This is a genomic window from Campylobacter concisus (assembly GCF_015679985.1).
In the GTDB taxonomy this organism is placed as follows: Bacteria; Campylobacterota; Campylobacteria; order Campylobacterales; family Campylobacteraceae; genus Campylobacter_A; species Campylobacter_A concisus_AC.
In genome coordinates this window covers 1-57,671 of sequence record NZ_CP049239.1, presented here as the reverse complement: position 1 = coordinate 57,671, position 57,671 = coordinate 1, and the positions used below count along the sequence as shown (strand labels likewise).

Genomic DNA, 57,671 nt, shown 5'->3' with positions numbered 1-57,671 from the left:
GTTTTACACCAGGTATCTGCTACATTTTGCTACAAAGTTATATTGCATAGGTAATAAAGATGCAATATTTAGTCAAACGAAATGGCATATACTACTTTAGAGTAGCCATCCCACTATATTTGAGGCCTTATTTTGGTAATAAAACCGAATACATAACCTCCTTCCTCACAAAACGCTTTGATACAGCAAAAAATCGTGCTAAGATCTACTCTATAATTTTTAACGCGATCAAAAAGGCATGGAAGATGAATTTGAGCATCGAACTTATAGAGCACTTGGTGCTTATGCTCTTAAAAGCCAAGGAGGCCAAAAGTATCAAAGAGCATGATATGCTTGGCAGATATATAAATTTAGATGGACTACTATCACTAAATTTGTTTTTAAAACAGAGTTTAAAAGAAGATAGCTTACCCAGTGTCATATCAAAAGAGGTCGATGAGATCTGCAAAAAGCTATCTTGCACTGATCCTCATACAAAAAAGCTTCTTGGTAAAAGAGTGCTTGAGGCAACGATAGATAACATAAATCACATATCATATAAGATGTGTAAAAACCAAAAGCTACTAAATGATGAGCAACAAGCATTTGTGCCTCTTAACAAAAAGCACAAGAGCAAAAATTTAGATGATAATGCCAAAGATGAGATAGCAAAAGGCATTAAAGAGGCTAGCATAGATAGCTATCAAGACGACATAGAATCTTTAAAAAAGCAGAATTTGGTACTCCCTTTTACTAAAAAATCTCTAAAACACTCTGTTTGTGAGCTAAGAGATGCTATAAATGAGCTAGCAAAACAAAAGGGTGCACTCACACAAAACGATATCCTAAGAATATTTGGTTGTGAGTTATTGCCAGATGGAGATAATGAGCTAAGTGATGATCTAAAATTTGGATATGGAAATTTAAATGATCCTACCTTTGGTGGTCAGGTAAAGCTATATAAGGCAGATAAATATGAAGATAAAGGTATAGTTTTAAGTGATATTGAGGCTAAAGATCTTGCGATAGATGATACAAGTGATGCTAGTAACATGACTTTTAATGAAGCTATAAATTTCTTCCAAAAGCTCTTCTCGAATAGAGCTAAAAGCTTTAAATCACAGCTAATCTCATCTACTAAAAGCGAGAATAAGGCTGACACGGTCACACTAAAGAGTGCATTTGAAACCTATGTATCAAACACAAGCATTTCAAACAACTGGAGTGATAGCACATTTGGTCTTGTTAGACATGTAGGAAAGCTAATGTATATGAATTTTGGTGATGAACTAGATATTAAAAAGATAAAAAGAGATGATTTGCTAAATTTTAGAAATGTCTTACTGCAACTACCAACCAAACTCTCTCAAAATAGTCTCTATAAAGATAAAAGCTTAGATGAGATCATAGCTTTAGCAAAAGATAGACCAAAAATTTCTAAATCAACTATCAAAAAATATATTGTTAGAGTTAGTGAGTTTTTTAAATACTGCTACGATAGTGACTATATAGATAAGAACCCAGCTATAGATCTGCAAATAAGTATAAACCAGGATGACGTTACAAACAAAAATCCTTATGAAGATAGTGACGTAAACGCACTTTTGGATATTGTTAGTAAGATTAGATCAAGTGGAGATACCAAAAGCCAAAGGATCAGTAAAGATGAGCTATTTTTCGTTACTTATATAGCAGCTTATTCTGGCATGAGACTAAATGAGATAATCCAGTTAAACACAGATGACATAGTTGAAAAATATAACATAGTATGCTTTAGTTTAAATACAAAAATAGATGTAAAAACAGGCAAGAGCAAGACTTTAAAGACTAGAAACTCTGTAAGGATAGTGCCCATCCACTCTAAGCTAAGTAGCATTGGGCTGTTTGAATTTATAGAGAGTAAAAAGAAGCTAGCTAGGAAATGTGGCAAAGCAGTTAGGTTATTTAGCTGTGATAATAAAGACTTCTCTGAGTATTTTAGAAAGAAGATCAATACTAAAGTTATAAAAGATGGTGATAAAACAAGGACATTTCACTCATTTAGACACACTTTTATAAACAAGCTCATCCAAAGTGGTCAAAGAGTCGAGCATATAGCTGCTCTGGTAGGACACGAACAACAATACAAGATCACTATGAATACTTATGGCGAACCAGTAACTCCTAAAATTCTAAAGGATCTAGTAGAAGAGATAAATTTTTATCAAGAAGGGGAAGGGTGGGTGTAGTAAACTATTTAAAATGATGGCATTGTTAGAATAAATAGTAAAGGTTGATTTATAATTTAAGGTTATTTAAGATTCTAAAATTATGCTTAATTTTATAGCTTTTTAATATTTTGCTATATGTTATTTTATTTATCTTAAACGGATCAATAAACAACGAAAAGCATAAGCTGAACCAGCTTGCATCTATATTCTATATATGGTATTTGCTATCAAAAAGCCATCTTGTATTTCATTTGGGCGAGGATACTTTTTGTCCGACAAGTCAGACAAAAATACCTCGTTAGGGATAGTCCCTAAAACCCCATATTTATTATACAGCCTAAAAAATTACTGTATTTTGTTCCATAAGAACCAAACACTAATAACTCAAACGCATCTTTATTTTCAAAAAAATACCCTCCTTACTGGTTTGTCCAGTAAAGAGGGCACATATCAAAACCCTTCTCTTTTTCTTTTATAGAACTTTTGCGTTATATACTTCTTCGGGCTTAGCGGCCAATAGTCTTGCTGCCATATCTTTTTTCATCTGAATCAAAGTAGTCTCTTCTTCTTCACTTCTATCTTCTTTTCTTGATAATTCAATAAATTCTTTTAGTACAAAACCTGGCTTTATGGTTATAACGACTGTTTTATCTCTATACTTGAATTTAAAATAATATCTTCCATGGGGACTTTCTAAGACTTCTTCAGCTTCTTTTAAATTAATATCAACGGAAATTCTACCACCTGTTACGCATCTTGTTACCATTTCAAAAGCATCTAGCCCTCCCGGTCCCGGAAATGCTGTAATAAGATATATCTCTCTTCTTTCTAATAATTTCCCATCATCTAAAAGTGGAAAGGCTCTACTCATGACTTGAAATGCATGAGCTACTCCCCCGGGATAACCTACACCATGATAGTTTAGTAAATCATCAAAGCTATATTCTAATTCATGTCCTTTTTCTAATACTTTTATTTTATCCATGTTTCTTCCTTTCTTGTTAAAACTACTTCCTCAATATTGTAGCAACTTCATCATCTGATAATTTGTAATCATATTTCTAATACTTTTATTTATCCATGTTTCTTCCTTTCTTATTAAAACTACTTCCTCAATATTGTAGCAACTTCATCATCTGATAATTTGTAATCATATACATATTCAAAGAAATTCTTTAACTCTACTTCCATGTCCATATCTGAAAACAATTGTGGATACTGTATTTTTGCAGCCCATTTAACTGTAAGCGGAGTTTCAACCCCAGGAGGATCCCACCTATAAACACCTATAGGAATTTTGTATACTTGTTTGTTAGCTACAGCTTTAATTGTTGACCAGTCTCTACCTTCCTGCTTATTTTCAATAAAGTCTTCCGGCATTAAGTCTGAATGATTTCCTAAATAAATGATATCAGGGTTCCATACAATCATCTGCTCCATGTCCACTTCAGCCAATTTACCCTTAAGCTCGTGGGCCGGATTATGGGCTCCACTTGGTTTCATCCAATGGTCGTATGTTTTTACAGCTATTTTCATGTCACTATAAAACTCTATAACTTTTGGTTTATCTTCATCTTTTATTTCAGCTAACTTTGATGTTACTTCATTAATTCCTTTGTCCATATATTCAACTAATAAGTCGCCACGTTCTTTCTTTTGAAGTACTTCAGATATCATTTTTATATTTTCTTTTATACTGTCAAATTCTGCCCTCTTTAAAGCTACTACCTTAAGTCCTGCAGCTTCCATTTTTTCAATTTCTTTCTCAATATTCGAATAAATAAACACTACATCCGGTTTTAGCTTCAATAACTCTTCCACGTTAACAACTGAGTCTTTTGAACACCATTTAGTATTCGCATTAGCTAGTTGTGGATACATGTTTTTTAAAACACTTTCTTCAAAAGCTTTAATAGAAGATGGGTTGCATCCTACAATTTTATCTGTCTTTCCATCAATTGCATATATTATAGACGGAAGAGGCTTGTCCACCGTTGCAATTCTTTCCGGTGTTTTTTCAAATTTAATCGTTTTTCCTCTAACATCAGTAACCGAGTATTCGCTTTCTTTTACCTCTTTAACTTCTCGCACTTGACTAGCTTCTTTTTCCTTGTTTTCACTGATTTCATTTTTATTACTTTGAGAGCTGCCGTCACAAGCATTTAAAATTAATGCTAGTACTAAAAATAATAATAAACTAATCCTTCTTTTCATTTTTCCTCCTTTGAAAATTATACACTTAGTGGATAAACTCCAAACAAATCTGCAACTTCTTCTCTTAATATATGAGGTCTTTGTCTAAGAGCTTTGCCAACTTCTATCTTTCTTTCTAAATCAACTTGATTAATTCTTTCTTTTAATTTTCCTTCTTGTTCACTCCTTTCTTTAGCAGAGTAAGGTTCTTGATATAGGGTTTTAATAGCTTCATTAATTTCATCTTTTGAATTAAAGGTTCCCAGTACAGAATCTATAAAAGGAAAGGACAGAATATATGCATATGCCGCTTGAACCAAAGTTTGGTCTTCTTTTATACGAATAGCGTTAAATATATCTTCATAAAGCAACAAGTCTCCTGTTGCCAGCGGATTCATAGCTATTGTCCCTATATCTTTTTCATGAGTCTTCATTATTCCTTTTAATCTGTATTTGGAATTAATTATATTAAAGCCCTGTAAACTATAATCAAATTTATACTCCCCAATCATCTCAATTAGTTCTTTATTTTGTAAGTGTGAAGAAAAAGTAATATGCTTAATAAGTCCTTCTTCTCTTGCTTTTTCCATCTCTCTTATAGCTCCATAGTTTTTAGCTCCTCTCCATTCTTCAAAAGATTTTACACCCCAAAGACAAGTAAAGGAGTCAATACAACTTATTCCTAAATTCTTCAAAGAATTTTCAAGATTTTTTCGAAATGTTTTAGAATCTCCGGCATGTGTCTTTGACATAATATAAAATGGTTTTTTATGCTTCTTCATTTCTTTTATGGCTGCACCTAATATAAGTTCTGAACAATTGTTTCCATAAGTATCGCCGGTTTCAAAGAAATTTATTCCTTGTTTATATGCATAGAAGAAATTTTCTGCATGTTTATCTATATCTTGGGGATTCTTTAAGTGATGACTTCCCATAGATATTCTTGAAATTTGTATGCCTGTAGATCCTAATTTTCTATATTCCATTCATTAACCTCCTTCTAACAGTTCTATATGGCTTTATAAGGTGCAACTGTTTTGTATTCAACTTCTTCTGCTTGAAAAATTAAAATTTTAGCTTTGATCTGAAAATACTTTTGTAAGTTATCTTCAGTAATGGCTTTCGAACTTTCATCAAAGGTTGTTTTGTAATCACTACCGATAAACAAAGTTTTGTCAGATATCTGCAATGCATGACTAGGAAAATGAGTGTTTATTATGCAAGCAGATTTTTTATTTACATTTATATGTTTAATTGCCTCTATGATTCTAATTTGATTCTTCATATCCAGGTTTGACTCCGGTTCATCTAAAATAAGAAGTTTTGGATTAGAAACAAGAGCTCTCGCAATCATAACCATTTGAAGCTCTCCTCCGGATAGCTCATCACAGTATCTATTTGATAGCTTTTCAACTCCTAATTCTTTTAAAGTTTCATAAGCTTTATCATAATCTTCCTTCGTAGGGATATGGAAAAAACTGTTTTCCTTGTCTAAACCCATCACAACCATTTCTAAAACCCCATAACTAAACACACTTTTCTTAACTTGAGGAACATAACTTAAGTTTTCCCATAATTCTTTTTCTGCATATTCATTTATATCTTTGCCGAACAATAAGGCTTTTCCCGTGTCCCATTTTAAAAATCCCATAAGACACCTTAAGAAAGTAGTTTTACCCACCCCATTGGGTCCAAGAATGGACATTACTTCTTCTTCTTTTAAATCAAATGAAATATCTTTTAAAATTTTTCTCTTGTCATATGAAAAAGTACCTTTTTTAACTTGGAGTATCATCTTCTTTCTCCCGAATTCTTTCTAAGTATAGTTATGAATAATGGCGCACCTATAAATGCTGTTAATATTGAAATGGGAATTTCATTGCTTGTAGCTGCTCTTGAAAGGGTATCTATCAGTAATAAATAAATTGCTCCCATAACACAACAAGTTGGAATAAGGTACCTATTATCATTTCCGATAACCATTCTCGCCAAATGGGGAATTATTAAACCTATCCATCCTATAATTCCACATACAGAAACTGTAGTTGCAGTTATCAATGTTGAGAGTAAGATAACCACAATACGTAATTTTTTTACATTAATTCCTAAAGACCTAGCCTCATCAGAATCTAGAGATAAAAGATTCAATTTCCACCTTAATAGAAAGAAGCCGAAAATACAAGGTATTATTATTATTGAACAAATAACAAGATCTCTATAGGATACACTTGCTAAACTTCCCAGCAACCACATAGTGATAGTTGGAAGCTTATCTTCCGGATCTGCTATATATTTAATAAATGATATTGAAGCATCAAATAGTGACTTTACAATTACTCCGGATAAAACTAACACATACAAATCTGTTCGTTTTTTTACTCTGGATAGGTTTAAAACTATATAAACTGCTAAAAGCCCCAGAAGCAAAGAAACATGTTGAGTCACTATCATGTCTAGGGATAATAATATAGATAAAGCCGCCCCAAAACCTGCTCCTGAAGACACCCCTAGTAAGTCCGGGCTAACTAAAGGGTTTGAAAAAACAGTTTGATATGCTGCTCCTGCCAGTGATAGCCCTGCACCTACTAAAACTCCCATAAGTATTCTAGGTAGTCTTATGTCAATTACTACACTAGTTTCATGTACATCTAAGCCGCTAACATCTCCGGTTATTGTTTTGTATATAATCATAAATGCTTTATAGGGGCTAACCTGATATCTTCCTAAACAAATACAAGTTAGTATTAAAAGCAATAGCAATACAAAGAGAACCAATATGCATAATTTTTTATTCTTAAAGAAACCTTTCCCCATTTATCCACTCTTTCTAATTAATAGTAAAAATCTTTTATATAGTCTCCTATCCTCAATATAAAGAAGTTAACAAAATTTTTTTAGATATTTGCTCTAAATTAGGACTTAAGGATAAGTCATAAGAGATTATTTCATTTGTATACATATCAAGTATTGGTGAAATGTTGCATTTACCCCATGAAAAGTTAAATTGAGATACATCAGTACTCCATTTTTGTAACGGCTTATCAGCTTTAAAATTTCTGTCTATTATATTATCAGCAATCTTGCCTACTTTACCTTTGTATGAATGATATTTTTTCTTTACACTATTAAGAATCCTATTATGAGTTACTTCATAATCTCCGTTTGCCATGATTTACCCTCCTTTCTTTAAATGTAACTTGGTTGTATTATAGCACTTGTTATATTTGAAAGTCAAGATATTGATACGCATATTCATCTTTAAAATGGTCATCATCATACTCTTCATATACATAATCATAATTTAACCTAAAATGCACATTACCAATGTACGCATCTACCATTGTTGTGTTAGCAGTCGGTTTTTTAGTGTAGGCTTCGATAGTTAGGCTTGCTGGCAAAAAAGATTCTTGGTAAGTAAATTCACTTTTGGCAATAACACATTTTTCATTTAGGTATGAACTACAAAATTCTAAAAACTTAGCTCCTAATTCATCTGCTAGCTCTCTTTGTGTGCTAGCCAAATCTACAAACTGATGTGCCCCGTGAGGTAGATCACGTCGCCGATTTTGATATTTAAAAGATCCTCGGCGCTTATTGGCGTGGTTAAAATTTTCTTACTCATAGCGCGAACTCCTTGTGCGATTTTACGTCGAAATTTAGATCCGCATCCCAAACGATGTGACCCTTGCGGTGCGACCAACAGCCCACATTTACGGCAACAGCTATGACGCTTGGGTGGCGAGCACAGTTTTCTATATGCACGCCCATCACAGAGCTTGCACCACTCATACCTTGTGGTCCAAGGCCGATTTTATTTATGCCATCTTCGAGCAACTTTTCAGTTAATGCGGCTCGTTCGTTTGGATTTTTAGAGCCCAAAGGCCTCATAAGTGCCTTTTTAGATAGCAAAGATGCCACGTCGATCGAAGTGCCAACGCCAATACCCACTAGTAGCGGCGGACAGGCGTTTATGCCGTAGCTTGTCATTATATCCATGACGAATTTAACGACGCCCTCATATCCCATGCCAGGCATCAGCACGGTTGCTTTACCAGGCAGGCTACAGCCGCCACCTGCCATATAGGTGTGTATCTCGCACTCGCTACTATTTGGCACGATCTCCCAAAACACGCTCGGCGTGCCCTTGCCGACGTTTTTGCCGGTATTATACTCGTCAAATGTCTCGACGCTGTTATGGCGCAGCGGAGCCTCGCGAGTAGCTTGCAGCACCGCCTCTCGCAGTAGCTCTTCAAGCTCGCCGATGAGTGGGAAATTTGCGCCACATCTTACGAAAAACTGGATCACTCCAGTATCCTGACAGGACGGGCGGTTTAGCTCCTTTGCAAGGCGCTGATTTTCAAACATCGTTTTATAGATCTCCTTTGCCAGCGGCTGCGTCTCGCGCTCGCTAAGCTCAAGTAGCTTCGCAGTCACGTCATCAGACAGCACTTTGCCCGTGTAGCCGACAAATTTTGCCATGACCTCAGTCATCTTTTTTATGGATTTTTCTTTATCCATCGCTTCTCCTTTTTTCAAATTTTTCATACACGCCCGCCAAGATACAGCCAGCCGCGTAGCAGAGCAGATCAGCAAGATCGAACGTCCCGCCGATCATTATCTTTAAAATTTTATTTTCTATACCTAAAATTTGCACCACTCCAAAATACTGCGCAATCTCCAAAGCCGCCGCAAAAGTAAAAATTTTAAGCGGCAAATTTGATGGTGGCACGCTAAATATAGCCCTTGCTAAAGCGTAAAGCAAGATAACAGCCAAAACGTCGCCGAGGTAGTGTCGCACAAAGCCGCCCTTTACGCAGATCGCTATGTAAATTTCGACCGCCAAAATCAGTACCGCCGCGGCTAAAAACGCTAGCCTCGTTCTCACACTTTGCTTTGTTTGCAGCTTTTGCTCGTGCCTTACTGCGTCCTTCGGCTCGTTTGGTTTTTGCTCTCTTAAATTTTTCTCTCGCAACGCTTTCCTTTTAAATTTAGCCTTCAAATTTAGCTGTAAAAACCACGTTTCAAATCAAAGTGGGCTAAAACATCACATTTTTCACTTTGATTTGAAACGTAAATTTTTTTAATCTTTTTATTATCGTTTTAAATTCAAAAAATACTTTTAAAGATCCTTGCCGATATTGCAACGATGGCTTTAAAAGAATAAAATTAGATAATCTTTGATACAATTGCTTGGAAAATTTCAAGAGGTGTTAAAATGTCAAATATCCAAGAGAAATATATACGTGAAATTAACACATCTGATTCCTTTTTCGACTCTTTAAGGCAAGACTATAAAGGTTTTGATACATGGATAGCGAAAAAAGCGGACGCTGGCGAAAAAGCATATATACTCTTTGATGATACCAAGATAGTGGCTTTTTTGTATCTAAAAATAGAAAGACCAATAGATAATACGGATATAAGTCCGGCACTTGACACAAATGTGACATGGCTAAAGATAGGAACTCTTAAAATAGATGCGCATGGGACAAAGCTTGGAGAGCGTATTATAAAGAAGATTTTTGATTTTGCCGTAGCAAACAATATTTATAATATCTATGTAACGTCTTTTGAAAAACAAGCACCTTTAATAAAATTATTAAAAAGATATGGGTTTGTCCAGCATAGCAAAAAAATCAATGAGCTAGTATTAACAAAAAATATACCGACTCATGTGCAGGCGCTAAAAAATGATATACTGCTGGACTATCCGGCTATTAATGCGACAAGCGACAAATATCTTTTAAGTATATACCCAAAATATCATACTGGTATGTTCTCGGACTCTATGCTAAACACAGAAAGCTATGACATACTAAAAGACATGTCTGAATCAAATAGTATTCATAAGGTGTATATAACGGAAATGAAAGGTGTCGAGCAACTCAAGAGAGGCGACTGCTTACTCATTTATAGAACAAAAGATAAAAATGCCCAAAGCGCGAACTACTCATCCGTCATAACCTCCTTGTGTGTTGTAGAAGAATATAAAGATTTATCCAGTTTTAGTGACTTGTATGATTTCATCAAGTACTGCAAGCCTCATAATATATTTACTGATGATGAATTAGAGAATATATTTATCAAAAAAAATTACACAAAAATAATAAAAATGGCATACAATATATCATTTAAAAGACGTGTTATTTTAAAGAAGATTAGAGAAATTATAGGTCACGAAGAAGCCTACTGGGGTTTTGTGAAGCTTACAGATGAGGCTTTTTTTGCAATTTTAAAAGAAGGTTTAGTAAATGACAGCATTATTATCCATTAAGCCGGAATTCGCTGAGGCTATTTTTGATGGTACGAAAAAATTTGAGTTTAGAAAGGTAAAATTTAAAAAAAACGTTAATAAGATTAAAGTATATGCCACAAAGCCAGTTGGAAAAATTATAGGAGAATTTATAGTTGATAATATTTTGGAGGCAAGCCCAGAAGAGCTATGGGATAAAACGAGTATGGATGCCGGTATAGATAAAGAAAGATATCTAAAATACTTTAATGGCAAGAGTACCGGTTTTGCCATTAAGATTAAATCCGCAAATAAATATAAAGAGGCAATTTGTCCTTATTTGCAATACCCAAATTTTGTGGCACCACAATCGTTTATGTATATTGGATAAAAAACTATGAATAAAAAAACTCAATCGCATGGCCTATAGCAATTTGTGCAGATTCTGATATTGCAGACAAAATAGAAGTTATACTTCACATCAACCTGTTTTTGCCAAACAATAACGAAAACTCATATATTGAAATTGGGGTATTGGTATCCAGGAAAGAATACAATAACATTAGTAGAAACTTTAACATAAATATCACACTCCCTTTTAAAATATACAAAACTGATTTTATAGACATCAAGGATCGCTTGTGTGATGGTAAAACCATAAACATGATATTTAACGAAGAAACACATCTGGATAAAAATAAATCAAGTTTTAGATTAAAAGAGTATGACCTTGGTAATATTGAGCTCTGTAATACCACCATCAACAATGATACAAGTATTACAATGAGCGTAAAGGAACAACAAAAAAATAGTTATTTCAGATTTAGAGTTACAAATATTAAGGATAAAATATCTGACACAATGCTCTCAGATACTATGACTAACCCTTTTATTAAAGCTATGAAAATCACCGGCATATCTATAAATTTGGATAGACGCTTTACAAAACAAATAGATAATAAAATAAAATTTAAGGAAATTAATACATTTATTATACTAGATTCTACTACGGAACTACTAGAAAAAAATAAGTCAATAAAAAGTTTTAGGGTTTTGGAGGATGATTTGTGGCGTGAATATATAGGTTATGATACCGATTTAAATATGACGGTCTATCAGTTTAAGGAGAGTAATCTTAGTGGTGGGTGCATAGAATCGTATCAACTCTTTTTAAAAAGCCTTCATCATAAAAGTTCAAAATTTGAAAAATACAAATTCCTGTTATTCGTGGTGTTCGTAGCTATAGTGTCTAATTTTATTTATGACCTCTTATAAAGTGTTTTTTTTAAATGATATTCTATGACCCCTCAATTGTCTTAACATCAAATCACATTTTGCCTATAAAGGCAGATATACAGAATAAATATGTATTATATAACTATATCAAAGAGGCAAAAAAATACTATCCAGAATTTGATGCTTGGTATTTTCTTAACGTGATACCATCTTTAAAAAATGGAACAAAAAAAATAATAACTTCTTGTAACGAAAATGATTTAAGAGGCTTGGCTATTCTAAAATACAGTGAGCAAAAGATATGTCACTTATCTACCATGCCCCCTTACAAGAATAAAGGATACGGAATAAAACTTTTTAAACAAAGCTTTATGGAATTAGAAACAGAAAAACCATTTCTCACGGTGTCGGAAGAAAAATTAGTAGAGTTTAAGCGCATATTTGAATATTTTAGATTCGAACTTACTGATGTTATAGATGGCTACTATAGAAAAGGTAAGAAAGAATATTTTTATAATCAGATATAATCCTACCCCTCAAACTCCAGATCAATCATATAGTTTGTAGTGTTTAGATTATGCGATACGCTTTTAATACTAAATTTTACATTTTCAAGTCTGGTTACGCCGGTTATTTTTAGTTTTACGCCGGCCCTTAGCTCTCTACCAGTGGCGGTAAGCTAGCCGTTCATTCCGCCGCGTTGTAGTTCGTTTAGCTTGGCTTCGCCCTTTTTAAGGCTTCATTGTCTGATTTTGGCTCGGGGATATTTAGCTTATAGGTTTGCTCTCCGCCGCCAATCTTCGCTTGTTTATCTTTACTGTCTTTGCTATCGTGCCACTGCGCTATTACGGCTTGGTAGCTGTTGCGGTTTGCTTCTGTGATCGATAGGCTCTCGCACTCGAATTTAGTCCGTTTATTAGTCCGAGCACGGGCGTAAATTCAGAGATGATTTATCAGGTTCGCGTTATACGCGGCGCCGAATCCGTTGTCGATATTTACGACGCTGACGCCGTTTGCGCAGCTGTTTAGCATCGCTAGCAGAGCCGCCAGCCCGCCGAAACTCGCTCCGTATCCCACGCTGGTGGGTACCGCGATCACCGGCACGCTCACGAGGCCCGCGAGCACGCTAGCTAGCGCGCCTTCCATGCCCGCCACCGCGATCACGACCTTTGCCCCGCGTATTTGCTCTAGATTTGCGATCAGCCTGTGCAGCCCAGCCACGCCCGCATCGCTAAATTTACGCGTGTCGTTGCCTAGAAATCTCGCCGTTTCGTACGCTTCCTCCACTACCGCGCCGTCGGCGGTGCCTGCGGAAACTATCGCGATGTAGCTTTGCGTGAGCGCGGGCTCTTTAAATTTGACGCTGATGACGCGGCCGCGAGCGTTAAACTCCACCTGCGGTAAGATTTCGCGCAGCCGCTCAAAAACCCGCTCGTTCGTGCGCGTGATTAGGATATTTTGCCCTCTCGCGCCGATCGCTTCTGCGATACGCAAAATTTCATCATCGGTCTTGCCCTCGCCGTAGATCACCTCGCCCGCGCCGTTTCGCAGGGCGCGCTGAGTGTCGATTTTGGCGCAGCCCACGTCGCTAAAAGGAAAATACCGTAAAAACTCTATCGCTTCGCGCTCGCTTTTTTCGCCCGATTTTACGGTACGGATGAAATTTAAAGCCTCATCTTTCGTCATTTAAAATCTCCCCGCGAAGCCCCTTTAAATCAAGCAAAATATCATACTCGCCAAGCGCGGCGATCTCGCGTACGACGGCGCTAAAATCTCCCGCGCAAAAGCGTCTAGTCTCGCTCGCACCCATTTGCAGCTTAAAGGCTTTGCCGTCAAATCGCGCGCGAACGTTTAAAAATCCGTGCGAGATTAGCAGATTTTCGGCTCGCTCCACGAGCGAAATTTCCTCCGCGGAAAACTCCCTATCGTGCGGTAAACGCGTCAGAAGGCACGCGTAGCTGGGCTTATCCGCGGTCGGCAGTCCAAGCTCGCGGCTAAGCTCTCTAATCTCTGATTTTTTGAGGCCTTTAAGCGGCGAAAGCACGCCAAGCTCGTCTTTTGCTTTAAGCCCCGGGCGGTATTCGCCAAGGTCGTCTAAGTTCGTACCGTCGGCGACATTTGTAAAGCCTAGATGTTTTGCCAGCTCGATTAACCGTGTAAAAACCGCCTTTTTACAGACGTAGCAGCGATCTTGCGGATTATTTTTTACCGCTTCGGGCGCTTCTAGCTCTAAAATTTCGTGCCTGATGCCGTAAGTACGGGTAAATTCCATCGCCTCTTTTATCTCGCGCCCCGACATATAGGGCGATTTTAGCGTGATAGCTACCGCGCGCCGGCCTAGCGTATCGGCGGCAACGCGCAACAGTAGCGAGCTATCCACGCCGCCGCTAAACGCTACGGCTAAATTTTCCAGCTTTTTTATATCATTTTTTAGAATTTCTAGTTTCGTCATATTTTTTTAAAGTCTCGTTTCTAACCTCGCGGATCGTCGTTTGAAATCTCTGCGCGGCTTTTTTGCAGTCCTCGAATTCGGGCTTGATTTTTAAAATTTCGGGGTAATCTCGGGCTAAATTTTCGTCCGTTAAATTTTGTTCGGCGTTAAAACCGCAAACTCGGCCGCGCGAAATTTTAAGCCTTATTTTGCCGTATTTAGTCTCTACCTCGCAAAACTCGCGCGCAAGCTCCGTTTTCCTCACGACGCACTCTCTAACTCCGATCGCCGTCGTATGCGCGAAAATTAGCCCCTTTATCCGCGCGGCGTCCTGCTTGCGGCACAGCGCGTTTAGCTCAAAGCCCGCGCGCCCCTTTTTCATAAAAATAGACCTGCTAAATACGTCCAGCGCGCCGCTATCTCGCAAAATATCGCACGCAAAGGCAAAGCTCTCGGCGTCCATGTCGTCGATATTAGTGGAGATTAAAATCCGCTCGCAAAGCTCGCCATAGCCGATCTGCACGCTCAAATTTGGCTCATCTCTCAAGCCTAAATCCTCGCTCGTTTCGCAAAGTATCACGCGAAGCGCGTTGGCAAAATCTGCGACGTCTTTATCGCCAGCGCCGTAGCCCGTGCTTAAAATTTTAAAATTTCGCGGCGACTCGCGGCGGTCTTGCTCCCTTAAATTTAGTGCGCAGGCCTTTAAAATAGCCGCTCCTGTGGGCGTAGTCATCTCGAAATTCGCTCGCCCTAGGCTTACTTGCGCGCCTTTTAAAATTTCGCAAACCGCAGGCGCCGGTACGGTCAGCCTGCCGTGAGCGCAGTGCGCAAAACCGCCGCCAAGCTCGATAGACGAAGCAAAAATTTGCGGCGCACCCAAGGCCTCCAAGCAAATAGCCGCACCCACTACGTCCGCGATGCTGTCCGCGGCGCCCACTTCGTGGAAATGTACTTGCTCTGCGCTAGTGCCGTGGATTTTGGCCTCGGCCTGCGCGATAACGCTAAAAATTTCGCTTGCCGTTTTTTTTACGAAAGCGCTTAGGCTAGAACCCTCGATAAGCTCTAAAATTTGCGTGAAATTTCGCGGACGCGGATGGTTTTGGGCGGGCTTATCCGCTCTAAATTCGGCGCCGTGAATTTTGCCGTTTAAATTTTGACGCGGGCTAAATTTAGCGCCTAAGAGGCCAAGCGGAATTTGGCTCGGATTTGCCGCGCAAACGACGTCTATTTTGGTTGCAGAGATACCGCATTTTAGCACTTTGCGCTTGCGTAGGTAAAATTCGCTAGCTAAATTTAGCTTAGCAAGCTCGGCGCAAAGATAGCTAAAATCCGCGCCCAGATCCACCAGCGCGCCTAAATTCATATCGCCGCTAATACCGCAACTAGCATCATAGTATAAAATTTTAGCCATACTTAAACCTTAGGCACAGTAGTCATAGAGCCAAACGGCAAGATGACTATTTTTGCGTCCGCACCCTTTTGCGCCTGATAAAGATCGACATCCATAGGATAAGGCGCTACCGAGATCACGATGTCGGCTTTTTGTGGGATATTTACGCAAAAGACCTCATCAGCCTTTTTCACGCAGTCATAAAAACTATCGTTTAGATCGCCAGCACTCGCGTAATAGACGCCATGCTCGCTATCAAGCACCGTCTGTATAGAAAAGACATCGATATTTGAAAGAACTTTCATCGCATCGATCATATCTTCATGCACAGGATTGCCATCAAGGCGCAGCGCCTGAGCGTCAGCGCTAAGTGCTAGTTTATGATTTTGTGTGATGCTCTCATACGACGCGGTGCCTGGCAAAAAGGCCTTTCTACCACCGGTGTAGCCTGCAAAATAGTGAGGTTCGACTGAACCTATAACAATCACCTTTTTAGCTTCAGCTACGATCTTATTTAGATACATCTGCGTGCCGTTTTTGCTCTCGCCTAAAAAGACCATCTCATCGTGCTTTGAGTCGTGGTCATGAACCTCGTTTTTGGCTCTGATCTCTGGGTAAATTTCTTTAGAAAATATCATATTGTATTCATCTAGCGTGCCCTCTCTGTGACAACCAGTGGCGATGATGAAAATTTTATTTTTATCGCGAAGCTTTGGGTAAATTTGCTTTAAAATTTTAGCAGTTGGCGTAGGTCTTGTACCGTCATTTACGATGATAACGATCTTTTCATCGCCAGCGATAAACTCATCAAAGCTCTTTTGGTTTATTGGATTTGCCAGAGCCTTTGCGATGAGTGCCGTTTCGTCGAATTTAGCCACGGGGTTGGGGTTAAAAACTCCCAGTAAATTTTTTTCCGGAACGCTTAGGTCGATGATATCATCTTTGCCGTAGCGAATAGGAATTTGCACGTTTGCTCCTTAAGTATAATTATTAATTTTTTATCTTAGGATTATATATAAATTTTTCTTTTAAATGTATGTAAAAAGGGTATTCAATTTTTAAATTTATAGAGCGGATAAAATTTATTATGGTTCTTTGTCAATAGTGGGGGTGTAAAAACACCTCTATCTATTGCAAAGACGTAAATATATCAATTTTCTAAATCTTTCATAGTTTCTTAGTCCATAAGATACTCTTTTTATTACTTTCATTTTGTTGTTATTTCCTTCTACAAACCCATTGTTTATTTCATATTCTACTATATTTATTATCTCTTTTTTCCAACTTGTTATTGTATCTGCTAGTTTTATACTTTGCTTTATATTAAATACTCTCAATTTTTCAATTAATTGTTCTATTCTCCTTCTCATTGTCTTTACTGTCTTGCTCTCAAACATCTTGTAAAATTCTTTTATTATTCTATACATCTTTTTCAATGTCTTATCTACTTTTAATATCTCTTTTAATATTTCTTTTTGTCTTTGACTAAACTGACTTATTGGGCTTTTACTTAGTATTTTCCAATATTTTTTTAACTTCTTATACTTTTCATTGTCTTTGTTAAATAATTCTACTCTTAAATCTCTTAATGCCCATATCCCTTGTCTTATTACATGATATTTATCTGCTACTATTTGGGCCTGAACTATATTACTATTTATTACGCTTCTAAATGGCTTAAACATATCCATTACAACTACTTGTGGTTGTATTTCAAATTCGTTTATTATATTTTTTATTGTTTGTGAATGTCTATTTCTTAATATATCTACTAGTTTACGGTTTTTATCATACATCGCTAGCTGATATTTCTCTTTTTCTATATTTCCTTTAAATTCGTCTATATATATGACTGATGTATCTGGAGAGGTTTGTCTTTTTAGGGCGATTGCATTTTATGAGGGTGATATCAAGTACATTTATTTTGTCGCGGAGACTAAAGGGTCTATGAACTCTATGCAGCTTCGCCAAGTCGAAGAGTCCAAAATCCACTGCGCAAAGGAGCATTTTAAGGCTATAAGCAACGATAGCGTGGTCTATGACGTAGTGGATAGCTATAAATCACTACTGGATAAAGTTATGAGGTAAAAATTTATTGGGAAGTTAGGTCGCAATATAAAAGAGCCTGTGCAATATTCCAAAAATGGTTATTGTGCTGCTCCTTTTGAGGTAAAATTTGGCCACCATTTGTCAATATGAAAATCTGAGGTGATATTGCTTAAAACTCTACCAATAAAATACTCAGTGTGATGGAAAATCACAGTGACTGACTTAATCTTGCCAGTTTTAGTTCGAATTAAATTTAAATATACAATTATCTTAACCAAACCATCCTTGTAAATTTATATATATTGTAGTATTATACTCCTAAATATTTAAGGATAAAATACTATGTACATCAAACGAGCCGTAGCTGATGAGATAAAAGAGTATATGAAAAGCTTTCCTGTGCTTTTGATAAGCGGAGCTAGGCAAGTTGGCAAATCAACCCTTGCATTAAATTTAGATATACCAAATTACGTAACGCTTGACGATATTAATATATATGAATCCGCAAGAAACGACCCAAAAGGCTTTATAGAACACTGTAGTAAGCCTATCGTGATAGATGAGATACAAAGAGTTCCCATACTGCTTTTAGCTATAAAAGAATTTGTAGATAAAAACAGAACAAACGGTCAGTTCATATTAACTGGCTCTGCAAATTTAAAAGGCTTTAAAGATATATCAGACTCACTTGCTGGCAGGATAGGCATAGTGGAACTCTACCCGCTTTCTCAAAAAGAGTTAAGCTATAGTGATGAAAATTTGATAGATATTTTAAGTGGCGATATAAGCCATCTTGCATTGAGGAAATACGACAACGACGGCTTATCTGAGAAGATCATAAATGGCGGCTATCCAGAGATCACAAAGATAAGCTCTGAAAAATCAAAATATCTCTGGTTTAGCTCATACATAAGAACATATATAGAATCAGACGCCAAAGAGATAGGCAACATCAGAAATATGGATAAATTTATCACTATGTACCGCCTATGTATGCTAAGAAGTGGCAATATCTTTAACAAAAACGAGCTATGTTTAGAGTCTGGGCTTGATAATAAGACATTTGATAGCTATTTTAGCGTGCTTGAGCATACTTATCAGATCCAAAAGCTTCAGCCATACTTTAACAACGCTCTAAAAAGACTCATAAAAACTCCTAAAATTTTTGCTACCGACACAGGGGTGCTGGCACACTTACTTCAAATTTCATCAGCTCAAGATCTTGCAAATTCTTCATATAAAGGTGCCATATATGAGACATTTGTATTTGATGAACTACTAAAGGCAAATACAAGTAGCAAAAAACGAGCGAATATATACTACTACCGAACGAGCGATCAAAAAGAGATAGACTTTATCCTTGAGATATCGGGCAGACTCATAGCCATAGAGGTCAAATCCTCAAAAACTATCAGCAAAGATGACTTTAAACATATCTACCATCTAAAAGAAAATTTACAAAGTAAATTTGATAAGGGCATAGTTTTTTATGCTGGAGATACGGCTATGAAGCTAGATGATGATATGTTTGCACTGCCATTTGGTTTTATGGGGTGAGAGATGGCTAATAATTTGGCTTCTATAACAGCTCATAATAGTCTATCTCTCCAAACTATCATGCCCTGACTTCACATTCCATTCTTTGGTTTCTATCATACTTGATGGTTGTTTTGTTTGCTCTGCTCCAAAGTTACTATCAAGTCCTTGACCATATAACTCTTGCTTTGTTATTTTTAGTGAGCCAAATGATATATGATCATTTGCTAGAGAGATCTTATCTGCTTTATAACACTTCTTTAGCTTATTAAATCCTTGCATATCTTGCCAATCTTTCATATAGGTTTTTATATTATAAATTAAGCATTTATAGTTAATTCTAACTATGTCTGGCAGGTATTTTTTAAAGCTTTCAGTTCTATTTATAAAAGCTAAGTAGTATCTATTTATATCTAAATGGCCATCAATAGCTTTTACGAAGCCTTCATATTCATTTTGTGTAATACCTAACTTTTTAATGAGATCATCATCATAAAACCCAGTTTTTATCTTTCTAGCCGCTTCATAAAATTTATCTCTGATATAGATATACGGAGTATAGAGTCTATTTTGACTAAAGGAGTAGACTGTATTTTCTTCTGGCAAGTAAAGATATCTGCTGCTATTGCTAGAAAGTATTTGATGATTTTTATATTCTTTAAGCACAGTACTCTCGTCAAAGTATTCTATTAACTCTTTTATCGGAATCTTTGATGATATAGCTTGGTAGCTTGTTCTTTTAATATGTGAGTTGGTATCTTTTGGCTCACAGCTAAGCTCATATATTCTTAGTTTTTGTAAATTTTCCTCTAAGGCTTTAACATCCATATTATTAATATCTGTTTTTAAACCAGCCTCTTCAATGGCTCTTGTATTATCCAAAGTTTTTCCACTAATGCTTACAAGTTCAGATCCTGGCACTGGAGTGTAGTGAAATTTACTAGGATATAGGCTCTGGTTATTTACTATGTTATATAGCCCAAGCTCTCTTGTTATCTCTTTTATGTATTTATCATATTCATTTAAGCTTGGAGCCTTTGTTGTGGGTATGATGAGTTTAAATTTCTCTACTTTTGTATCCGGTGCTTGATAGCTGGTTGGGTACATGAAGCCTTTTATCCCTTTGCTTTGCAGTAAATTTTGAGCATCATTTATAGTAAATTTGGGGCTATATATATCATATATAAGTGTAGGAGTTATGCCATCAATACCGCTATCTTCTTCATTTTTATTCTTAAAACTTGCCACTGATATAGCTGAATAGTTTTTAAGTACCGATTTTAGGTTATATGGCTCTATTCGTATCGTTTTCCAGCTATTTAGCACTTGAGCTTTTGGGTCCTTATTTGGCGTGTTAAAGTCACTACTTACACTTAATGTTATCTTTGGCTCATTTTTATTAGCTTGAAGCTCTATAAGCATTTGCTCTAGTTCATTAACTACATGAAATAATGCTCCTTTTCTGCCATTATAGACTATCTTGCACATTAGATCAGTTAGATTATAAGTTCCCTTAAACCCATCTACACTTACTTTATATTTATCATTTACCATTTCAGGTTTTGCGGTGATATTAAATTTTGCATTGATCATAGGCAAAAATTCTCTTATATCCACTGCATTAAGCCTCTTTGCTCTATCATAATAGTCTTTTTTGAAACTCTCATCTTCTTCTATCATTCTTAATAGATAATCAGCTGTAGAATTTCTAGCATCAGCTAGCAGCTCTTCAACACTTATGTTTTGTTCCTTTGTATTAGCTTTTGGCTCGATAACTACATCTGTTTCTATCTTCATTTGCGTATCTTTTTCTTTGCCTTTCCTAACCTTTTGTGCTGCACTTTTAAAGCTTTCATATTGTTTTTCTAGTTGGTCTTCACCCATGCCTAAAGGCTCTATATTATTTAATCCATACTTGTTAGATAAGATGTCATTAACCACTCTTTTAAATTTCTCTACTGATTTAGCCATAACAGCTTTTGCTTGTTGCTTGGATGCACCTTTTGCATATATAGCTCCACCAGTTTTTACACTATGAGTAAATTTCATATTTTCAAAAGAGACTATTAGATGAATATGAGGCTCTCTTTTTAGCGGTTCGCCATTTTTATGTTTTTTATTCAATACTCTGTTTTCTAGCGCCCCTTCTGGACGAGGAATATATGGCTCTTCTTTGATTATAGGCAGATGAGCTTCAGCATAAAAAAGTAGCTCATCTATGTCGTGATTTGGGAAAGTGAGCTTCAAAAAATCCATTATAAGATCATCTATATTGCCACTTTCATATAGCTTGTTCCACTCCTCTGAAGTAAATGACAAGGATATATGATAGTAGTTATATTTCTTATTCTTTTTCTTGCTCTGGTGCCTTTCAGACATCTCGATAAGATCTAAATTTCCAGCCAGTGGCAATCTATCATCTTTTTCATCTCTAGTTAGCTTTGAATCTCTTTTCTTACCAGTTTTTAAATAATCAGCTACGCCTTTTTCTCCCTTTGAGATCTTAACTATCATAGCTACTCCTTATTAGGCTTAAAATTTCAGTTAGGACTGATTGAATTTTGTACAAATCTTCTTGTGCTCGCAGTATCACTTCTAAGCCTATATTACCACTAGTCTTATAAGCTATATTTAGTCTCTTTGCTATTTGATTGATGTTGCTAAAAGGTCTAGCAAAATATGTAATGATTGCCGAATCTAGCTCTTTCTTTTTTATGGATTCAGAATTTACAGTGCCATTATCTATAAGATAGGAAATGATTTCTGATCTTGACATATCTAACTCTAGAGCTATTTTAGATAGCTTATCGTATTGTTGATAAGTGATCCTTGCGGAGAGCACCTTATCCTTGACATTTTTTGACATATGATATCCTTTCATAAAATGTGTTAGCGAGATGAAGCGTTTTAACGCTTCTTATATCTCGCATTGTGGCCCTCGGCAGAGCAAGATTATACAAGGTATGAAAACGAAGTGTCATACATTGTATGTGTCTTGCTATTAGAAAAATTTGCTTACTACTGAACATTGCCGTCACCATTTTTGTTTAGCCATTTAGTAAAATCTTTGCTAGCTTTTTGACTATCTTGGTTGTAGATATGGATGATAAAGCCTTGAAGATTAGACACATCATAAAGTGCTTTATCTAGCCTACTTTGTAGTGTAGATTTGGCTTCATTTGTCTTATGGCTATCATAAAACATGTAGCCAAAAAAGAAGATCACTTCTATAAATACAAAGGCAATTAATGCAGATACTATCTTCTTCATTAAAGAGCTAAAAGATGAGTTGATCTTCGATATAGTTTTGTCTGCACCTTTTAGAGTATTTTTAAAGTTGTTTTGGATCTCTTTTGTTGCATTTATAAGTTCAATACCTCCTTGCTCTATAAGTTCTATTTTTTCTTTAAAGCTTTTATCAAAGCTATCTGCGGCTTGATTAAAAAGTTCAATATTATTTCTAATATTTTCACTAACCTTATTACCAATTTCGATATGTTCTTGTAGAGCAATTACTGCGTTTGCCGCAACTGCTGTATCACTACTCTTGATTGTTAGTGCCATTGCTTAGTTCCTCATCGTTTTTTTCGTCTTCTTTGGAACCGAGAATATGACATGCATCAGAGGGTTGGTTTGCATTTTTTGCCTCATATTCTTTCTTCCATTTGGAAAACTCATTATTTGATAGCTTGATACCAAAACGATCTTCGATTACTAGCCTGCACTCTTTGATCGTAGCTTTTTGTGGAAACAAGGCTTCAATGCATGCTTGTTTAATCTCCTGTTTTATTTTATTTTTTCTGATAGCTTTTAAATCATTTAAAAGCATTTTTTTATTAGCCATATTTTTCTCCTATAGCTTTTTAAATTTTACAAAGACAGCAATAGCTATCTCACCAAATGGGCATACCTATAGTGTGCCCATTGTTTTAATATGGTAGTTGTTGATAGGTTTTTATTTAAGTAGTTTAAAAGTAGAGAACTATTACAATAGGAGTGCTTAGAACCTATCGTAGAGGTTCTCCTTTAATTACTTAAATGGAGCCTCTACTTTTAACTAATTTTGATCATCTTAACCTCCTTTGGTTAAAATATTTTGTTTTTAAAAATTGTGAGCATTATAATCTTTTTTTATAGTCGAGTCAATGAATTTGATAGTAAGTAGAATAAAAAAATGATTTTATGTTTTAAAAAGCACGATATATCAAGGGGTTTTTGCTTATAATTGATTGTATAGCATAAAAATACTTATGAATTACTTAATGCTAGTATTTATATGAGGAATCGAAACAAATATCTTAAAATTACCAAATAAAAATTATTGCATCATCATCAATTGCGCACCAAATACTCTCCAAACAAATTCTCAAATTTTGCCTTTAAATACTCTGACTCTTTTATCTTTATAAATGGTAGCCAGTATTTGACATACGCAGGATCTCGTGATGCTTATGCAGCCTATCTCCATTTTGTGTTTTATCGCTAGGGGTATGAATGTATAATAATCATCAAAAATATTTTTTAGCCAATATTCAATAGCTACAAACGCCATTTCTACTATACATCTATACTTATTTTATTTAAACTATGATAAAAATTTAACCCGGCAAAGTGACAGATTGTATTATAGTAGATTATTCGTTAAAAAATTTTACTTGTTTTTTAAAAATTTTACAAAAACGTGTTAAAATTACTGCAAGCTTAAGAATTTGCTACATAAAATTTTATTTTGCTACAAACATTAAGCTATATTTCATGAAAGGTGACTGCAATATAATATTGTAGAAACATCGTAGTTTAGGTATTTATGGTGTCACGGGGGAGACTTGAACTCCCGACCTCCGGCTTATGAGACCAGCGCTCTAACCAGCTGAGCTACCGTGACACTTTAAAATAAGTTTCGGATTATATAATTTTTAAACTTATTTGTAGATAAAAACCATCTTTATCTACAAACACAAAGTAAAAGCACCAAGAATCGACAAAACGTCTATTTTACGAAATAATTTTGAGCTAGAGATTTATCCTCAGGTGTGATACTAAATTTCTCGCTATCGATGCTAACTTCAAATTTATTTTCTCTGCTTGCTTTTGTATAAGCTAATGCAAGCCTTGCAGCTAGCTCTTTATCAGCTTTACTAGCGTTTTTGCTTATGAAGCTAACGGCTCCTACGATGTCATCGCTCTCTTTAAATTTTACTTGATCAAATTTATCGTTTGGATGTGCTAAAAGTGCGTTATTATCGCTTTCGTCACGACCTATTATCATTTTTGCACCATCTGGCAAGCGCAGATGCCTACCAAGCTTTAGCCACGTCACATCGATATCTCGCATCTCTTTATCAAAATTTAGGTAATCCTTTATCTTCACAGCAAAGCTCTCGATCGTTAGCAAACATCCACCTCCAGGCGTTGCAAAGTCCTCAAAGCCAATTTCCTTTGCCAAAGCAAGCTGCGGCTTTCTATCGCGCCCGCTTATATCAAGCAGCTTCTCTCTATCAACCCAGCCCTCGCGCTCTGGCTTAGTTGGTGGCAAGAGCTTAGCGCACATCGGACGAAGCACCAGATCATCCTCGTCATCAGCTAGGCGCTTAACCTGAAAGAGTGCATCTCTTCGCTGACTCATCGGTCTTTGACCCAAAACTTCGCCCGTGATGATGAAATTTGCATTTTCACTTTTTAGCATATTAAGAGCTGTTTTAAACATATAACCATGGCAGTCGATGCATGGATTAAACTGCTTGCCGTAGCCGTACTTTGGGTTAAAAAGCACGTCACGAAGATACTCATTTCTCATATCAACCACTTTTAAGCTAGCTCCAGCCAAAGCGGCACGGCGTCTTAAAATTTCATGTTTTTCTTCATCTACGCCAAATCCGGTATCCATATAAAGTGCGACCACTTCGATGTTTTGATCGCTTATTAATTTAATTGAGAGCATGCTATCAAGCCCTCCGCTAAACAAAGCTAAAGCCTTCATTTTTATCCTGAAAGTAAAATTTAAAGCCTAAATTTACTAAATCTAGGCTTTTATGAAGTTTATTTAGCAGTGTTAATTACGATTTTTTTAATCACTTCACTCGCGGCTTTTAGACTGCTAACTGGCAAATACTCGAAGACGGAGTGAAAGTTATTTGCCCCTGTGAATAAATTTAGCGTTGGCACACCTTTTGCAGATATCACAGCGCCGTCATATCCACCACGCATAGGCTTTATATTTGGCGTGATATTTAGCTCACTAAAGGCATCTTTTGCTAATTTTATAGGCAGTGAGTTTTCATCTTTTAAAAATTTAAAGACATTTTCATAGCGTGTTTTTAGCGTGATTTCACAACGCTCTCCATAAATTTTGTTAAAAGAATTTGCCATATCGCTTAAAAACTCAAGCCTTTTTTGAAATTTCGCCTCGTCAAATTCTCTTATGTCGATCTTGAGCGTCGTTTTTGCGCTGTTTCCGCTAAGCTCTTTTACCCAAAAATAGCCCTCTTTGCCCTCGGTGCACTCTGGCACTTCGCCGCCTGGCAAAAGCGAGATAAATTTATGCGCAAGAAGTAGCGAATTTACAAGCTTGCCCTTTGCATTCATCGGATGAGCCGAAACGCCTTTAAAGACCATCGTGCAGTCAGCCGCGTTCCAGTTTTCATATATTAGCTCGCCTATCTCGCAGCAGTCTAGGCAGTAGCCAAAATCAGCTCCCAGCAAATTTACATCAAGTGCTTTTGCACCAAGCAAGCCCTGCTCTTCATCTGGCACGAAGCAGATCACGATCTTGCCGTGCTTAATCTCAGAATTTTGCATAAAATAGCTAGCCATATTTACGATACTTGCGATCGCCGCCTTATCATCAGCCCCAAGCAAGCTAGTGCCATCAGTCACGACTATGTCGTCACCAACGTATTTTTTAAGCTCTGGATTGTCGCTAAATTTTAGATAAATTCCCTGTTCTTCGTTTAGGCAGATGTCGCCACCTGTGTATTTTACTATCTTGGCTTTAGTATCATTTTTTTGCTCACTACTTGTATCTAAATGCCCAAAAAAGGCGATACTTGGAGCATTTTCGCAATTTGCAGGAATTTTTGCTATCAAGATAGCATTGTCTTGCAAAATGATATCTTTTATACCTAGCGAGCTGAGCTCATCTTTTAAAAAACGAGCCAGCTCATACTCGGTTGGATTAGAAGGCATGACGCCTTTTAATCCATTCTCTTTATTTGTTGTGGTGTTAAATTTTGTATAGTTTAAAAATCTCTCTACGATATCCATTTTTTATCCTTTTAGATGACAAAAAATGCGATCGCCACAACAGAGATAAACATACCTAAAAATGTTCTTTTAGCGATTTCAACTGGACTAACCATCGCAATGCCTGCACAAACGATAGCAGCACCGGCAATCGGAGAAGCTGATCTACCTAAAGCACCAGCAATAGCTGCTGCCATACCAAGCTTGTCTTGTTCAAAGCCAAGTGCAGCGGCATTTGTTGTGACAGCTTCGTTAAATGCAAATGTAGCAGCATCGCCTGAACCTGTAACTATACCCATGATAAATGGCACAAACGTTCCGCCAAATTTAACGTAACTTTGATCTGTTTTTAGCCATGCGATGACCACATCAACGGCTCCACATGCCTTTAAGCCAGCGACAAAGACACCAGCTGCGATGATGATACCCATAACATCGGCATAAGCGTGGCCCATTCCGTTAAAAAATTCTTTTGTGATCTTCTGCGGATTTGTAAGCGTAGCAAAGATAGCTATGATGGCACCTAGTATCATTGCCTCAGCAACGCCCATCTTTGTCCACGCAAGAAAGCTATAATCTTTCGCAAGGCTTGTTCCGCCAATAACCAAGATAACAAGTGGAACTAGAGGCATAATGGCGTAGATGAAATTTACTTTAAATAGCGGTTTCTCTTCGCTAGCAGCACTACTTTCAAGAGTAAAATTTGTATTTTTTTGATAGTCTTTAAGTAATATCGCAACAACAACTAATGCGATCACTACGATAACAAGAGCAGTAAATGCACTTGGAATTTGCACTTTTATGACATCTTGAACCGTATAGCCCTCAACCGTTTTTTTAACAAGATCAGCTACATAGACGTTGTGAGCCGATCCCGGGCTTAAGACTCCACCAAATGTACCCGCAAAAACAGCAGCACCAGCCATAGCTGGGCGGATACCTGAAGCCATTAGAAGCGGTATAAGCGTTGCACCAACAGCAGCGGAACATCCTGCAGCTGAAGGGATAGCGATATTTATAAAATAAGTTAGCACGGTTGTTGCGGGGATCAAGATAAAACCCACATTTTTAAGTGGCTTTGTAAGAAGCGCAACAAGGTGTTTATCGCACATCGTGTATTTCATAACAAACGCAAAACCCATACTGGCACAAATCGCCTTTATAAGCCCTGCTTTAGTCATATAGTCAGTAAAAGCACTTAGTGCCCCCATCGGTTTTAGTGCGATTATACAAAGCACCAAACCAACACCTATTAGCACCGTTCTTGTCTCTTTTTTTAAGACAAGAAGTGCCACAACAGCTGCAATGCCAAGAATGGCAGCAATTAGCTTAAATGTTTCCATACCTCTCTCCTTGTTTAGATTTTAAATTTAGTTCCAACCTCTATTTTTTCTATCTCTTTTTGATACTCAAATTTTAAAATTTCACTATGTCCTATGACCTCAGCCTCGTTGTCCGCTATAAGCAAAGCTGTGCCCTCAGGCAGTGCGTAGATAGTATCTTTTGGATTAGCTATTAAAAATTCCTCCAACCTCTCCTCCCTGCTCTCGCCGTTATGGCCTGCTAGCTTGCCACTTATGAAGTGCGGGTTGATCTGATATGGGAAGATATTTAAGCTATCAAATGACTTTGGCATGATGATAGGCATATCATTTGTCGTCATCATCGTCTTGCCAGCTATGTTTGCGCCAGCCGACCAGCCAAAATACTTTGTGCCATTTGCCACAGCTTCTTTTATAGGCTCAATCAAATTTAGCTTATAAAGCGTGTAAAGCAGCATAAAGGTATTTCCGCCACCAACTGCGATACTGCTAGCATTTTTGATAGCTGAAATTTTATCCTCGTAGTGATGGATTGATTTTATATTGCTATTTTTTAATCTATCAATTACTTTTTGCTCATACTCGTCATTTGTTCGCCTAACTCCAGCGTAAGGGATAAATAAAATTTCTTCCTTGCCGCATTCACCTAAAAATTCCTTAACCCAGTTTTTGCAGTGCCTTAAATAGCCAGTATCTTGATAGCTTGAAGCACTGATTAGTAAAGCATTTTTCATTTTTTTACTCCATTTAATTTGTAAGCAGATCTTAGATAGACATCAACTCCAGCTACCAAGCACTCCTCATCAAAGTCAAATTTGCAGTTGTGATGGCCTGCTTTTAAATTTGTTCCTATCATCATATATCCGCTCTTTGCGCCCCTATCTTGCAAAGCTCTCATAAAGTGAGCAAAATCTTCGCAAGCACCAAAATCAAGTTCTTTTACGATCTTATCATCATCTATAAATGGACTTTGCTTTGCTGCTTCATAGAAAATTTCAGTTACTTCTTTGTCGCTATCGGCTCCGTTTGTGCCACCAGTTTTTACGACTTTACTCTCTATGCCATAAATTTCACTCACACCTTTAACGATATCCATACATTTTTCATACATAAAATCATTTAAATTTGTGTCTTCACCTCTTGTTTCGCAAGCTAGATAGCCATTTGGCGCGATGACGTTTCTACCTTCACCTGCTTTTAAAACGCCTACGTTTATCCTGGTCACGCCTTTTGCATGTCTTGTGATACCATGCATGCTTAGTGCCATTTGAGATGCGGCTAAAAGTGCATTTGCGCCATCTTGAGGTGCTCCTGCTGCGTGAGCTGAACGACCAGTGATATGTACGTCAAATTTTGAAGTTGCAAGTAGCTTATTTGTTCCACAGATGATGCCTCTATTGGTTTTTGCTTGAAAGCCGATATGTCCGCCTAATAGATACTCTACACCATCAAGCACACCAGCAGCTTCCATAGCCACAGCTCCTCTTGTGCCCTCTTCTGCTGTTTGGAATATAAATTTAAATTTACCGTTAAACTCATCTAAATTTTCAGCTATAAGCTTTGCCACACCAAGACCTATTGACATGTGACCATCATGCCCACAAGCATGCGTGATACCAGCGATATCTGCACCAAAACCCTCTTTGTAAGGTCTGTGAGTAGGCTCATCACTCTCTGTCACATCAACACTATCAATGTCAAATCTAAATGCTGTAAATTTACCAGGCCTTTTCGTATCTATAAAGGCTGTTAGGCCAGTTAGTCCATCTTTCATATAAGGAAGATATTTTGCCTCTTCAGGACTTAGGAGCTTTTTGGCTCTTTCTATTGCTTTTTCACATTGCTCTTTTGAGCCAAGACCAAGCCTTGCATCAGCTTTAACGACTTTGTCACCAAGGCTTATTTCATAACCAAGATCGCTAAGTCTCTTTGCTAGTACGGCGGTTGTAAAAAATGTAAACCAGCCAGTCTCTGGATGCGAGTGAAAATACCTGCGATCCTTGATCAGCTCATCTTTTAAAGAAAGAGCCAAATTTGCTATCTTATCCATAGATTTCTCCTTATTCATTTGATAGTTTAATTAGTGCATTTGTTAAAATTTGTGTAGCTTTGAAAGCATCATCAAAATTTATAGCTTCTGCTATATTGTGACTGATACCACCAACGCAAGGTATAAAAAGCATGCCAACGCTACTTGCAAGTTTTGTTAGATTCATCGCATCGTGTCCAGCTCCGCTTGGCAAAGTAAGCGTTTTTATGCCCAGTTTAGCAGCCTCTTCGCTTAGTAAATTTATAGCATGCTCGCTAAGTTTTACTGGCTCATCACTACTTAGTTCTCTTATCTCATAACTAAAATTTAGCTCACCACTTAGCTCTTTTATAAAATTTCTAAGCTCTAAATTTAGCTCTTCTAGGCTTGTCTTATCAATATCTCTTAGATCAACTCCAAGCCTTGCCTCGCCTGGTACGACGTTTAAAACGCCTGGTTTTGCATGTGTGTAACCAATAGTAGCCACAGCTGTTTTTTTATTTTTAGCAAATTTATTGGTAGCGATTATGATGTGTGAAGCAGCTAGCAGCGCGTCACTACGCATATTCATCGGCGTTGCACCGCTGTGATCTGCCTTACCATGAATAATAATCTCAAATCTTATAGGAGCGGCGATACCGCTTACTACACCAACACTTATGCCGCTTCGCTCAAGCACTGGACCTTGTTCAATGTGAAGTTCTAAATATGAATGAAGTGAGTGTTCTTTTAAAAGAGAATCATTTAAATTTTGTGGATCAAGTCCAAATTTACTCATCGCTTCAAAAAGCGAAATGCCATCTTCGTCTTTTAATTCATGAAGCCTTTGTAGACCAAGTTTGCCACTTATTATCTTGCTGCCAATGGTCGCTGTCTTGAACCTACTTGACTCTTCACAGCAAAAATTTATTAGCCAAAGCGGACGCTTTAGCTTAATGCCAGCCTCTTTTATCGAGGTTAATGCTTCAAGTCCAGCCATAACGCCAAGCGTACCATCATAAAAGCCGCCATTTGGCACGCTATCTATGTGAGAGCCTACGCAAACTGGCTTCTCACCTTGATCACAGCCATCATCATAGACGGCAAAGATATTGCCAACATTGTCAATTTTAAGTTTAAAGCCATTTTCTTCTATTAAATTTATAAGAAAATTCCTAGCTTCCAAGTCTTCTTTGCTAAATGCAAGCCTTGTTAGCCCTCCACCTTTTAATGCTCCAAATCTGCTTATAGCATTAAAATTCGCCTCAAATCTTTTAAAATTTATCATAATAAATCCTTAAAAATAAAACTAATCTTAAAAACATTTATTACTTTGAACATTTTACATTTAGTTTTATGATTTAAAGCTGAATAAGTGTTAAATTTTTAAATCTAATTTTTTTGTAGTTTGTTGTGTAAGCCTTTAATAATCTCTGAAATTTTTTGCATTATTTCGATTTTATTTGGTTTTTGTGATTTTCTAGTATCTTCGCGAAACTTCTCATAGTATTTTAGTTTTAGCTTTAAAATGGCCTCTTTAAGGCTCTCTTCACTAGAAGCTACATTTGAGCTTTCATCAACATAAATTTCTCTAACAAGTACCGCGTTATCTTCAATATTTGGCAATAAAACAGCCTGAAAATAATCTTTATGATGCAAGAAGAATTTCTCCTCGAGCTCGTTTAAAACGATAGTTTCGTAATTTTTATTTGCAAGCATGCTCTTTAAAACGCTAAATTCCAAAATATCAGTTTTATCTTTTTTTTGAGCCACTTGTTTATTTGTCGTTGTAGCATTTGTAAAATTTTGATCTTGTCTATTTATATATCTTTGTCCATGAAGGCTAAAAGTATTTAGCTCTATTTTGAGCAAATTTGCGACTAACGACTCATAACTTTTTGCGATTATTGGCTTTAGAGAATTTGTAAATTCCACTATCTCTTCTAAACACTTTTGCTTTTGTACTGGGCGTGATATGTCGTATTTCTTGGCAATTTGCTCGATGTAAAACTCTCCAAGTTCAGTACCAGAACCAAACATCTCTTTTAGCTCGTCGCTTCTACCTGCAAAAACCATATCTGCAGGGTCTGCACCATCTTTTATGATAACAACACTTCCGTCTATCTCGTTTTGAACCAAAAGGCGAGATGATTTTATAGCTGCACCTATACCAGCTCCATCACCATCAAAACAAAGAACTACACTTATCTCTCCTCTTTTTAAAAGTGGTAAGTGATTAGTTGTAAGTGCGGTTCCGAGTACGGCAACAGCGTTTGTAAAGCCTGCAAAATGAAGCATGATGACATCTAAATAACCCTCTGTGATGATGATCTGCTTCTTTTCAAAGATGCTTTGCCTAGCTAAGTGGTAGCCGTAAAGTAGCTTTGACTTGTCAAAAACTATGCTTTGAGGAGAATTTACATATTTTGCAGGATGATCCGAGATCGTTCTACCACCAAAGCCAACTAATTTTGCCGTATGTGCATATATGGGAAATGTAATACGCTCGATAAAACTAGCATAAATTCCCTTCTCGTTTTGCTTTACGATACCGACCTCAAGTGCCTCTTTTGGCTCGATATTTTCATTTTGTAAAAGCCTAATAGTACTAGCACTATCCCCAGCCCAACCAAGCTCAAATTTCTCGATCATCGCATCATTTATGCCACGTGAATATATATACCTCACAGCGGCTTCATGCTTGAAAAATTCGCTCCTATAAAAGGCATTTACCTTTTCTAAAATGTGCTTATTTTCTTTTTGTGTTGGAAGTTTATCGCTTGTGTATTCAAGGCTAAAATTTACAAGGCTAGCTATTCTCTCGATAGCTTCTGGATAGGTAAGCTTCTCATAATCCATTACAAATTTAATCGCATCTCCGCCAGCCTTACAAGCAAAACAGTGAAAAATTTGCCTGCTTTGACTTATGCTCATACTAGGATTTTTGTCGTCATGAAATGGGCAGACGCATTTGTAGTTTGCTCCCATTTTTTTGACTGGCACAAAGTACTCTATAATGTCAACGATATCGATTTGATTTTTAAGCTTTTCAATGGATTTTGGATCTATCATAAGCAAAATTATACAACTGCTTTGTTATAATTAAAGTAAAATTTTATTACAAAGTATGAGCGTGGATATTTTTTTCATTGGGCATAGAGATCCGATATTTAGCCTTATTATTTTATTTAGCATTATATTGATGATAGCCGCACTAAGCTATGCCTGGGGTATCTTTTCAAGCAAAGATGAGAAAAAACGCATTGAAAAATTTATAAGAAAATTTGACAGCAAAGATGGCATAAGCGACGAGCATAAACAGATGCTACAAAGTCCGGAGATAGACGCTCAAAGCCTTTGTATGCTAGGGCAAACTTTCGCCAAAAATGGCGACTTTGAAAAGTCTATTAGCATCTATCTGATCGCCCTTGGCAAAGCTAGAGACAAAAATGAGAAAGAATTTATCCTAAACGAGCTTGGAGAGGTCTATTTTAAGGCTGGCTTTTTAAAAAAGGCTAGTGAGGTTTTTGAAAAGGCACTCGAGCTAAGTCCTAGAAATGTCATCGCACTTCGTTTTCTGACAATGATAGATGAGAAGCTCAAAAACTACAAAGAAGCACTTTATGCACTAAATTCGCTTGAAGAGCTTGGAGTAAATGTAAAAGATCAAAAAGCTTATATTAAGGCTATCAGCACGCTTGATGATAGAAATTTAAGCTTTAATGAAAAGATAGAAGTTCTCTCTCGTCTTAGCCAAAATTTTGAGCTTTTAAAACGCATGATCTTGGTGCTTTTTATAAGGCACAATGAAAATTTAGAAAATTTAAAAGATTTTGCTCGTTTTGAAGATGTGATCGATCTGCTTTACAACCTAAAAACGCCTATAAATTTAAGCGATCCAAAGTACAAATCACTCTTTTACGCAAAGGGCGATATAGATGAGCCATGTGAAATTTATGGCTTTGAGCTAAACGTCATCAAAAAACTAAAAGACGCTAAATTTGACGCGGCTGGGCTAAGCTTTAACTACGTTTGCAAGAGCTGCAAAAACTCATTTCCTATGCATTTTTACCGATGTCCAGTCTGCCACGAGTTAGGAAGTGTTAAAATTTTATCCCACATCACAGAAAAACCAAGTGAAGATAGTAACACTTTTTAGCGACGGCTCGTGCCTTGGAAACCCTGGAGCTGGCGGCTGGGCGTATATATTGAGATTTAACGAAGCGCAGAAAAAAGCAAGTGGCGGAGAGGCATATACGACAAATAATCAAATGGAGTTAAAAGCTGCGATAATGGGATTAAAAGCACTAAAAGAGCCTTGTGAGGTGAGGCTATTTACCGATAGTTCATACGTGGTAAATAGCATAAATGAGTGGCTTTCTAACTGGCAAAAGAGAAATTTTAAAAATGTAAAAAATGTCGAGCTTTGGCAGGAGTATTTAGAAATTTCAAAGCTTCACAAAGTCGTGGCAAGCTGGGTTAAGGGGCACGCTGGACACCCTGAAAACGAGGAATGCGACCAGATGGCAAGAGATGAGGCATTAAAAATAAAAGATGAGAATGAAAGATGAAAATTTTAGAAGAATTTGAAAAGAATCTTGGATATAAATTTAAAAAAACTGCACTTTTAGAAGAGGCGCTAACACACAAGAGCACAAAGCAGGCTCTAAATAACGAAAGGCTCGAGTTTTTGGGCGATGCGGTGATGGATCTGCTCGTGGCTGAGTATCTTTTTAAGAAATTTAACAAGATCGCAGAGGGCGACATGAGCAAGCTAAGAGCCGCACTTGTAAATGAAAAAAGCTTTGCAAATATGGCAAGGCATCTAAAAATGGGTAAATTTTTAAGGCTAAGTACGGCTGAAGAAAACAACGGCGGCCGCGAGAAAGATAGCATTTTAAGTGACGCATTTGAAGCTGTGATGGGCGCTATCTACCTAGAGGCTGGACTTGATAAAGTTAGAGAAATTTCGATCGCCTTGCTTGAGCTTTGCTACCCAAAGATCGACTTTGCACACCTTGAAAAGGACTACAAAACCGCCCTTCAAGAGGTCACTCAAGCAACCCTTGGCGTCATACCAACATACGAGCTCATAGGCTCTTTTGGCCCTGATCACAAGAAAGAATTTGAGATAGCCTTGCTACTAAATGGCAAAGAAATTTCACGTGCCGTTGGAAGCTCCAAAAAGCAAGCCCAACAGCTCGCAGCAAAAATTGCACTAGAAAAAATCAAAAAATAGGATAAATTTTGAATACATTTGGCAAAAAACTAACCTTAACTAGCTTTGGCGAGAGCCATGGGGTGGCGATAGGTGGCGTGATAGACGGGCTGCCGGCTGGGATAAAGATCGATGCAGATTTCATACAAAGCGAGCTTGATAAGCGTCGCCCCGGACAAAGTAGCTTCACAACGGCAAGAGATGAGTCTGATAAGATAGAAATTTTTAGTGGCGTCTTTGATGGCATGAGCACTGGCGCGCCGATAGGTTTTGCCATTTTTAACAACAACCAAAAGTCAAACGACTATGAAAATTTACGTGAGATTTTCCGCCCAGGGCATGCTGATCTTACCTATTTTAAAAAATATGGCATCAGAGATCACAGAGGTGGCGGGCGTGCAAGTGCGAGAGAGACAGCAGCTAGGGTTGCTGGTGGGGCATTTGCACAGCTACTTTTAAATGAATTTAAGATAGAAGTTTTAAGCGCTGTGCTTGGCATTGGCAAGGCGATTAGCGACAAGATTGATTTTGCTTTTGCCCAAAATTCGCAAATTTACGCCCTTGGCAACGAAGAGGCGATGAAAGAGGCGGTAAATAAAGCTAGAAGCGAGCACGATAGCGTCGGAGCTGTGGTTTTAAGCGTGGCTAGAGGCGTGCCAGCTGGTCTTGGCGAGCCACTTTACGATAGGCTAGATAGCGCTTTGGCAGCTGCTTTAATGGGCATAAACGGAGTAAAAGCCGTAGAGATCGGCGCTGGCGTAAATGTAAGCTCTATGCTTGGCTCAGCAAACAACGACGAGATGGACGAGCTTGGCTTTTTAAGCAACAACGCTGGTGGCATACTTGGGGGTATAAGCAGTGGTGCTGAGATCGTGCTAAAGAGCCATTTTAAGCCAACACCTTCGATATTTAAAGAGCAAAAGACGCTAAATTTAGCTGGCGAAGTGGTAGATTTTGAGCTAAGAGGTAGGCATGATCCATGCATAGGCATACGAGGAAGCGTCGTTGCAACCGCGATGATAAGGCTAGTTATCGCCGATATGTTACTGCTAAATACTAGCACAAAGCTTGAGAATTTAAAGAAAATTTACGGCTAAATCTATAAAAATAAGTAAATTTAGTGGCCCAAAAAGCCACTAAATTTTTAGAATCTATAAGCAAACTGAAGTTTTGCGCTGCTTTGATCTTTTTTACCAAAAGATTGTGCTATGCCAAAAATTTATGAGTGTTGCATTAGTTGGCGTATATCTTAGACCGACCTCAACCTCTGAACTTGTACCTTTTTGAGTTAGGCTGATCTCCTCGTCTTCTTGGATCACCGCTATTTTTGACTTGGTGTTAAATTTATACTCAGCGCTAATTTTTCCATAATGATTAAATTTACCAGCATCATAGGCTATCTTTGAGTAAATTTTAGCTCTACTTGATGTAACGCTACTAAATTTTAATATGCTTTGTCCGATATCTGCCTCATCGCTACCGACATAAGAGAGTGCGTAGTTTAGCCCACTATCGAGCATAAAACTACTAAATTTCATCTTTTTGCCGACGCCAAAGCTAGCATTGTAGTATGGCATTGAGATTTTATAATCCACATCTTTCGCATCAACCTTTGTTTGGCTCCTACCAGCTTTTGCCATGAGATCGATATAAAAATCACGTGGCAAATTTAGCCTTAAAAAAATACCAAATCCATAATTTCTAACTCTGCCATCTATTTTAGCATCTTCATTGCTGTTATCAAATGTTGGCATAGCAAAAGCTCCAAGCATAGACTCGCCATTTTTATTTTTTCTTTTTGATACGAGAGTTGCTTTTACTTTGTTAAAATTTACATCACTTCTATCTGTTAAATCAATATAAACACCTGATTGTCTACTTTTTTCGATAGTAGAACCAATTATATTAACTTCGTTGTGCATTGCATTTACCCTAGTTCCACTAGTAAAATTTATCCATTTTACTTATTTTGTTTCTAAAAAATTTTTATTAGAAATTTTAGCCTTAAGATCGATTTTTCAAAAACGAACTTTTACTAATTTTCATCTATAATCACTCCATGAAAAACGAAGTACAAAAATTTTATGCCGTCATTGATCTAAAGTCCTTTTACGCCTCAGTTGAGTGCGTGGAGCGAGGGCTTGATCCGTTTAAAGCCGACCTAGTCGTGGCTGACGATAGTCGTGGCAACGGAAGTGTTTGCCTAGCCGTTAGCCCAGCTCTTAGAGCAAAAGGTGTGAAAAATAGATGCAGGCTTTTTGAAATACCAAAGGCTATAAAATTTATCATTGCACCACCTAGAATGCAGTTTTACATCGACTATGCGGCTAAAATTTATGAGATATATCTAAAATATGTCTCAAAAGACGATATCTACGTCTATTCTATCGATGAGGCCTTTATCGATCTTACTTCTTATGTTAAATTTTATAATACCGACGCAAAATCCATAGCCAAAAAGATAATGAATGAAATTTTAAAAACTACTGGAGTGACAGCCACCTGTGGCATGGGTACAAATTTATACCTCGCAAAAATCGCCCTTGATATCCTAGCTAAGCATAGTGATGATGGGATTGCATTTTTAGACGAGCAGCTTTATAAAGAACGTCTTTGGACGCATCAACCGCTAGATGACTTTTGGCGTATCGGTAAGCAAACTAGACTAAAGCTGGAAAAACATGGAATTTTTTGTATGAAAGATATAGCAAATGCTCCGCGAAGCCTACTTGAGAATTTTTTTGGAGTTGATGCCTATATAACGATAGATCACGCAAATGGCATAGAGCCAACGACAATAGCTGACATAAAAGCATATAAACCAAGAACAAAATCCTACTTTAGCTCTGAAATTTTACCAAGAGATTATGAGCGTTGCGAGGCGGTAGTCGTACTAAAAGAGATGGCTGATAGGCTAGCGCTTAGGATGATCAACAAAGAAGTAATGGCAAGTGGAATAACGATAAATATAAAATTTGCTGATAAGCTTGAGCCACTACAACGTGCAAGCGTTCGGTTTAAGACACCAACAAATGTCTCAAGTGTGCTGATGAGTTTGGCCGAAGAGCTACTTTTAAACAAGATAAAAAATGTTGGGCTGATTAGGCAAATTAGCATCAGTGCAAACGACGTAGTAAAAGAGAACCTAACTCACCAAAGTCTTTTTGAGGATGATACTAAAGAAAAGGCGGTTTTAAAGTCCCTAAATCTCATAAAAGAAAAATTTGGTAAAAACTCGGTGTTAAGAGCGATCGATCTACTACCAGAAGCTACTGGGCAAGATAGAAATAAAAAGATCGGAGGGCACAAAAGTGGCGAGTAAAGATAGAGCAAAAATTTTTAGCTCGTTTAATCCCCTATCAACCTTAGAGCGAGCCCTGCGGTCAAGAGAGCGAGAAAAATGCGAAAAACTAGAGCTTGACGAGAGTAAGGTCGATGAAATTTTAAAAAAGATAAGCGAGCTAAGGCCAGCTGATGAAGTATATGTGAGCTATCATGACGGCTGCACCTATACAAGTGCTAGCGGACTAATCTCTGGCGTAAATTTCAAAAATAAAACTCTTATGGTTGTAAAAACTAGGATCAAATTTGAAGATATAAATGACCTAAAAATAATTTAGCCCCCCAAACGGGGGCTAAATTTATATAAATTCTACAAAGATTGTAAAATTTTTGGTTTAGAAAAGGCAGTTATTGGTTTGATCTCGCCTTTATATTTTTCAAGATCGGCTAGTATCGTATGTCCGCAGTTGCTTTGAGCGATACTAGATGTGCCTTTGTCGCGTGTTAGGACATTGATGCAGCCGTGCTTGCAAAGGCTTCTTTCGCCAAGCACTTCAGGGTCGTACCATGCGCCTTCACAAATAGCGATGACACGCTCTGGGATGATGTCAGTAACAAGCGCTCCTACCAAAATTTCGCCCCTGTCGTTAAAGACTCTCACTACATCACCAGTTGCAATGCCTTTTTTCTTAGCGTCGTTTGTATTTATTAGCATCGGCTCTCTTGCGCTCACTTCAGCGTAGTTTCTGATTATTGAGTTATTTAGCTGAGAGTGGAGGCGATATCTTGAGTGTGGGGTTGTAATGCTAAATGGATATTTTTTAGCTTTTTCACTACCAAGCCACTCAAACGGCTCGATCCAGGCAAAGTGTGGAGCAAAGTCTTTGTAGCCAAATTTAGCAATAGTTGGAGAGTATATCTCTATCTTGCCTGATGGCGTGCCAAGGCGATTTTTGTGTGGGTTTTCTCTAAATGCACTAAGTCTTGTGTAGTATTTTGTCTCTTCATTGTCTTTGTCAAATTTGACATAGCCCTCATTCCAAAACTCATCAAAGCTTGGCATTTTAAGATCTAGTGCTTTGGCTTGTTCCACCGCATCTGCGTAAAATTCTTTCGCCCAGCCAAGCTCATCTTTACCCTCAGTAAAGACCTCTTCTCTGCCCCAGCGTTTGCAAATTTGTGAGCATATCCAGTAGTCGCTTCTGCTTTCGCCCATTGGCTCAACTACTGGCTTGTAAGCCACGATGTATTCGCTCGATGGAACACTTTGGTTGATGTCATTTCTCTCTACCTCAAGTGCCACTGGTAAGACGATATCGCTTAGTTTAGCTGTACTTGTCCAAAATGGCTCAGCTGTGATAACAGTATCAAATTTACGCCATGCTTTTACGGCATTATTTACGTCCTGATGCCTTGTAAACATCGATCCAGACGCCATGTAAGCCACTCTCATGTGTGGAAGTTTGATCTTAGAACCATCATAGTCTATCTCTTTGCCAGGATTTTGCAAAGCTTCGATTGATCTTGAAGATGGGATGGTTACGTTTTTAAATTTTTTCCACGGAGCACCATCTACGTTTTCATATTTCTCGCTTATCCTAGTGCTGATACCTTTTAGAGCAGGTGCTATCTTATCAGTGCTGCCGTTTCCGTAGTAGAGGTTAAACTCAAATCCAAGACCCTCTTTACCGATGTGGCCAAGCATCGCACTAAGTGTTACGATACCCCAAAAGCCCATCTCACCATGATCTTGTCTTTGAAGAGATCTGCCAGCGATGATAGTACTTGGCTCTTTTGCGAGTACGGTAGCAAATTTAGCGATATCTTCAGCTTTTACACCACAAATTTTACTAGCCCAGTTTATATCTTTTACCACTTTGTCGGTGGTGCCAAGCAGATAGTCTTTAAATTTATTAAAACCAACTGTGTATTTTTTGATAAATTCCTCATCATAAAGCTTGTTTTCATATAGATAGTGGCACATGCCAAGCATCATTGCTACGTCGGTGTTTGGACGAACGATGATAGTTTCAGAGTCAAGATATCTTGTGGTGTCGTTTTTAAAGACGCAAACACTATAAGTTTTAATGCCAGCATCTTTTATCTTTTTGATACCAAGATAACCATCGTGTGTTGGTGGTTGCCATGAAATTTGACCAGTTACAAGCGGGTCAGTACCCCAAAATACGATGTTCTTAGCATTTTTAACCATGGCTTCCCATTTTGTAGGAGCATCATAAACCGCACTATTTCCAAGGACGTGAGGCATGATGACAAGCCCAGCTCCAGTTGAATAGTCACCGCTCTCTTCGACGTATCCGCCAAGCACTTTTAGCATCCTGTGACCAACGGTTCTGCCCCAGCTGATCTTACCACTGCCACCCCACCAGTAGCATTCGCCGTAAATACTTTCTGGACCATATTTGTCAAAATTTTCTTTTAAGGCTTTTGCAGCAAGGTCAAGTGCCGTATCCCAGCTAACACGTACAAATTCTTCTTTGCCACGAAGCTCGCTTTTTGCCGCGCCTTTTGCCTTTAAGTAGCTTTTTCTTACGTACGGATAGAGTACGCGACTTTCATTTTGGATGAGATCTGGCAAACTGTTATTCATTGTATTTGGGAATTTATCACCATCAAATGGATCGGCAGAGACGATTTGATTTGAGTTGGTATTTGCCCAAAATAGACCAAATCTATTTGCTCCAAAAGTTTTCTTTTGGTCAAAAATGGTTTTTGTCACACCTTCAATCCTACTTGCTTGTGCCGCAGTGGCTGCAAGCGCAGAAAATTTTATAAAATCTCGTCTTTTCATATTTTCTCCCTTATGAAAAATTTATTTTACTTTTTTGGCATTGTGTTGTAAGTATTTGAGCACTAAATTTAGGTCAGTTTCGTCTAGTGCTACAAATTTTGCATCGACCATTCCAGCTAAATTTGCTGGCCACTGAGCCGCTGTAAAGCTATTTGGCTCATGAAGTCTATGACATGCAGAACAAGTCTCTTCGTAAATTTGTTGTGCTTTTACGTAAAGCTTTTTTGTATCGCCACCAAGTGCGTCATTTGGCACTTCGTAAACGCCCTCAGCTTGGTACCAAACCTCGCCGTAGTCATCTTCAAGATCTTTTACTTTTTTAAAATTTGTCCCACTTTCATCATTAAAAGCAATAAAAACTTCCGGATCTTCTATGCTTCTTTGAAGCTGGGCTAAATAGTTCGTTGAAACTACACCATTAACCTTTATCTTGCTCGTCTTTTCACCTTTTTCTATAACCTCAACTGGCGTTAAAACTTCGATCTTACCAATCATTTTGCCATCAAGTGTTATGTTCGCATCTTTTGCGATCACATCAGCACCAAAAGCAAGACTACATGCTAAGACAGGGGCTAAAAATAGCATTTTCATGTTGCAATCCTTAAAAATAAAATTTAAAAAAATCTTATAACCTAATGGTTTAAAATTACATTGTTATATTTAGCTTTATTTAAGAAATTTAATATTCATTTTTATTAAAAATAAGATTTAGAAGAAAATTTATCAATGAGTTTTATTGATTGTCTTAATGATTAAAAGTATAAGCAAACACAAGCTCTGTAAAAATTTTACTTTTGGATCTAGTGAAGTAAAAATTTAACCTTACTTCACTGGCTACTATAAAAAAGTATAGTAGAGCTTTTATAAACTTAAAAACATAAATTAGTAAATTTCTTGTAGAATTCAAAAATATGCTAAGAGCTACTACTCTACATTGCTGGCTATGTTAAGACTTTATAGAGTTTTATCGTTTTAAATTTTTTTATCAAAATACCTTATTATCAATTCTGTTTTCGTTGAAATTTCCCTCATACAGCCACGCCGCTCTCGCGCAGCCGCCTACGTAGCCTAGCTTACACGAGCGCTCGTAATACTCCATCATCTCGCCTATATCGCCTCCCGTTCGCTCTATCATCTAGCCCACGTTGTAGCATCCGGGAGCGTATTTTTTGTTGCATAGGGTATTGTTTATCGCAAACGACTGCACCTCGTCGCCCAGCTCTTCTTGTATGAAATTGGCTAGCGCCAAGCAACCCGACAAATACTCGTAAAGGACGCAGCTAGCCTTGTAATACGCGTTAATCTTAGTCTCGCGCTCGCTCTTATCTGCGGCTTTTACTAGGTTATTTTTATAAAGTTCGCCCAGATAAAAGCAGCCCTCGCCGTCTCCTTTGGCGCAGGCTAGGCTAAATAGCCCCTCTGCAGCGCCGTAGTCTTGCTTTAAGTTAGCCGCTACCATGCCCGCTTGCACGCACTCTTTGGTAGCGTTTAGGTCGGGGTTTTTGCATTTTTTGAGCTTTTCTAGCGTATCTGCGGCCAGCAATGGCGAAAGGCCGGGCTCGCTAGCAAATAAATTTATTGCTGCAAGTAGCGCAAATAATAAGATTTTCATTTTTATCCTTTAAATTTACCTAACCCCTCGCTTTGGCGATGCAAGCGGCGACGGCATCCATCAAAGCGCCGCGAAATCCGCCTTTTTCAAGCTCGGCAAGTCCCTCGATCGTGGTTCCCGCCGGCGAGCAGACCTCGTCTTTTAGCGCGGCCGGGTGCTTGCCGCTTTGGATCAGGCGCGCCGTCCCTTCCACGGCTGCCGCAACGGCGTCGTAGCAAAGCTGCCTAGGCAGTCCGCCCCGCACGCCGGCATCGGCCGCAGCCTCGATAAAGGCGCACGCATACGCGGGCAGGCTGCCTGTGATGCCCGTAAATGCGGCAAAACCGGTCTCGTCTATCTCGTAAATTTTACCGATTTTAGCGATTATCTCGCGCACGGTCTCTTTCTTGGCCTCACTAAATCCGACGTCAAAGCAAAGAGCCGTGGCCGACGCGCCGATGCAAGCGGCGATATTTGGCATAGCGCGAGCGATATAAACGCCCTCGCCTACGATTTGTCTAGCGCGCTTTATGTCAAAATTAGGAGCCAAAAGAAGCAAAATTTTGCCCGCAAGCTCGGGCGCGATCAGGCGCAAGATAGCCTCGTAGCTAGCGGGTTTAGTAGCCAGCACGACCGCGTCCGCTTCGCGCGCTAGATCAGTTTCGCTCGCGGCTATTTTTATGCCGAATCTCTGTCGTAAGGCTTCGTTTTTGCTTCTGGCGCAGGCTAGGATTTCAAATTTTGCCTTTTTTTCGTATTCGCGCGGGCTCGCATTTTTATCCGTTTGCACTAAATTTTCCGTCCCGCGAGCCTCGCTGCGGCCGCTGAATTTTCGCCCCTCCTCGGCCGAGTTTCGTCCCGAGTTAGCCTCGTCAGGTTGCGCTCGCCAAAGCGCCTCTATCATCGCGCCGCCCATATTTCCGCCACCGATAAAGCCGATTTTTACGCTTTTCATTTAGCCGTCTTTTTTAAAACTCCGATTTTGACCGCCTTGCCCGCGATCGCCGTATTTACCGCCACGCTATCCGCCCAGATTGCCCCCGTAACCTGCCCCGGCGCCAAGGTATAAACGCCGCCCGTCTGCGCCTCGTCGCTCGCCTTAAACTCGTTGCCCGCGACTAGCTCATAGACATCCTTCGTGTCGTTTTCAAATTTGATCGCCGCTTTTAGCGTCGGCTCCATTTTCTGTTTAGCCGCGCCCGCGTACTGCTCGAGTATGTTTTTGCTAAGCTTGCCGTAGACGTCGCCGTCTTGGCTTAGATATATCCGCACGGCGCGCTTATCCGAGTTTTTGCCGCCCTTTTCGCCCTTGCCTACGCTAACGCTCATCTCATAGGCGGTTTCTCCCGTCGGGAAGTCCTTAAATTTAGCGTCCGGGACAAAAACCCGCACATTGTCCGTTACCTTCTTCGTTTCGTGCGTCTGCGGCGTTATACCCGTTAGCACGATCGTAGACTTCACGTCCGAGCTTTTATCCGAAATAAGCGCGGAGATCGGCACCCGTGTAAGTAGCGTCGTCTCGTAGCAGCCGCCAAAAATAAATGCCGCCGCGAGAGCAAAAATAAATTTTAGTTTTTTCATCGGTTTCCTTTAAATTTTCGCCGATTCTAGCATAAACTAAGCATTTTTGTATTGATTATATTAAAAGCAAAAATAGAAAAGTAAGTATGGTATTTTAAAGTATAAATGGTTTTAAGATTGATAAATTTTAAATGAGAGAATGGCTCTATTTTGTCTTGAACAAAGCCAATTTAAATAAATAATGCAAAAAAAGTATGAGAAATTTATATAAATTTTTTGCTGTTTTTAGAGTTTAATTATTAGCCCCTTTACAAAGGGGCTAAATGATAAAATTTGATTAGAGTTTTGCTTTTCTTTTGCGCTCTGTTGGGTCTAGATAGCGCTTGCGAACGCGGATATTTATAGGCGTAACCTCGACTAGCTCGTCATCTTCTATCCACTCTAGCGCGCGCTCAAGGCTTAGCTTTCTAGGCGGCACAAGCTTGATCGCATCGTCGCTACCACTTGCACGAACGTTTGTTAGGTTTTTACCCTTGATAGGATTTACATCAAGGTCGTTTGGACGGCTGTGCTCGCCGATGATCATGCCCACATAGACTTTTGCTTGTGGATCAAGGAAAAGCACACCACGATCTTGCAAGTTAAATAACGAATAAGCAAGCGTTACGCCGTTTTCCATCGAAACTAAAGCACCATTTGTTCTGTGCTCGACGGTGCCACTAAGTGGTCTAAACTCCAAAAAGCTGTGGTTCATAACGCCCTCGCCTTTTGTATCAGTCAAAAAATGGCTTCTAAAGCCGATAAGCCCGCGCGCTGGGATCTCAAACTCGATCCTTGTTTGGCCATCACCTGTTGGGTTCATAGAGACCATTTCAGCCTTTCTTTTGCCAAGTTTTTCTATGACTGTGCCTGTCGTATCATCAGGTGCGTCGATAACTAAAAGCTCGTATGGCTCGCATTTTACGCCGTTTATCTCTTTTACGATGACCTCAGGTCTGCCAAGTAAAAATTCATAGCCCTCTCGGCGCATATTTTCAGCCAAAATAGTAATCTGAAGCTCACCACGGCCACTTACTTTAAATTTGCCCTCGCCGATATTTTCGTATTTCATCGCGATATTTGTCTTCATCTCATTTGCAAGGCGCTCATCGATCTTGTTTGATGTAACGTGTTTACCCTCAGTACCTGCCAATGGGCCATCATTTACAGAAAATACAACGCTAAGTGTTGGCTCTTCGATGTGAAGAGGATCTAGTGGATGAGGATTATTTGGATCAACGACGCTATCGCCAACGTCAAGCGCATCAAAGCCAGCGATCGCTACGATGTCGCCAGTACCAGCTTCGTTAATATCGGTTCTTTCAAGACCCATAAAACCAATTAACTTTGAAATTCTACCAGTTGTCTTTGTGCCATCAGCCTTTGCAAGCATAACATTTTGGTTTTTAGATATCTTGCCGTTAAAAATTCTCGCGATGCCGATCTTGCCGACATAGTTGTCATAATCAAGCGTGAAAACTTGAAGCTGAAGCGGGTTTTCATCGCTACCACTTGGAGCTGGTACGTGAGCCAAGATAGTCTCAAAAAGTGGCTGCATATTTACATTTTCATCACTTAGTTTTAGCTTTGCGTAGCCATTTTTAGCAGCGGCATAAACGACTGGAAATTCTAGCTGCTCATCATTTGCATCAAGTGCGACAAAAAGATCAAAAATTTCATTTATAACGCGGTCTGGATCGCCTGCTGGCTTATCAATCTTATTTACGACGACGATTGGGCGAAGTCCTAGTGAGAGTGCCTTTTTGACGACAAATTTAGTTTGTGGCATAACACCTTCTTGCGCATCGACAAGTAGTAAAACGCCATCAACCATCTTAAGAACACGCTCTACCTCTCCACCAAAGTCGGCGTGGCCTGGGGTGTCGATGATGTTGATCTTTGTATCTTTGTAGCGAATGGCAGTGTTTTTAGAAAGGATCGTGATACCACGCTCTCTTTCGATGTCGTTACTATCCATTACACGCTCGCCAAGATTTTGATGTTCATTAAATGTTCCTGACTGTTTCAAAAGCTCATCAACCATTGTTGTTTTACCGTGGTCGACGTGTGCGATAACGGCTATATTTCGTATCTTTTCCAAATTTTTCTCCGTTTATTAGTTTGCTATTTTTCGTTTGTCAGTTTTAAAATAGGGGCAGATTATAGCCAAATTTTTATAAATTTTAAGCTGATATCAAGAAATTAATTTTTGGAATAGATTTTGCATGTTTGACATTAAGTTTAAAAATTTGAAAGGTTTAAATGCAAGCTTATACAGCGAAAAACAACGTAGATTTGCTGGCTCCTGCTGGAGGTAAAAAGCCCTCTGTTTCTAAAAAATCTCAAAACAACGGCGAATTTTTGTCGATGGTTTTAGATGCAGCTGCGAGCAAGGCAAATAGCGGCCAAAAAATCACTGAAAAAGATGTCAAAGAGATAGTAAAAACGGTTACCACTCAAAAAGAGACATTGCAAAAAGCACAAAGCGAAAGCGTGGCAAAAATTTCAACTGCACTTGAAGAAAATTTGGACGAAAATACAAAAAATGAGCTCTATGAAAATGCAAATTTCATGCAGCTTTTGCAAGTTTTAGAAATTCTAAATGGCAATGAAAAAGTAAGTAAATTTCCAAATTTTAGCGACAAAATAGCAAATTTCTTAAGTGTGCCTGAAAACGTCGAAGAGCTTAGTAATGTTAAGAGTGTTAGCGATCTTATCGACCTTGCCAAGAAATTTGACCTTGGCCTTGAAAATATAGAAATTTCAAATGAAGATGTGCCAAAACTAAATGAGATGTTTAAAAATTTAGGCAAGAAAGAATTTTTCACACCGATAAAGACCGAAGAGAAGCCTTTTTACCTAAAAGAGCTAAAAAATGAAGTCGAGCAAACCATTATCAAAAATGAACCAAAAGAGGTCGTAAAGCTTGATACCTTATTAAAAGAGGTAGTGGCAAATCCAACTAATGAAACTAAAAATTTAGTAAAAGAAGAGCCTAAAAAGCTAGATAGCGAGGTAAAGCTTGATGATGAGATAGTGGATGTTGAACCAGACGAGCAGCCTAAAGTAAAGGTAAATTTACACGAGCAAAAGACGCAAAAAGCTCCAACTCTTGAGTCACTACTCTTCCCTGAAAGAGAACAACAAAAAAATGAGAATTTTGAGAGCAAAGAGACATTTAATAGCGATAATAAATCAGAGCTAAATCAAATGGTAAAAGATATCGCTAGTAGCGCCAAACACCAGCTTCAAACAAAGGCTGAGATAAAAGAGACACTTAGTAACTTCTCTTCTACACTAAAAGAGCAGGTGCAAAACTATAAAGCTCCGATCACTCGTTTTAACATAACGCTTAATCCACTAAATTTAGGCGAGGTTGAGATCACGATGGTAAATCGAGGTAATAATTTACATGTAAATTTTAACTCAACCACGGCTACGATGAATTTATTTTTACAAAATCAAGCCGAGTTTAAAAATAGCCTTGTAAATATGGGATTTACCGAGCTTGAAATGAATTTCTCAGATCAAAATCAAAGACAAGATAAAAAAGAACAAGCAAAGAATAAATATAGCTCAAATCAAAGCGATGAGAGCGAAAACGCTCAAGCGGAACAAAGCTTGCTTGAGCTAGTAATACCAAGATATATTTAGGAGAGATCATGGCTTCAGTTTCAGATATAACTACACAAACAACACAACAAAAAAACGCCGAGAAAAAGGCAAAAGCAAAGCAAGATGCAGCAGCCGGCACAGGAACTAACCCAAATGCGCAGCTAGATAAAGATGCATTTATGAAGCTACTTTTAACAGAGCTTCAGTATCAAGACCCAACAAGTCCTATGGATACTGAAAAGATGCTCACACAAACTAGCCAACTAGCATCACTAGAGATGCAACAAAATACAAACTCAGCTATGAAAGAGCTTGTAAATCAATTAAAATCAAATGCAAATGCCTACGCTATATCAGCTCTTGGCAAAATGGTCTCAACTGGTTCAAACTCAGTTTTACTAACAGATGAGCAAAAAACTGTAAATTTTGCACTTTATTTTAAATCAGATCTTGCAAATGGTAAGCTCGAAATTAAAAATGCAAATGGAGAGGTCGTTCGTTCAATCGATATAAAAGATCTAAAATCAGGAGTTCGCAGAATATCTTGGGATGGTAAAGATGATTCTGGAAAACAATTACCAAACGGTGCATATACAGTCTCTGTTAATTACACCGGAAAAGATGGTAATTCATACAAGACTCAAGTAGGTAGCTATCCGGTTGAAGCAGTAAAATTTGTAGATGGTAAAGCCATGATAAAAATCGCAGGTGAATATGTCCCAATGGATAAAATATCTGAATTTTACGAAGGATAAAAGCCATGATGAGAGGTTTTTACAACGGAATTAGTGGCATTAAAACACAAAGCTTTGGCATGGATGTTTGGGCAAATAATATCTCAAATATCAACAACGTAGGTTTTAAAGCTTCAATCCCTGAGTTTAAAAATTTAATCAATCAACATATGGCTTCCGCTGGAAGCGGTCCAACTAACAATCAAGTAGGTCTTGGAGCTACGAAACAAACGACAGCTTTAAAGATGACAAATGGTAGTTTTCAAAATACCGATAATAACTTCGACCTAGCCATAGGCGGTAAAGGCTTTTTTGGTGTCGTTGATAAAAATGGTAGAAACTACTACACAAGAACAGGTAGCTTCGATATAGATGGGGCTGGAAATTTAGTAGATAATAAAGGCAACTTGCTTCTTGGTACGTTAACAAGTTTTACTCCAGTCACTCCAAGTGCTAATGCTCTTAGAAAATATGGTCAAACAAAAGGTACCACGCAGGCATTTACTGCAAAAGAAGAGGATCTAAAACTAGGCGATACTGGCTCACAAAAAGGTATAAATTTACCTCATTTTTTATATATGCCAGCCAAGCAAACAAAAAATATAAATTTAAAAGGCAACCTAGACTCAAGCCTTATAACAGATAAGCGAACAACAGCCATTGATGCGGCAAATTTTAATTATACACTCGATAATACAAATAAAACTATCTCACTAAATGGACAAATCCCACTAAGTCAGACGAACTTTGGTGCAAAAGCAGGTGACAGCGTAGTGGTAAAAGTAAAAGACGGCGATGGTAAATTTAGTGAGTTTTCAACCACGCTAGAGAGCGATGGCAGCTGGCATATAAATAATAAAAGCCTAAAATTTATGAATTTTGCTAGCTTAGATGTAAAAGCCGAAGTTACATCACTAGTTGAAGTAGCTAATAAAGAAAAACTAAGCTCAGAGATATATAACAGCGATGGTACAAAAAGCTTAGTAACTATAAATTTTACAAAACAAATCCCTCAAGGCGGCAATCAAACTATCTGGAATGCCACAGCTACGATAACTGATGCTAATGGTATTGTACAAAATACAGCTATGGGAACACTTACTTTTGATGGTAGCGGCAGACTTGTTACAAATACATTAACAAGTGTTGGAAACGTAGCTTTAAATTTTCTTGGCGATGGAGATGCAAATGTCTATAATGGCATAACAAGCTCGGCTAATTCAAAAAAAGACTTTGTCATAAAAGCAGATGGCTACGCCGAAGGAAATCTCTCAAAATATAGCGTCGATGACCGTGGAAATATCATGGCAAATTTTGACAATTCTCGCTCATTTATAGTTGCAAAAATAGCTCTATATCACTTCCAAAATGAACAGGGCGTATCAAAAGTAGGTGATAATCTCTATGAAGCAACTCCAAATTCAGGTGAAGCATTTTTTTACAAAAATAAAGCTGGTGAGACTATTTATGGCTCACAAATTCTTGCAAATAAACTTGAAATGAGTAATGTCGATCTTGGTCAAGCGCTAAGTGAGGTTATAGTCACACAAAAGGCTTATGAGGCTAGTGCAAAAAGTATCACAACAAGTGATGAGATGATCCAGACTGCTATTCAGATGAAGAAATAATTTTTATGCTAGTTGATGATTAAAAATTTAAAATGAATGATAATTTTAAGAATAGAGTTTGACTTCGTTTATTAAAAACTCATAAACTCTTTGCTGAACTAAAATCTCTTCCTCACAGCCACTCATCAAGCGACGAAGGTGAGAAAAATCTATCTTTTTGGCGTATCTTTTATGATCTTTTAGGTCTTTATCAATGCTTAAAAGTAGTGCATCAAGTGTGATTCTATCGTTTCTTTTAACTCTTGCTACATACTCTTTAACAGTTTGGATCAAAAAGTCTTTTCTGGTTTGGTCATTTTCATAAATTTCATTTGTAATGTCATTTAAAACAAAAAAATCATCTTCGTCTGGGTCAAATTTAGCAGAGATCATAGCGGCAAAAATTTTGGCACGAAATTCTAAAGATTTGTGATGATAGATAAAAAAATCTCTAAAAGCTGATAAAAAACGAAGTTTAAACTTTCCAGACATTACTCTACTTTTTGTGAAATTTTGGCTGATTATATACTTTTAAAGCTAAATTTTTAAAAATGTAACTATAAAACTAAATTTAAGTATAGTTTTTGTATGATTGCGAAGCTCCTTCTTAGACCTGTGCAATGCTTTTTATGAGCACCGCTTCAGGGTGGGAACACAGCAGAGCACTTATATTAAGTGTGTGCCGCAGTTATCTGAGAGGGGGTCTTTCTAAACCAAAATGCTCATTAAAATCATCGCAAATTTCTAAAAAATCCACTCCATCAATCTTAGGTTTTTCGCTAAAAAATTTATACATATTATTAAAGCCATCAGTTAGCTCTTTTGACTTGACGCCGTAGCTTATAGAAATTCCAGCTTCGATGTAGGCTGATAGCTTGTCGCAGTATTTTAGCGCTTTGCCATCGATCGGGTTAAATTTATCCTCATTTACGTTTTCCATCGTCCCTTCGTGGCAGATGATTTTACGCTCGTAAGTTCTATTTTCAAACTCATCTTTTATAAATTTCTCGCCATCTTTTCTGATGCCAAGGATGTAGCTAAACTCATCTTTGATATTTTCTGGCACAAACGGCAAAATCCTCTCATCAATAAGCCTCATCTCATACTCACTAATGATCTCATTTAGCCCCTTTACGCCGTATTTTACAGGGCTTATGATGTCCCTTGTGAGACTCTCTGGCAGATCGTGAAATAGCGCGCAAAAGAAGTTATTTTCTAGGCGTTTTTTGCAAGCTTTTGCTTTGAGTGAATAAAAATAGCTAAGTATCGCAACTACTAGCATATGTCCTAAGACCGCAGTTTCAGGGATACGAGGAGTTTGCGCCCAGCGTTTTTGAAACCTTAGCCTACCACTTAGATCAACAAGGCGGGCTAATTTTTGATTCATAGCGATCTTTCTAACGCCAATTAGCTCGTAATAATCCTCCATCTCCTCCTCAACCTTCGCCTTAAGCTCGTCGATGTCACTTAAAAACTGGCTCGTTTGATAGACGATAGAAAATTCCCACCTAGTGGCAAGATAGCTAGCTGCTTTTAGGATGAGGCGTTCTTTTTCATGCTTTTTATCACTTTTAAAATAACTTTTAAATCTCTCTAAAAACTCCCCATCTTCAATATCTGAAATAAGGCTATCAAGATTACTTAAAACCCAGCTATTTATCTGCTCTTTTTTTGTCTTTTGTATATGATGAAAGACATCTGGTCGTATGTCTGTGACTACAACCCTACTTAAAAACTCAAAAATTCCAGCCTCAATGATATAGTTCATATCGGCGTCTTGCTCTTGTTTTGCTATGAAATAAGCGATGATAAATTTATGAGCTTGCTTATCAAGCTCGACTAAATTTGTCATCTTTGGATAGTCGTTCCAACGTGATATAGATGCTGCTTTAAAGATATGTTCTATAAGCTTAGCACTTATCATTATTTATCCTTTTTGACTACTTTTGGCTTCTTATCATCGGCATAGCTTATCTTTCTAAAGCCCTCTTTATTTGAGCTTCTTCTTGGTTTGTCATCTTTTTTAAATTTATCATCTCTGCTGCTTCTATTGCCACGATCACTTGTACTTCGTCTCTCCCGTGACTTATCACTAAAGTTTCTCTCCCTACTTTTTGGAGCAAATTCTTTCTCTTCAGCTGGCTTTTTTACGACTAGATCAGAGCTGATCTCGATAACTGTATGAACATTTCCACGTGGGTTAAAGTCGCCCACTATCTTCATAAATTTAGGCTCAAGCTTTTTCTCTAAAACAGAGTAAATTTCATTTATACTATCTTCATGGCTGATATTGCGGTTCATAAAGCTATTTATATAAAGCTTTATCGCTTTTAGCTCGACAACCAACTTATTTGGAATGTATTCAAGATATATGGTCGCAAAGTCAGGATAACCAGAGCGAGGGCAAAGGCAGCAAAACTCAGGCAGAGTAATCTTTATGACATAGTCCCTTGTTTGCTTATTTTCCCAGACCTCAAGGTCACTCTCTACGTCAAATTCTTTTAAAATTTTCTCGCCATATTTCATCTCTAGCTCTTCGCTCATCTTTTATCCTTTTTCTTTTAAATATCTAAGTGTTTAACGTCTTTTGCGTGGTCTTGGATGTAGTTTCTTCTTGGCTCGACCTCATCGCCCATGAAGAGATTAAACGTGTCAGAGGCGCTTATAGCATCGTTTATATTGATCTTTAAAAGTCTTCTGTTCTCAGGGTTCATCGTAGTCTCCCAAAGCTGCTCAGGGTTCATCTCACCAAGACCTTTGTAGCGCTGAATATATGCACCTTTTTTAGCATTTTTCTCTACTTCATCAAGCACGTCTATAACGTCACTATGCAAGTCTAGGCCGCGCTCTTTTATCTTTTGGCTGATATAAAGCGCCTCTTCGTAAAGTGGATTTGTGAATAAATTTTCATTTACCACAAGCTCTTCTAGGCCGCTTTCAGTTTGGACATAAATTCTAACCTCATCATCGCTAACGTAGTGGTTTAGAATGTTGTGACCCTCAGCTTTTAAGAAATTCTTTAAAATTTCAAAAATTTCATTGTAGCTTTTTGAGACGATGTCTGGATTTTCTATCATATAGCGGATCGCTGAAAGGACGTTAAAGCGTTTTTCAAGCTCTTTTAAGACGCTTCTATAAGCTGCAACGATCTTTAAGAAATCAATCAAATCCGCACTACCAATGCCCTCTATATCAACGCCCTCGATGCCAGTTTCGATAAGAAATTCGTTTAATGCCTTTTCATCTTTTAGATAAATTTCTTTTTTACCTTTTTTATAGCGGTAAAGTGGTGGCTGAGCTAGGTAAATATGGCCGTTTTCTACAACTTTATTTAAAAATCTAAAGAAGAAAGTTAAAAGAAGCGTCTGGATGTGACTACCATCTACGTCAGCATCGGTCATAATGATGATCTTATGATATCTAAGCTTCTCAGCATCAAATTCATCTCCGATACCGCAGCCTAGAGCTGTTATCATATTTTTTATCTCATCAGACTTTAAAATTTTATCTAGTCTTGCTTTTTCAACGTTTAGAATTTTACCCTTAAGCGGTAATATCGCTTGAAAAACCCTATCACGCCCCTGCTTTGCAGAACCACCCGCAGAGTCGCCCTCCACTAGATATAGCTCACTAATTACTGGATCTTTGCTCTGGCAATCAGCTAGTTTGCCAGGAAGTGTACCTACACTCATACTCTCTTTTTTACGAGTTAGATCCCTAGCTTTTTTAGCGGCCTCTCGACCACGAGCCGCCATTAGAGCTTTGTCCATTATCGCTCTTGCTTCGATAGGATTTTCTTCAAAATACTTTGTAAGCACATCAAAAACCATCTTTTGAACGATAGGTTTTACGTAGCTTGAGCCTAGTTTGCCCTTTGTTTGTCCCTCAAACTGTGGCTCTGGCACTTTTACGCTAACAACTGCGATAAGTCCCTCGCGGATATCTTCGCCAGTTATCTTTGTATCTTTTTCACGTGCAGCAGCGTTTGCTTGAACGTAGTTTGTGATAACTCTTGTAAGGCCCGCTCTAAATCCAGCCTCGTGTGTACCGCCATCTGGAGTTTTGATGTTATTTACAAAGCTTAATAAATTTTCACTATAAGTGTCGTTGTAAAGTAGTGCAAAATCAACAAGCACGTCATCTTCGCCGCCACTAAATGATACTGCTTTACTGACAGCATTTGCCTTGTTCATATCAGTTACAAAGCTCTCAAGTCCACCCTCAAAATGAAAGCTCTCGCTTCTGCCATTTCTTTGATCTTTAAAATTTATAGTTATCTTTGGGTTTAGATAGGCTAGCTCGCGAAATCTTTTTACTAAAATTTCATCATCAAATTCAGTCACTTCAAATATGCTATCATCTGGCCAAAACTCGACTTGTGTGCCTGTGCGGTTTGTAGTTTTTATAACTTCAAGATCGCTTTGTGGGATGCCTTTTGAAAATTCTTGTCTGTGAAGCTTGCCATCACGTTTGATATTTACGACTAGTTTTTTAGAAAGGGCATTTACAACAGATACACCAACGCCGTGAAGACCGCCAGAGACCTTATAAGTGTCCTTATCAAATTTACCACCAGCGTGAAGCACAGTTAGAACAACAGTCGCAGCTGAAATTTTCTCAGTTGGGTGCATATCTACTGGGATACCACGGCCATTATCGCTGATGATAGCTGAGCCCTCACGTGTAAGCTCAACATCAATCGTATCGCAGTATCCTGCCATAGCTTCGTCGATAGAGTTATCAACTACTTCGTAGATCATATGGTGAAGACCACTTATGTTAGTATCGCCTATATACATGCCTGGGCGTTTCCTGACCGCTTCAAGCCCTTTTAGTACTTTGATATTTTCTGCGCCGTAATTATTTTCCATAATCTTGCCTTATCTTATAAATTTATCGGCATTATTACTGTTGTTAATTCTTTTGAATTTACAACAAATGCTAGTGAGCTTTCATTAAATCCAAGCTCAAAATTTTCATCCTCGATGCTACTTAAAAAGTCAAGTAGATATCTATTTTTTATACCTATGAAAAATTCATCTCCAAGCTCTAAACCAGTTTGATAATCTATTGTAGTTTTTGCTTCAGAATTATCTTCTATAACACTTTCAAATGTTATATTATCTTTCGCAAAAGATATTTTCATTGTATCACTTAGCATTGAAATAGTTTTTATACCCTCTATCATCTTATCTCTACTTAGTTGAAGTCTTTTTCTGACCTCTTTTGGTATGACACGCTCGTAATCTGGGAATTTGCCATTTATAAGTTTTGTGAAAAATTCAAAATTTTGGCTTTGAGCGATTAAGATATTTTCATCATAGTAAATTTCTATCTTGTCAAAAAATAGTTTTTGTATTTCATTTATAGCTTTTTTAGGGATTATAAGTGAAAATTCTTTTTCAGTTGGTGTTTGAAATCTAAATACACTAAGTCTTCTTGTATCAGTACCAACGATATTTATAAAGTCTTTTTTAATATCAAGAAAAGCTCCATTTAGTTCAAATTTTGGGTTATTACTATCAATACTTGGTAAAATTTTCTTTAAACTTCTTCCTAACATAACAGCATCAACATCAAATTTTGATTTACCCTCAATCGTTGGAAATTCTGGAAAATCTTCAAATTTATACATTGGAAGTTTATATTTTGAGTTTTTTTGTTTTATATAAAGATAGTTATTTACAGTTTCTAACATCACTTCTTCGTCTTTTAGACTTTTTATAATGTCAAGTAGTTTTTTGCCATTTGCAGTTGCGTAACCTTCATCTACGATTTTTACGTTACTTAGCTTATATGCTAGACCTATTTCATGATCAGTTGCTTTTATATTTAAAACTCCATCTTTTGCTGAGATATAAATGTGAGAAGTTATAGCACTAAGATCTCTTTTTTCAAGATATGGATTTGTATTTGTTACTATGCTTTCAAGCATATTTTTGTTTATTAAAACCTTCATTAAAAACTTCCTTCTATTTTTAAATTTAATTTTTTTGTTTTAGTAGGTGATGTTAAAAAGTGAAAAGTGCTTTTAAACATCGTAATAAAGCTATTTGAAATGTGAAAAATTATATTTTCTTTTTCACATTTATTCACAAATTTCATATTGTATTTTATCCTTTTGTCAAAATTTTATTTTTTAATTCAGTAACTTTTAGACTAAAAATTTCATTAGTTTGTATTAGCTCATTTATCTTTTTAATATTATGACTAACGGCACTGTGATCTTTCATACCAAAATAGTTTGCAATTTGTGGCATTGAGTTTGTTGTAAGCATCTTTGCAAGATATATGATGATTCGTCTTGCTTCTACGATATTTGTAACTCTTGATTTGCTTTTTATATCACTTTGTTTGATATTTAGTTCTTTACTAACTATTTCAACGATAGTATCGAAATTTATATTTTCACGTTTTTCTTTGATCAAATCTTTTAATATACTTTTTGCAAGATTGAGTGTGATCTCTTCTTTCATAAGAGTTTTAAATACGTTTAAATTTATGATAGCTCCCTCGATCTCACGGATATTATCCCCCATGTTTGTAGCTATGTAGTTTATGACCTCTTTATTTAGATCGATTTTATCAAATTCGCATTTTTTGATGATGATGGCTATTTTTGTATCAAGTTCAGGCGGCGTAATATCAGCCATAAAAGCTTTATCAAATCTTGAAATCATCCTATCCTCAAAGCCTTTTAGTGTCTTTGGAGGTCGATCTGAAGTCATAACTATTTGACCATTTTTTGCTAAAAGCTCATTATATGTGTTGAAAAATTCCTCTTGGATTTTATCAGTTTTACCAAGAAACTGCACATCGTCTATTAGTAAAACATCGCAGTTTCTATATTTTTCACGAAATTTTGGCATTGAGTGGTTATTTATGTGACTGGTAAAATCTATCATAAATTGTTCGCTAGTTACGCAAATAACGGTTTTCCCTTTATTTAGGCAATGATTTCCGACTGACTGGAGTAAGTGAGTCTTGCCAAGTCCCGTCGTGCCATATATAAAAAGTGGATTATAAAGTACACCAGGTTTTTCAGCGGCTGCTTTTGCGCTTAAAAATGCGTATTGATTTGACGCTCCACAGACAAAATTTTCAAATGTGTAGCTTGGATTTAAAATGCTACTTTGCGTTTTTATCTGCTTAACATTTATTTGATTTTGTTTTGATACCTTGCTACTTTTAGTAGATGAAATTTCTATATTTGGTTTTATGCCTGTTCTAACTTCATATAGATGAGCGATTTTATCAGCATATCTTGTATTTATAAATTTAGCCATCAACTCATTTGGTGCAGTAAATACGATAATATGATCGTCTGAAGCCTTTTCGTTAAATTTTAATTGCTTGATATAACTTTGGTATTCTTCAGGTGAAATTTGTGTTGAAAGATTTTCTAAAATTTCGTCTGCTATCAA

The 57,671-nt window shown here is 37.6% G+C and carries 54 protein-coding genes, 1 tRNA gene, 1 other RNA gene and 1 pseudogene; 17 read left to right on the top strand and 40 right to left on the bottom strand.

The features are described from left to right. The first annotated feature begins 59 nt into the window (after nt 1–59). The gene (locus tag G5B98_RS00290; RefSeq protein ID WP_103559559.1) at nt 60–2,207 is read left to right on the top strand and encodes a site-specific integrase; all 2,148 of its coding nucleotides are present in this window, start codon (nt 60–62) and stop codon (nt 2,205–2,207) included. 454 nt (nt 2,208–2,661) lie between these two features. On the opposite strand, the gene G5B98_RS00285 is transcribed toward G5B98_RS00290, so the two are convergent. The 9 genes from G5B98_RS00285 to G5B98_RS00240 all read right to left on the bottom strand — a co-directional run bounded on the left by G5B98_RS00285 (nt 2,662) and on the right by G5B98_RS00240 (nt 9,354). Then, a complete protein-coding gene (locus G5B98_RS00285; protein ID WP_034965947.1) occupies nt 2,662–3,174 on the bottom strand; it encodes a hypothetical protein in 513 nt (170 codons plus the stop codon). A gap of 119 nt (nt 3,175–3,293) precedes the next feature. After that, nucleotides 3,294–4,403 carry an ABC transporter substrate-binding protein gene (locus G5B98_RS00280; protein WP_103559558.1) on the bottom strand — a complete coding sequence of 370 codons (1,110 nt, stop codon included), beginning with the start codon at nt 4,401–4,403 and terminating at the stop codon, nt 3,294–3,296. Between the two features lie 17 nt (nt 4,404–4,420). Continuing rightward, nucleotides 4,421–5,368 (bottom strand): aldo/keto reductase, encoded by a 948-nt coding sequence (locus tag G5B98_RS00275; RefSeq protein ID WP_021086681.1) that lies wholly within the window; start codon nt 5,366–5,368, stop codon nt 4,421–4,423. 23 nt (nt 5,369–5,391) lie between these two features. Further along, nucleotides 5,392–6,177: an ABC transporter ATP-binding protein gene (locus G5B98_RS00270; protein WP_009295486.1), complete on the bottom strand. Its 786-nt coding sequence runs from the start codon at nt 6,175–6,177 to the stop codon at nt 5,392–5,394. After that, on the bottom strand, nt 6,174–7,196 hold the full coding sequence (locus tag G5B98_RS00265) for a FecCD family ABC transporter permease (RefSeq protein ID WP_021086678.1): 1,023 nt from the start codon (nt 7,194–7,196) through the stop codon (nt 6,174–6,176). Before G5B98_RS00265 ends, G5B98_RS00270 begins: the two co-directional genes overlap by 4 nt. 52 nt (nt 7,197–7,248) lie before the next feature. After that, on the bottom strand, nt 7,249–7,551 hold the full coding sequence (locus G5B98_RS09275; protein ID WP_051282770.1) for a transposase: 303 nt from the start codon (nt 7,549–7,551) through the stop codon (nt 7,249–7,251). Nucleotides 7,552–7,600: 49 nt separating this feature from the next. Continuing rightward, nucleotides 7,601–7,903 carry a hypothetical protein gene (locus G5B98_RS00255; protein ID WP_021086679.1) on the bottom strand — a complete coding sequence of 101 codons (303 nt, stop codon included), beginning with the start codon at nt 7,901–7,903 and terminating at the stop codon, nt 7,601–7,603. 97 nt (nt 7,904–8,000) lie between these two features. Continuing rightward, nucleotides 8,001–8,900 carry a L(+)-tartrate dehydratase subunit alpha gene (ttdA, locus tag G5B98_RS00245; RefSeq protein WP_103559557.1) on the bottom strand — a complete coding sequence of 300 codons (900 nt, stop codon included), beginning with the start codon at nt 8,898–8,900 and terminating at the stop codon, nt 8,001–8,003. Beyond that, on the bottom strand, nt 8,893–9,354 hold the full coding sequence (locus G5B98_RS00240; protein WP_103559556.1) for a DUF2809 domain-containing protein: 462 nt from the start codon (nt 9,352–9,354) through the stop codon (nt 8,893–8,895). The genes ttdA and G5B98_RS00240 overlap by 8 nt, the downstream gene beginning before the upstream one ends. Before the next feature lie 243 nt (nt 9,355–9,597). On the opposite strand from G5B98_RS00240, the gene G5B98_RS00235 reads away from it, so the two are divergent. From G5B98_RS00235 to G5B98_RS00220, 4 genes are all read left to right on the top strand, one after another. Further along, on the top strand, nt 9,598–10,656 hold the full coding sequence (locus G5B98_RS00235) for a GNAT family N-acetyltransferase (RefSeq protein WP_196086797.1): 1,059 nt from the start codon (nt 9,598–9,600) through the stop codon (nt 10,654–10,656). Continuing rightward, entirely contained in the window at nt 10,634–11,005 is a 372-nt protein-coding gene (locus G5B98_RS00230) for an ASCH domain-containing protein (protein ID WP_035142766.1), read from the top strand. The genes G5B98_RS00235 and G5B98_RS00230 overlap by 23 nt, the downstream gene beginning before the upstream one ends. A gap of 101 nt (nt 11,006–11,106) precedes the next feature. Next, complete coding sequence (locus G5B98_RS00225; protein WP_035142783.1) at nt 11,107–11,889, top strand: hypothetical protein; 783 nt, start codon at nt 11,107–11,109, stop codon at nt 11,887–11,889. 14 nt (nt 11,890–11,903) lie between these two features. Continuing rightward, nucleotides 11,904–12,377: a hypothetical protein gene (locus G5B98_RS00220; protein ID WP_051282733.1), complete on the top strand. Its 474-nt coding sequence runs from the start codon at nt 11,904–11,906 to the stop codon at nt 12,375–12,377. Nucleotides 12,378–12,789: 412 nt separating this feature from the next. Here G5B98_RS00220 and larB read toward each other — a convergent pair whose 3' ends face one another. The 5 genes and pseudogenes from larB to G5B98_RS00195 form a co-directional block, all read right to left on the bottom strand. After that, nucleotides 12,790–13,536, bottom strand: a complete 747-nt coding sequence (larB, locus tag G5B98_RS00215) for a nickel pincer cofactor biosynthesis protein LarB (RefSeq protein ID WP_021085655.1) — start codon at nt 13,534–13,536, stop codon at nt 12,790–12,792. Continuing rightward, nucleotides 13,523–14,302 carry an ATP-dependent sacrificial sulfur transferase LarE gene (gene larE, locus G5B98_RS00210; protein ID WP_021085705.1) on the bottom strand — a complete coding sequence of 260 codons (780 nt, stop codon included), beginning with the start codon at nt 14,300–14,302 and terminating at the stop codon, nt 13,523–13,525. Before larE ends, larB begins: the two co-directional genes overlap by 14 nt. Continuing rightward, nucleotides 14,274–15,692 (bottom strand): nickel pincer cofactor biosynthesis protein LarC, encoded by a 1,419-nt coding sequence (gene larC / locus G5B98_RS00205; RefSeq protein WP_196086796.1) that lies wholly within the window; start codon nt 15,690–15,692, stop codon nt 14,274–14,276. Before larC ends, larE begins: the two co-directional genes overlap by 29 nt. Nucleotides 15,693–15,700: 8 nt before the next feature. Continuing rightward, a pseudogene (gene larA, locus G5B98_RS00200) lies at nt 15,701–16,639 on the bottom strand (nickel-dependent lactate racemase); the annotation flags it as partial. Nucleotides 16,640–16,795: 156 nt separating this feature from the next. After that, nucleotides 16,796–17,467, bottom strand: a complete 672-nt coding sequence (locus tag G5B98_RS00195) for an ISL3 family transposase (RefSeq protein WP_021085739.1) — start codon at nt 17,465–17,467, stop codon at nt 16,796–16,798. Between the two features lie 52 nt (nt 17,468–17,519). Here G5B98_RS00195 and G5B98_RS09305 point away from each other — a divergent pair, with 52 nt between their 5' ends. Beyond that, nucleotides 17,520–17,759: a hypothetical protein gene (locus tag G5B98_RS09305; RefSeq protein ID WP_080656657.1), complete on the top strand. Its 240-nt coding sequence runs from the start codon at nt 17,520–17,522 to the stop codon at nt 17,757–17,759. 303 nt (nt 17,760–18,062) lie between these two features. After that, nucleotides 18,063–19,277: an ATP-binding protein gene (locus G5B98_RS00185; RefSeq protein WP_021085725.1), complete on the top strand. Its 1,215-nt coding sequence runs from the start codon at nt 18,063–18,065 to the stop codon at nt 19,275–19,277. 42 nt (nt 19,278–19,319) lie between these two features. Here the strand turns inward: G5B98_RS00185 and G5B98_RS00180 are convergent, their stop codons facing one another. From G5B98_RS00180 to dnaG, 12 genes are all read right to left on the bottom strand, one after another. After that, complete coding sequence (locus G5B98_RS00180) at nt 19,320–21,770, bottom strand: aminotransferase (protein ID WP_196086795.1); 2,451 nt, start codon at nt 21,768–21,770, stop codon at nt 19,320–19,322. Then, on the bottom strand, nt 21,760–22,122 hold the full coding sequence (gene mobC / locus G5B98_RS00175) for a plasmid mobilization relaxosome protein MobC (RefSeq protein WP_035142769.1): 363 nt from the start codon (nt 22,120–22,122) through the stop codon (nt 21,760–21,762). Before mobC ends, G5B98_RS00180 begins: the two co-directional genes overlap by 11 nt. Before the next feature lie 152 nt (nt 22,123–22,274). After that, nucleotides 22,275–22,820, bottom strand: coding sequence for a hypothetical protein (locus G5B98_RS00170; protein ID WP_021085730.1), 546 nt, complete (start codon nt 22,818–22,820; stop codon nt 22,275–22,277). Further along, entirely contained in the window at nt 22,798–23,100 is a 303-nt protein-coding gene (locus G5B98_RS00165; protein ID WP_035142770.1) for a hypothetical protein, read from the bottom strand. The genes G5B98_RS00170 and G5B98_RS00165 overlap by 23 nt, the downstream gene beginning before the upstream one ends. A 964-nt stretch (nt 23,101–24,064) precedes the next feature. After that, nucleotides 24,065–24,141 (bottom strand) — tRNA-Met (locus G5B98_RS00160). A 105-nt stretch (nt 24,142–24,246) separates the two neighbouring features. Further along, a complete protein-coding gene (locus tag G5B98_RS00155; protein WP_196086794.1) occupies nt 24,247–25,236 on the bottom strand; it encodes an argininosuccinate synthase domain-containing protein in 990 nt (329 codons plus the stop codon). A gap of 59 nt (nt 25,237–25,295) precedes the next feature. After that, nucleotides 25,296–26,519 (bottom strand): peptidase T, encoded by a 1,224-nt coding sequence (gene pepT / locus G5B98_RS00150; protein WP_196086793.1) that lies wholly within the window; start codon nt 26,517–26,519, stop codon nt 25,296–25,298. An 11-nt stretch (nt 26,520–26,530) separates the two neighbouring features. Beyond that, entirely contained in the window at nt 26,531–27,841 is a 1,311-nt protein-coding gene (dcuC, locus tag G5B98_RS00145) for a C4-dicarboxylate transporter DcuC (RefSeq protein ID WP_196086792.1), read from the bottom strand. Between the two features lie 14 nt (nt 27,842–27,855). Then, nucleotides 27,856–28,554 carry a dipeptidase PepE gene (pepE, locus tag G5B98_RS00140; RefSeq protein ID WP_087580527.1) on the bottom strand — a complete coding sequence of 233 codons (699 nt, stop codon included), beginning with the start codon at nt 28,552–28,554 and terminating at the stop codon, nt 27,856–27,858. Further along, entirely contained in the window at nt 28,551–29,870 is a 1,320-nt protein-coding gene (locus tag G5B98_RS00135) for an amidohydrolase (RefSeq protein ID WP_196086791.1), read from the bottom strand. The genes pepE and G5B98_RS00135 overlap by 4 nt, the downstream gene beginning before the upstream one ends. Nucleotides 29,871–29,880: 10 nt before the next feature. Continuing rightward, entirely contained in the window at nt 29,881–31,116 is a 1,236-nt protein-coding gene (locus G5B98_RS00130) for a M20 family metallo-hydrolase (protein WP_196086790.1), read from the bottom strand. Nucleotides 31,117–31,220: 104 nt separating this feature from the next. Beyond that, on the bottom strand, nt 31,221–32,900 hold the full coding sequence (gene dnaG / locus G5B98_RS00125) for a DNA primase (RefSeq protein ID WP_196087326.1): 1,680 nt from the start codon (nt 32,898–32,900) through the stop codon (nt 31,221–31,223). Between the two features lie 55 nt (nt 32,901–32,955). Between dnaG and G5B98_RS00120 the strand changes: the two genes are divergently transcribed. The 4 genes from G5B98_RS00120 to aroC are packed head-to-tail and all read left to right on the top strand — an operon-like array spanning nt 32,956 to nt 36,143. Then, complete coding sequence (locus tag G5B98_RS00120) at nt 32,956–33,987, top strand: tetratricopeptide repeat protein (RefSeq protein WP_232524590.1); 1,032 nt, start codon at nt 32,956–32,958, stop codon at nt 33,985–33,987. Next, the gene (gene rnhA, locus G5B98_RS00115) at nt 33,965–34,399 is read left to right on the top strand and encodes a ribonuclease HI (protein WP_196086788.1); all 435 of its coding nucleotides are present in this window, start codon (nt 33,965–33,967) and stop codon (nt 34,397–34,399) included. The genes G5B98_RS00120 and rnhA overlap by 23 nt, the downstream gene beginning before the upstream one ends. Then, complete coding sequence (rnc, locus tag G5B98_RS00110) at nt 34,396–35,067, top strand: ribonuclease III (protein WP_196086787.1); 672 nt, start codon at nt 34,396–34,398, stop codon at nt 35,065–35,067. Before rnhA ends, rnc begins: the two co-directional genes overlap by 4 nt. 8 nt (nt 35,068–35,075) lie before the next feature. Further along, nucleotides 35,076–36,143, top strand: coding sequence for a chorismate synthase (aroC, locus tag G5B98_RS00105; RefSeq protein ID WP_196086786.1), 1,068 nt, complete (start codon nt 35,076–35,078; stop codon nt 36,141–36,143). A gap of 93 nt (nt 36,144–36,236) precedes the next feature. On the opposite strand, the gene G5B98_RS00100 is transcribed toward aroC, so the two are convergent. Next, on the bottom strand, nt 36,237–36,968 hold the full coding sequence (locus G5B98_RS00100) for an autotransporter domain-containing protein (protein ID WP_196086785.1): 732 nt from the start codon (nt 36,966–36,968) through the stop codon (nt 36,237–36,239). A gap of 137 nt (nt 36,969–37,105) precedes the next feature. On the opposite strand from G5B98_RS00100, the gene G5B98_RS00095 reads away from it, so the two are divergent. Then, nucleotides 37,106–38,368, top strand: coding sequence for a DNA repair protein (locus tag G5B98_RS00095; protein ID WP_196086784.1), 1,263 nt, complete (start codon nt 37,106–37,108; stop codon nt 38,366–38,368). Beyond that, complete coding sequence (locus tag G5B98_RS00090; RefSeq protein ID WP_232524589.1) at nt 38,358–38,666, top strand: YolD-like family protein; 309 nt, start codon at nt 38,358–38,360, stop codon at nt 38,664–38,666. The genes G5B98_RS00095 and G5B98_RS00090 overlap by 11 nt, the downstream gene beginning before the upstream one ends. A gap of 32 nt (nt 38,667–38,698) precedes the next feature. Here the strand turns inward: G5B98_RS00090 and G5B98_RS00085 are convergent, their stop codons facing one another. The 7 genes from G5B98_RS00085 to typA form a co-directional block, all read right to left on the bottom strand. Next, the gene (locus G5B98_RS00085) at nt 38,699–41,140 is read right to left on the bottom strand and encodes a molybdopterin-dependent oxidoreductase (protein ID WP_196086783.1); all 2,442 of its coding nucleotides are present in this window, start codon (nt 41,138–41,140) and stop codon (nt 38,699–38,701) included. Between the two features lie 21 nt (nt 41,141–41,161). Then, on the bottom strand, nt 41,162–41,731 hold the full coding sequence (locus G5B98_RS00080; protein ID WP_196086782.1) for a hypothetical protein: 570 nt from the start codon (nt 41,729–41,731) through the stop codon (nt 41,162–41,164). Nucleotides 41,732–42,125: 394 nt separating this feature from the next. After that, nucleotides 42,126–42,275, bottom strand: a complete 150-nt coding sequence (locus G5B98_RS00075; protein ID WP_196086781.1) for a hypothetical protein — start codon at nt 42,273–42,275, stop codon at nt 42,126–42,128. Then, nucleotides 42,276–42,752, bottom strand: coding sequence for a hypothetical protein (locus G5B98_RS00070; RefSeq protein WP_196086780.1), 477 nt, complete (start codon nt 42,750–42,752; stop codon nt 42,276–42,278). It lies immediately after the preceding gene. A 19-nt stretch (nt 42,753–42,771) separates the two neighbouring features. Beyond that, the gene (gene proC / locus G5B98_RS00065; protein ID WP_196086779.1) at nt 42,772–43,686 is read right to left on the bottom strand and encodes a pyrroline-5-carboxylate reductase; all 915 of its coding nucleotides are present in this window, start codon (nt 43,684–43,686) and stop codon (nt 42,772–42,774) included. Then, a complete protein-coding gene (locus tag G5B98_RS09300; RefSeq protein WP_232525367.1) occupies nt 43,683–44,060 on the bottom strand; it encodes a hypothetical protein in 378 nt (125 codons plus the stop codon). Before G5B98_RS09300 ends, proC begins: the two co-directional genes overlap by 4 nt. Nucleotides 44,061–44,589: 529 nt before the next feature. Beyond that, a complete protein-coding gene (gene typA, locus G5B98_RS00055; protein ID WP_196086777.1) occupies nt 44,590–46,392 on the bottom strand; it encodes a translational GTPase TypA in 1,803 nt (600 codons plus the stop codon). Between the two features lie 161 nt (nt 46,393–46,553). Between typA and G5B98_RS00050 the strand changes: the two genes are divergently transcribed. Genes G5B98_RS00050 through G5B98_RS00040 form a run of 3 tightly spaced genes read left to right on the top strand, consistent with a single transcriptional unit; the run spans nt 46,554 to nt 50,268 of the window. Beyond that, nucleotides 46,554–47,945 (top strand): flagellar hook-length control protein FliK, encoded by a 1,392-nt coding sequence (locus tag G5B98_RS00050; protein ID WP_196086776.1) that lies wholly within the window; start codon nt 46,554–46,556, stop codon nt 47,943–47,945. A gap of 8 nt (nt 47,946–47,953) precedes the next feature. Beyond that, on the top strand, nt 47,954–48,661 hold the full coding sequence (locus G5B98_RS00045; RefSeq protein ID WP_021090228.1) for a flagellar basal body rod modification protein: 708 nt from the start codon (nt 47,954–47,956) through the stop codon (nt 48,659–48,661). Between the two features lie 5 nt (nt 48,662–48,666). Continuing rightward, a complete protein-coding gene (locus G5B98_RS00040; RefSeq protein ID WP_196086775.1) occupies nt 48,667–50,268 on the top strand; it encodes a flagellar hook protein FlgE in 1,602 nt (533 codons plus the stop codon). 45 nt (nt 50,269–50,313) lie between these two features. Here the strand turns inward: G5B98_RS00040 and G5B98_RS00035 are convergent, their stop codons facing one another. Beyond that, nucleotides 50,314–50,739, bottom strand: coding sequence for a hypothetical protein (locus G5B98_RS00035; RefSeq protein ID WP_072595304.1), 426 nt, complete (start codon nt 50,737–50,739; stop codon nt 50,314–50,316). Nucleotides 50,740–50,851: 112 nt separating this feature from the next. Here G5B98_RS00035 and ffs point away from each other — a divergent pair. Continuing rightward, nucleotides 50,852–50,949: signal recognition particle sRNA small type (ffs, locus tag G5B98_RS00030), an RNA gene on the top strand. On the opposite strand, the gene G5B98_RS00025 is transcribed toward ffs, so the two are convergent. From G5B98_RS00025 to dnaA, 5 genes are all read right to left on the bottom strand, one after another. Then, nucleotides 50,936–52,171 (bottom strand): HD domain-containing protein, encoded by a 1,236-nt coding sequence (locus G5B98_RS00025; protein WP_196086774.1) that lies wholly within the window; start codon nt 52,169–52,171, stop codon nt 50,936–50,938. The genes ffs and G5B98_RS00025 overlap by 14 nt on opposite strands. Then, nucleotides 52,171–52,791, bottom strand: a complete 621-nt coding sequence (queF, locus tag G5B98_RS00020) for a preQ(1) synthase (protein WP_232524587.1) — start codon at nt 52,789–52,791, stop codon at nt 52,171–52,173. The genes G5B98_RS00025 and queF overlap by 1 nt, the downstream gene beginning before the upstream one ends. A 17-nt stretch (nt 52,792–52,808) precedes the next feature. Further along, a complete protein-coding gene (gene gyrB, locus G5B98_RS00015) occupies nt 52,809–55,118 on the bottom strand; it encodes a DNA topoisomerase (ATP-hydrolyzing) subunit B (protein WP_196086773.1) in 2,310 nt (769 codons plus the stop codon). A gap of 14 nt (nt 55,119–55,132) precedes the next feature. Next, nucleotides 55,133–56,206 (bottom strand): DNA polymerase III subunit beta, encoded by a 1,074-nt coding sequence (gene dnaN / locus G5B98_RS00010; protein ID WP_084041987.1) that lies wholly within the window; start codon nt 56,204–56,206, stop codon nt 55,133–55,135. Nucleotides 56,207–56,360: 154 nt separating this feature from the next. Then, a complete protein-coding gene (gene dnaA, locus G5B98_RS00005) occupies nt 56,361–57,671 on the bottom strand; it encodes a chromosomal replication initiator protein DnaA (protein WP_196088171.1) in 1,311 nt (436 codons plus the stop codon).

Coding starts and splice junctions, on each gene's coding strand:
- G5B98_RS00290 (WP_103559559.1), top strand. CDS start 60: ATGCAATATTTAGTCAAACGAAATGGCATATACTACTTTAGAGTAGCC.
- G5B98_RS00285 (WP_034965947.1), bottom strand. CDS start 3,174: ATGGATAAAATAAAAGTATTAGAAAAAGGACATGAATTAGAATATAGC.
- G5B98_RS00280 (WP_103559558.1), bottom strand. CDS start 4,403: ATGAAAAGAAGGATTAGTTTATTATTATTTTTAGTACTAGCATTAATT.
- G5B98_RS00275 (WP_021086681.1), bottom strand. CDS start 5,368: ATGGAATATAGAAAATTAGGATCTACAGGCATACAAATTTCAAGAATA.
- G5B98_RS00270 (WP_009295486.1), bottom strand. CDS start 6,177: ATGATACTCCAAGTTAAAAAAGGTACTTTTTCATATGACAAGAGAAAA.
- G5B98_RS00265 (WP_021086678.1), bottom strand. CDS start 7,196: ATGGGGAAAGGTTTCTTTAAGAATAAAAAATTATGCATATTGGTTCTC.
- G5B98_RS09275 (WP_051282770.1), bottom strand. CDS start 7,551: ATGGCAAACGGAGATTATGAAGTAACTCATAATAGGATTCTTAATAGT.
- ttdA (WP_103559557.1), bottom strand. CDS start 8,900: ATGGATAAAGAAAAATCCATAAAAAAGATGACTGAGGTCATGGCAAAA.
- G5B98_RS00235 (WP_196086797.1), top strand. CDS start 9,598: ATGTCAAATATCCAAGAGAAATATATACGTGAAATTAACACATCTGAT.
- G5B98_RS00230 (WP_035142766.1), top strand. CDS start 10,634: ATGACAGCATTATTATCCATTAAGCCGGAATTCGCTGAGGCTATTTTT.
- G5B98_RS00220 (WP_051282733.1), top strand. CDS start 11,904: ATGATATTCTATGACCCCTCAATTGTCTTAACATCAAATCACATTTTG.
- larB (WP_021085655.1), bottom strand. CDS start 13,536: ATGACGAAAGATGAGGCTTTAAATTTCATCCGTACCGTAAAATCGGGC.
- larE (WP_021085705.1), bottom strand. CDS start 14,302: ATGACGAAACTAGAAATTCTAAAAAATGATATAAAAAAGCTGGAAAAT.
- larC (WP_196086796.1), bottom strand. CDS start 15,692: ATGGCTAAAATTTTATACTATGATGCTAGTTGCGGTATTAGCGGCGAT.
- G5B98_RS00195 (WP_021085739.1), bottom strand. CDS start 17,467: ATGTATGATAAAAACCGTAAACTAGTAGATATATTAAGAAATAGACAT.
- G5B98_RS09305 (WP_080656657.1), top strand. CDS start 17,520: ATGACTGATGTATCTGGAGAGGTTTGTCTTTTTAGGGCGATTGCATTT.
- G5B98_RS00185 (WP_021085725.1), top strand. CDS start 18,063: ATGTACATCAAACGAGCCGTAGCTGATGAGATAAAAGAGTATATGAAA.
- G5B98_RS00180 (WP_196086795.1), bottom strand. CDS start 21,770: ATGATAGTTAAGATCTCAAAGGGAGAAAAAGGCGTAGCTGATTATTTA.
- mobC (WP_035142769.1), bottom strand. CDS start 22,122: ATGTCAAAAAATGTCAAGGATAAGGTGCTCTCCGCAAGGATCACTTAT.
- G5B98_RS00170 (WP_021085730.1), bottom strand. CDS start 22,820: ATGGCACTAACAATCAAGAGTAGTGATACAGCAGTTGCGGCAAACGCA.
- G5B98_RS00165 (WP_035142770.1), bottom strand. CDS start 23,100: ATGGCTAATAAAAAAATGCTTTTAAATGATTTAAAAGCTATCAGAAAA.
- G5B98_RS00155 (WP_196086794.1), bottom strand. CDS start 25,236: ATGAAGGCTTTAGCTTTGTTTAGCGGAGGGCTTGATAGCATGCTCTCA.
- pepT (WP_196086793.1), bottom strand. CDS start 26,519: ATGGATATCGTAGAGAGATTTTTAAACTATACAAAATTTAACACCACA.
- dcuC (WP_196086792.1), bottom strand. CDS start 27,841: ATGGAAACATTTAAGCTAATTGCTGCCATTCTTGGCATTGCAGCTGTT.
- pepE (WP_087580527.1), bottom strand. CDS start 28,554: ATGAAAAATGCTTTACTAATCAGTGCTTCAAGCTATCAAGATACTGGC.
- G5B98_RS00135 (WP_196086791.1), bottom strand. CDS start 29,870: ATGGATAAGATAGCAAATTTGGCTCTTTCTTTAAAAGATGAGCTGATC.
- G5B98_RS00130 (WP_196086790.1), bottom strand. CDS start 31,116: ATGATAAATTTTAAAAGATTTGAGGCGAATTTTAATGCTATAAGCAGA.
- dnaG (WP_196087326.1), bottom strand. CDS start 32,900: ATGATAGATCCAAAATCCATTGAAAAGCTTAAAAATCAAATCGATATC.
- G5B98_RS00120 (WP_232524590.1), top strand. CDS start 32,956: ATGAGCGTGGATATTTTTTTCATTGGGCATAGAGATCCGATATTTAGC.
- rnc (WP_196086787.1), top strand. CDS start 34,396: ATGAAAATTTTAGAAGAATTTGAAAAGAATCTTGGATATAAATTTAAA.
- G5B98_RS00100 (WP_196086785.1), bottom strand. CDS start 36,968: ATGCACAACGAAGTTAATATAATTGGTTCTACTATCGAAAAAAGTAGA.
- G5B98_RS00095 (WP_196086784.1), top strand. CDS start 37,106: ATGAAAAACGAAGTACAAAAATTTTATGCCGTCATTGATCTAAAGTCC.
- G5B98_RS00085 (WP_196086783.1), bottom strand. CDS start 41,140: ATGAAAAGACGAGATTTTATAAAATTTTCTGCGCTTGCAGCCACTGCG.
- G5B98_RS00080 (WP_196086782.1), bottom strand. CDS start 41,731: ATGAAAATGCTATTTTTAGCCCCTGTCTTAGCATGTAGTCTTGCTTTT.
- G5B98_RS00075 (WP_196086781.1), bottom strand. CDS start 42,275: ATGATAGAGCGAACGGGAGGCGATATAGGCGAGATGATGGAGTATTAC.
- G5B98_RS00070 (WP_196086780.1), bottom strand. CDS start 42,752: ATGAAAATCTTATTATTTGCGCTACTTGCAGCAATAAATTTATTTGCT.
- proC (WP_196086779.1), bottom strand. CDS start 43,686: ATGAAAAGCGTAAAAATCGGCTTTATCGGTGGCGGAAATATGGGCGGC.
- G5B98_RS09300 (WP_232525367.1), bottom strand. CDS start 44,060: ATGAGCGTTAGCGTAGGCAAGGGCGAAAAGGGCGGCAAAAACTCGGAT.
- G5B98_RS00050 (WP_196086776.1), top strand. CDS start 46,554: ATGCAAGCTTATACAGCGAAAAACAACGTAGATTTGCTGGCTCCTGCT.
- G5B98_RS00045 (WP_021090228.1), top strand. CDS start 47,954: ATGGCTTCAGTTTCAGATATAACTACACAAACAACACAACAAAAAAAC.
- G5B98_RS00040 (WP_196086775.1), top strand. CDS start 48,667: ATGATGAGAGGTTTTTACAACGGAATTAGTGGCATTAAAACACAAAGC.
- G5B98_RS00035 (WP_072595304.1), bottom strand. CDS start 50,739: ATGTCTGGAAAGTTTAAACTTCGTTTTTTATCAGCTTTTAGAGATTTT.
- G5B98_RS00025 (WP_196086774.1), bottom strand. CDS start 52,171: ATGATAAGTGCTAAGCTTATAGAACATATCTTTAAAGCAGCATCTATA.
- queF (WP_232524587.1), bottom strand. CDS start 52,791: ATGAGCGAAGAGCTAGAGATGAAATATGGCGAGAAAATTTTAAAAGAA.
- gyrB (WP_196086773.1), bottom strand. CDS start 55,118: ATGGAAAATAATTACGGCGCAGAAAATATCAAAGTACTAAAAGGGCTT.
- dnaN (WP_084041987.1), bottom strand. CDS start 56,206: ATGAAGGTTTTAATAAACAAAAATATGCTTGAAAGCATAGTAACAAAT.